The organism is Flavobacterium sp. Root935 (assembly GCF_001429295.1).
Lineage (GTDB): Bacteria > Bacteroidota > Bacteroidia > Flavobacteriales > Flavobacteriaceae > Flavobacterium.
Genome location: NZ_LMJL01000012.1, coordinates 1,424,658 through 1,482,328 on the forward strand (window position 1 = coordinate 1,424,658; position 57,671 = coordinate 1,482,328).

Here is a 57,671-nt window from a genome sequence, read left to right on the forward strand (position 1 = left end):
AAAAAGTATATGGAGATCTTTAAAGAATCAAAGGAAGCCCATCAAAAAGAAATTCAGTTTATTAATGAAATTTCGTCAAAACACAGTACTCTTGAACTCTTAATGGGCTATTTTCCTATTATTTACTTTAAAGATTTTATAGAAAAAAACTATTTCACGGATTTCCTTTTATACAAAGAACAGAAGGCTCTAAAATTCTCAATCAGTAATTCATCGGCTGGCGTTCTGGAATTAAAAAACATTCTTTTTGAGCAATACAAATTGGAGTTATTAAATTCCGATCTTTCTGGAGTGAAACTTATAAATTCAAACATCCCTGATATCGGCGTTTCAGATAATTATCTTAATTATTACAATGTTTATAATGATCTCTATTCCTCTGCAGTCAAACAAAACAATACCAAAGATAAAATCGAGTATTACCGGATTTCGCAGTACTATTTATACAGACATTTGAAATATGAGTCAGCATCGAAAAAGAATCATATCGGGTCCCTCATATCAATAAGTATTTCAAGACTTTACAGCAATCATGGAACAGACTGGCTTAGGGCATGCTTTGCTACAATTCTAATTACATTATTATTTTTTATTTTATTCATTGCAAGCCTAAAGGAAATTACCGCTGATTTATCCCTTAGTGGTTGTGGGTATTACCTTAAAATTTTCATTTCTTACTTTCCACAATTCATCAATCCCTTGCACAGGATAGATTTCATGTCGGAACTAAGTGCACCTGGCTACTGGAGTGCATTTTTCGATTTTCTTGGAAGAATTTTTATCAGTATTGGCATCTTTGAAATTGTTCGCTCTTTTAGAAAACACGTCAGGAATTAGAGCATTTTCAAATTGCTTATTATTTTTATGGTTAATAATAATGATGGTACGTACGCCTCTAAGTTACACTATTACACAGTACTTCCGTTTTAATGATCTTGCCACAATTGCCAAGAAAATTCAACAAACAACTGTAACTTAGATCAAGCCATAAGCTACAAATCTATTTCTACAATACGATCAAAGTCGAACCAAGTCATTTTGTTTTCAGCAATATATTCGTTGCTGGATCTTTCTAGTTTGATATGATAACAAAGCTTCATGTTATTAGTATTAAGATAATCAACCAAAACATCCTTCTTTATTTTTAAATTAAAACCATTTGATTCCGGCTTATACCTTCTTCTGTCAGTGCCGGATGTACTTGCACTATTCCATCTACATGCCTGCAAAGGAAAATGGTCCTCTTTACTAATTATCTTCAAAAAACTCCTTTCTTCTATTCCAAATTTTACAAATACATCTGAAAGTAAATTAGCATTTACCAAATCCGGTTCACCTCTAAAATTGTTATGCGATAAGTGAATTAAAGCAGAAATATCTTTTTCATTGTAAAAAGAGCTGTTATAATTATGTGATGGGATTTCATGTGCATATTGGTTTTCTAACTCCAAATAAGGATTTTTTGATAATTTCTTTAATTTCCCTTCTTTATTTTTTAGAAATGCAGTTACTTCAAAGTAGCAGGTGCCATGCAGTATTTTATATCTGTTAACTCTCTGGCTCCCGAATTCAGCTAAAGTAATGTAATCTTCCTCACGTGCAACCAGCTGGCTTACCAACGTTTCAAAATCAGTATATCTTGTAAAATCTCCTTTAGAAATATTCTCTGGAATCCAGTTTATATAATCCGGTTTTGAAATTTCCCTATATAAAAGTTTTGAAGGATCATATACTCTGAAAAGAGTTTTTATTCTATCTGTAAAAATGGAATCAAAACTTCCTGCATTTATCCCGGCCCAAAAAGCTCTATTAATACTGCTTTTTAGCTCATTGTAATAAGCCGAATGAATTTCAATTGCATCAAAATTGGTATTTATATTATACTTTCTGTGAACATTACTTTCCTGTTCTCTGTCATAATCCAGAAGTTTTTTTGCCGAAATATCCTTTCGAAGAAGATCTTGAATTGAAAATCCCTGTTTCTGATTTAAACTTATTTCCCTAATTAAGCGATTTTGAAGTGGGGTGTAAATAAATACATTTCCTTTGAGCTCAACATCTGGTTCGGTATTCTTTTCAAAAAATCCACATAACCATAAAAAACTTTTAGATAACCAGCCAGGCAATTTAGAATTCAGCTTTTGCATTTTCGAAATTTCATTAACCGATTTAAGCCTTGATAATTCACGTGGAGTTAAGAACACCTTTTCAGAATCATTTACCAATGTCAGCAGCAATCTGCATTCTTCCAAAATATTGAAATGCTCCTTTTTCAGCAGGGTTAACAGCTGTAACTTGAAAGGAGCTAGTATTGCTGGCTTTTTCAAAGCAAGTGCCTGCAATACCACTAAACTATATTCAATTTCATTATCATTACCCATTTCAATTCCAAATTTTACAAATAAGCTCAGATAGGTGCTGTCTTGCATAACTAGATCCAGCATCGATTGCAAAGCAAGTTCTCTAACTTTAATAACTGGATAATTAAACAGCCATACTATGTGTTTTATAACGATTTCCGAAAAACTTAAGTCTTCTTTATATGCTGCCATAAATCCATACTTTGAAAGTTTTTCCGGAAGACCGGCTGCTAATTCCTTGTTATATAAAAGATTGGATTCATAGTATGTTTGCACAGCCTGATCGTCAAAATATGAATGATATTTTATAAGCTTGCCAACCGAGTTTGTCAAATCCGGTGAATAGCGGCCATTCTGCGAAATATAACTTTCCAGCAGAAACTTTTTCCCGAATGCCCAATCCATTTTTAAAACAGATTCAAAAATATCAAAATCAAGCTTTTCGGGATCATCGTCATTTTGAAACAAAATACTGTCATATTCAAAATTAGATACAGACAAAACAATTTCCTTTGCCCTAGATGAATTAATGACCGTTAATCTATTGGCTATTTTTAGTAACGCTATTGATCTTTTTCTGCCCTTACACCACTTATCAATAAAATCCGAAAGATCATTTAGATCGGCTGTAGAACATTGGTCAACTAGGTTCATTACCTCTTTATCATCCAGAATCTGATCGAATAAAACCACATACTTTGAATTTAGTTCCTCCCCAATTCTTTCAAGCCAGGGATTTATTTCCAGCTTTTCTTCTATGTAAATTGAAAGCAATTTCTCTGTAAACAAATTATCAATCGTGTCAACTAGATCATAAAACAGTCGTTTTATTTCATGCAGACTGATGTGAGTCGTAGAATCCAAATTATTTAACGTGCTTTTGAGCAGGACCAGTCTTTTTGCAATTTTTTCCTTTTCATCATCGAAAATTAATTTGTCAGCATCATTCAGTTCTTGAGAAAAACCATTAAATAAATCTCCCAATGATTTGAGTTCCTTCCGCAAAATCTGATTTCTCTTGTTATACGTAAGTATGTCATGTGCAGAAACAATATATTGATTAAAACCTTTATTATCAGAATTATACAACGCAACAACCTGCTCAATTGGTAACTTTTCAAAGTGTCTGACAAACTTGTATTTTTCATCTTTGCTTTGCTCTTTTAAAAGTTCCTCTTTTGGTATCACAGCAGGAATCGTAATTGTAGGGAATGAATATAGGTCGGGATCAAGGCCGTTATCCGCTAAAAACTTCGAAAATTTAATCAACTCCTTTTCGTCTTTAAGCTCAACTTCAAGATTATATTTAATAAGATCTAAGACGTTTTCAATAACGTCGTTATTATTAAAATGTATAGCTCTAAGCAGTATTTTTTTTGCCAGATGGACAAAATATACATTCGAACTTCCAGTATCTTTTATTCGTATTATTGTCTTTACTACTGCAAGATAGAGAGCCAGATCATTTTCAGAACTCTCATTAATCAGTGGTTCAAATATTCTGCTCATGGCTTCTCCTCGGGCAATATTTGGCTCCTCCATTTGCAAAAGTGTAAAGCTGAGAGCTGGATATCTTTTGGATGTAAATGCAATCAACTCGCTAAGGCAGATGTGAAGCATTCTTCCATTACCGGTTTCTCCCAATTTATCTTGAATATAAAAAACCTCAGCAAGTCTTTTTAATGTACCGTCCGGATCTTGCAAGTGCATAAATTTCAGAGGCTTTACAATGTTTGAAGCCTGATAATCCTTACGATATCCAAGACCAAATGAAATTTCAATAATTTGATCGTATACCCTTTTAAAATCTTCTTTAAAACCACAGTAACCATACGCCTGCGAAACTTCAGCAAGATTTTTCGTTAATGTTCCTGTGTCCTGCTCTTCTCTGGCAATCTTCTCCGAATGTAAAATAATCTTTTTCACTAATTGAGAAATATCTTCCTGCTTGCTGTCAAATATTTCACAGGCAATAGTCAGACCGGTCGAGTAATGGCTGAAGTTTCCGCTTTGATCAATTGACATCCAATATTTTGTTAATTCTTCCAGTTCATTTCTGGAAAGCAGTTTCACCGCTAATCGAAAAAGATTTTTAAATAAATACTTAATATCACGGGATATATAGGAACTGTCAGTATCCATATCAAATAATCCAGAGGATCTTTCCTGCACGTACTCAGCTTTCTTTGCACATAAAGCATCCACACATTCCTGAAAGTCTTCCAGAATGTTTTCCTCCACTACAGTGCCTGACCTATCATGATACCATATAGTGGAAAGTGCAAAAATGGAATCATAAATATCTCCTGATGGACCGTACAATAGATAAGATTTTTCAAGAAGCGCTTCAATTAATTCGGGTTTAAAAATCCAAATTGCCTTCAAATCATCATAAAGGCTTACTACATCTTTTCGTAAGATAAAATCCATCCTCTCCTGCACCACAATTTTGCTGTGGAGTTCAGGTTCCTCTACCTGCATTGGAAAAACGCTTTTAATTTCATCATCGGTTAAGTAATCACTGCTGAAAGAAATAAGCTTAAAATAAATTTTCGTGGAAAGAACTGCGAAATCAATCTTACGAACAGCGTCTATGGCCGCTTTTCTTTCAGAGCTAACAGGCAGTAATAATTTAAATATGCCAGCGTAAATTCTATTGGATACATGGTCAGTTTTAGCAAGAGTTTTGGAAAGCTGGAATAACTTATCCAGCTTTTTGAATTCTACCAGATAATCAATTACCTTGATTTTTATTCTCTCATTAATTCTTGTATTTTCCTCCTCGGAAGTATTCTTCTTTCTGAAACTTCTATTATTTTCATCTGAATCCAGCCATTTAATCTCTTCAATTTCCTTAAAAAGCGCATCAATATCGGCGTATAATAGTGCCTCTGCTTTAAATTCACTGGTGTAAGTATCAACATTATGCTCTACAAATGATTTGTTCAGCCCCTGTTTTAATATATTTCTTGGCAACAGGTCACCAGTTTTTTTATAGTACTTTCCCAAGTAAAAATAGAAAAATTCTTTACTGCATGAGAGAAAATCACCATCCCAGATTGTTCGTAAACTGTTCCCAGTCTGTCCGGCCTCCAAAAGGAAAATTGGAAAACTGACATCCGAATTATCTAAATTCCATTTGGCACGGTCAAACTGTGTTTTTAAAAATATAATTCTAATAAATTCAGAGATAGAACCTTTCTCAATAGCTGCTTTTATCGAAATATCGAAATTAGCTTCAATCTCATCCAACGACCTAGAATTCGCCCACGCAGACTTGTACCATTCCAAGTTAGTGCTTTCCAATATTTTATCAAAGTCTCCTATTTCATATAAATGTGAAAAATAATTCCTGTAGGCATCATCAGTATAAGGATTGGATTGATAATATACCGCTAAAACTTTATTAAAGTTGTCTTTAAGATCCTGAGTCTTTGAAATAATGAATTCACGAAAACTGTTATGAAAAATTGTATAGGATCGTCCCTCAATCTGCCTTAGAAGATGCTTAAAATCCTTAACTACCGCTTCAATTTCAGTAATATTCCTTTCCTCTCCCGCAAGCTTGAGGATCTCTTTGATTGTTTCAAGCGAGGTATTTTCCTTCCTATAAGCCAATACCGCCAAAATCCATCTGCCAACACTATTATTTTCAATCCGCTGATAAAGGTACTCATGATAAGTATTAATCTCACCATCCGAAAGCGCAGGCACATCCTTCAAAGTCTGCTCGTACTGGTTTCGGGGAGTATTGAGAAGTAATTCGGACAGATAATGGAGATAAATTGGAATTCCACCCGAAACCTTTTCTAAAAGATTTATATGTTCATCAATAGAAATACTTTTATTTTTCATGTAAATCTTAATCTCTCGTTGGGTGAAAGGATTCACTTTTATATGTCTTCTCGAATCTGCTGATATTTGAACTTTAACAGAAGGTGCTAAAACAGAATCATACTGCGAGCTTAAAATGATAAATATATTTTCAGGTAAATCTCCTGTAATCGTACTTAGAAGTGATTTATCTCCTGCAACCGTACCTCTATGCACATGATCAAGACCGTCTACTATAATTATTGCTTTCTTTTTAAGCCCGCTTATTTTCTCCAGATACAGATTAAATTTCTCTTCATATTTATCTGAATATCTGCTTGGTAAATCAACTTCAGGAAAGTTCTTTTCTAATGAGATACAAAGCGATTTTAAAAAATAATGTGACTGATGCCTCAACTCTCCAAAATTATTCTTTGAATCTGGAATAAAGCAGTAATATGCAAGCGATACATCCGCATTTGATTCTTTAAATTTTGTTAATGCAGTTGATTTCCCAACACCAGGTAATCCCTCTATATAAATATATCCTCCTTCTAATTCTGTTAAAGCTTTCTCTAGCTGGTCAAATAAACTTTGGTTAGCAACATAATACTCATCCTCAACAATCTTAAAATAATGTGACAACTTATCTTCAAAACGATTCAGTATCCCAAGCTCTCTCAATAATAGGTCTTTCGTAATAGCTTCTCCTGAAATACTCCACTTTACTGCTGCATTTAAAAGCTTCTCCAGCAATGCAGGTTCAATTCCTAATGTCTCAAGTTTGATCCTTATTACATTTTGAATCTGGTCTGTTGGTTCCTGTTTAAACTTAAACTCCAGATTTTTAATAAACTCATCAAAAGAATCCTCATCTAATCCGCACTCCTCTCTTATGATATCAATCGTTTTTTGATATGTAAGATATGCGGGCAGGTTATCATATCGAAGACTAGATGCCTTTACCACATCAAAAAAATTTGTTCTTATTTCTGTTAATCCAAAGTCCAGTCCCGCACTTGGACGTTTGGTAGAACTCTCTTTTTTTATTGTATGAAGAGTAATTAAAAAACTGTCGCTATTTTTTTTTGCAGAAACATAACCCTCCGCCAACTGCTTAAATAATGATTTTTTCGTTGTTTTTCCATCACCATCTTCAGATGAACTTAAAAGGTTGTGCAAAGTATACACCTTGTCCTCATTCTCTGACCACTTGATCTGATAATATTCTATTTTATTTTTTCTATATATTATAATATCATCTATATGATTTCCTTTATCATAATTCTCAAGTCTTATCTGGCTTATATCTGACTCTAAAAATAGACATTCAATAATTTTAAGTGCTGCAATGTTATTTTGATAATAAAAACCAGCTTGAGAATAAGAACCTTCCATCTTTTATTTTTAATGTGTTTTAGTAGTTACTTTTTTTTAGCAAATCGGCAGGCACAAAAAAATGCAGGGAATTTAGTACAGCTGATTTTAGCACAAAAATAAAGAAATGTACGAATAACATTTCAAGTAAATGTACCTAATTTATATATATTTCTCTTCATCCATTCCCTCTGACAATTTATACTGCAATCTATTGACAGTAATAAAAATTATATCAAAATGCACACTTGTCACTACTTCACTAAAGAGATAGAAAAGCTTCTTCTCCAATTCTGTTATATATTCAGAATATTGAAACAAAACTAATCTGCAGCAAAAGAAAAAGCTTTATAAACTCGACAGCAATCAACTGCTCATCTTTTATTAAAACAGAAGAAAACAGTTGGCAACTTAATTATTTCCTTCATACGCTTTTGCAATCATATAAGGCGAAATCATTAAATTTTAGAATTTTTATTCATCCGAAACGGAATAAAGGCACAACCAAAAAAAGTATCCTCCAATGTCTGCTTGCGCATAACGGCATTATCTGTCCTTCGGGACTTATAGCACTATGTCTTCCTAAATTGGATATTGGATTTGTACTTTCTTTTTTCCATTTTTCTTTGGATAAACTTAGCTTTAGATACGACAGAACCATATCTTTGCATTTTGCGCTTAAACATATAAATTTAAACCAAATACTTAAAAATGGCAGACGATTACAAAGATGAATTTTTGCCTCGTTTAGAAAAAAGCTTGCTTTACGCTACATTAAAAAACAAAGCAAAAGAAAAAGATAGCGAAGTTATAACTCTTGTAAATTCAGCGGTTTCAGCTTCTTTCCAACGTACCAAGACAATCTTACGTCACATGGGAGAGTATACCCTGCATGATGGCGACCATCTGTTTAGGGTTCTTAACATCATGGAACGTCTTTTAGGCATTAAGAATATTGAGAATCTTTCGACACCTGAGTTAATGCTTTTAATTTTGAGCGCATTCTTTCATGACATTGGTATGGCCCCAGACGAGAAAGATGTGCTTGCCTGGAAAAAGATTTGGGATATCCGACCAGAATTTACTGATAAAGAAGAAGAAGTGGCTTACAATCAATTTAAAAGATTTTATGAAGCTCGACCTGACCAGCAAGAAATTATTCATCGTTTTTTGGTCCAGGGAAAGAACAGCCAAGCAGATAACATTAAGGTATTTTTGATAAGTGAATTTATTCGTCAAACCCATGCAGAGCGAGCACGTGATATTATCGATCGAGATTGGAATGGAAAAATCCGATTTCGTGAAAGTGATTTAACGGTTGAACTAGCACAGATATGCTACAGTCATAATGAAGATGCTCTTAAATTGCTAGAACTTGAAAAAAACCATCTTTGTGCAATTGATATTTCAGCATGCCTGCCGCTTATTGGCGTTGTGTTAAGGCTCGCAGATATTCTTGATTTTGATTCCAAGAGAACCCCAGCAATACTTTTCTCGCATCTTTATGTTCGAAATCCTGTGTCTTTGCAAGAATGGAACAAACATCGAGCAATTGAGGCATGGGAAATTAGACCTGAGCTAATACAGTTTAGTGCAAAATGTACTCATCCTGCTATTGAGGCGTCCATACATCAATTTTGCAACTTTATCGACCATGAATTGTCAATTTGCAACAATATAGTTTCATCTTTAAATGAATACAATACCAACAAAGGTCGGAACGTATACTTAAAGTTTCCCTTTAAAGTTGATCGTGAAAAAATTGCTACCCAAAAGAACGTGCGTGGTGAGCCACTATATATTTATAGAGACACTCAATTTAATCTTAGCAAGCGACAAGTAATAGACCTGCTGATGGGAACAAAACTATACGGCAGCGCAGAAGTGGCCTTAAGAGAACTGTTGCAAAATTCCATTGACGCATGTTTACTCAGGCAAGCACAGGAAAAAAATTGGGGAAATCCCTATGAACCATCCATAAATGTAAAATACTACAAAGAGAACGATGAAACAATTCTTGAAGTAACAGACAATGGAACGGGTATGGATCAATACATTATTGATACATATTACTCTCGTGTTGGCTCATCATTTTATAAATCTGCAGATTTTTATAATTTGAAGTCTGAGTCGAATGCAGATTTCACACCAACTTCACGATTTGGGATAGGCATTCTATCAAGCTTTATGGTTGCAGATACATTAGTTGTGGACACGAAGCGTTTATATAAGCCCCATAAATCCAGTGACCCTCTGCGCATCACAGTTGAAGGCCAAGAAAGTATATTCCTGATTCAAAGTGGTTCGCGAGAAATTCCAGGGACAACAACAAAACTTATACTTAGAAAGAATAGAAATCCTTGGGAAGAATTATCTGAAGAAGCATTTATTAAGTCTGTTGAAAGAGTTATTCCGAACCCTCCTTTCAAAATTAATATAGAAACAACAACAACGTCAAAGGTACGTGACGAAAATAGCTTCATCGAAACAAAAGCTATATCGATGCAAGACTATACTTGGCGTGAACATGACAACATTAGAAGGTTTGATATCGAACTGGACGATAAATCAACTGGCATAATTGGTTCGGTGGCAGCTGCAATTTTAGAAAGTCATGGTGAACCTGTTCTGGAAATCGACCTTAAACTCAGAGAAGTAGACATAGAGGGCACACCTTACAAACTTCAAAAAAGTATAAAGATTGAAGAGAATCTTATTAAGGAAACGGGAACATCAATAACAATTAATGATGATGGAGAAATTAAAGAGAATAAGTCGTCAAATCAATACACTCGCTCCGCGTCTAGACTATCATTACATGGTATAGAAGTTCCGACAAGTTTATTTATCGAATGGTATTCAATAAAGAATAATCAAGTCCGGTTAGCATGGCCGTTTCCACTTGCGTTTGTAGTAGACGTTTGTGGAAATCGTGACCTTGACCTAAATTCGCCACGAACTGAAATAATAATGAGCGATAAGTGGTTATCATTTGAAGAAGAATTGGCATACCAAATCTGCAAACATATTGCAGACAACGTAGACGATGTTTACTGGGACAAGCTGAAGGTGATTTTTAGCGCTCAGTCTACTAACAAAATGTTTTTAATGGGTATGAATAGAGTAACTAAAGAGTACGATTTTTAAAATGGCGAGGTCTAAAGTTGAATAATATAAGTTATGAAGTTCTAGCTATCTGGGAAATGAAAAAAAAGTAAAGAAGAATTAATTTAATTTTTTTATCTATACTCTAGAAGTATCACGGTTTACGATGATGTTATGAATATCATCTGCTTCCAAAGGTACAACACCGTCCTTACCTGCAAGATATATAGCTATTTCAGCAGCGGATAATGCATGTTGATTTTCCAGACCACGCGCAATAGTTCGGATATATTCATCGCTAGGTCTTGTTATATTTTGCCTGTCTGTTCCACTTGTTAAAGTAAATACCGGAACATCGTCATCCAGGCCCAGAAACAGCAATTTGCCATACCAAGCCTGTCTAAAGATGGTAAAGCCTTCTTCAATCGTCCGCTCGAAATCAAGCACGATTGTTCTCCTTGTACTTGCTTTGCCAAATCTTCAAGTTGCTCACGTGTGATAAGGTATTTGATAACATACGTTTTAGAGGTATTCGATGATTCATTCCTGATAAAAGAAACCCCCATTCCTTGCCAGCCCTTTGAGTTCTCGGCAAAATACAATTCTCTGTCCAAGATTTCGGGTTTTACATCTCGTGGCAAAGTAGTATCTCTACAGCCTTCAAACGCTTTGTCGCTACCTTCAGGTGTACCGCCTCTAATATAACATAGAAATCTTTCATTTGATAGATTAGAGCCGTACGCAACATACCAAACTAAATCTGTGTTCATAGTTTAAATAATAATAAGGAGATTATTTAGGAAATACATCACGAATCGCTTTAAATTCGTCGAAATCTGCTTTCAAACCTGCAATAGTTGGATCGTGATAAATTTCTTCCGGGTTGCTATGCCCCTTAATAAATCCGCAGCATCGCTCGAAAATCTCGTTTAATTTTTCCTTGTGCGAATTTAGCAACGCACCATCAACTTTAACGAATTGCGTCAGGGCAATATTTTTCTGATACCTTTTTACAGTACCACAGAAAATTTCGTGCTCGACAAACAACTCAATTGCTGAGCGAAGATAGCCGTACCCATCTTCAGCAACTTCCGCTTCCGGTCTTTCCTTCGGGGTGTTGTTAATAATAACATTAATTTTTGAAAGATAATCTTTCACACTGTTTTTTTCTTCGTCTGCTTCGGTGATGAAACCAGTTTCGTTGTATTCATTTTTAGAATTATAGAGTTTACAATGAATCGCCTTATATAATGGCTGTTTACTGAAATAAATAAGGCTGTTAAAAAGAAGCACACTGTGGGTAAATATGATAACTTGCCTTTCTGCTGACAATTTAAGCAAACGACGCGCTACATCATCAATAATATGATGGTCAAGACTGTTTACGGGATCGTCAAATATAACAGGGGCTTTGACGTTATCAAGCTGAAGCTCCGCTAAAAATTCGGCCAAAGCAATTGCCTTTTGTTCCCCTTCACTCAAAATATCTGTCAGAGTATGAGCACCAATACGGTGCAATAGTTTGGAGTTTCCCCTATCCGTACTTAAATTCAAATCGATATTAATATGACTTTTGCGCAAAGTTGACAATTCGGCTTTGAAAATTGCACTGAAGTTTGATGCCACAAGTTCTTCTCTTGCCTGTGTAGTCTTGCGGCTTAATGAAGAAGAATTGAATGTGTTGATGTTCGCATTAAGCACCGACACGATTTTGTGATTTGCAACAGCATCTTTAATTTCCTGGACTTTGGTCGATAAGAGCTTTCGATCCTTTAGCTCTGAAATTTTGTTTTTCAACTCTGTTTCTTTTGTATTGATGTTTGCAAGTGAATCGCTTTTTACCTTTAAAACTGCATTTATCTCCGTTTCCTTGTCTTCTATAAATTTGATGTATTTTACATAGTCGAAAGCAAATGTGGAATTTATTGCAACTTCTCCCTCTACAAAGCACTCCTTTAGCTCGCCGAGAACCTTATTGTATTCAGTAATCTCTGAGGGCTGTTTCGCTGTCTGGTCATCATTCGCACCGAAAGTATGCTGGTGCAAAATGAGCTTGGTATCGATTGTTGCAACCAAATCGACAAGTCCCTTTTTACGATTTTTTAATGTCTGTAAGTTTTCCTGCGTCTTGTCGTTTAGTAAGGTGCGATAGCTTTTCAACAATTCTTTGGCTGTGATTTCAAGAGGCTGTTTGCAATATACACAAGTGTCATCTTCAGCCGGATATTCCGGTTTGTCGATAACCTTGATATAATCTTCCGCCGCCTTGATAAAAGACTGGAATTGCGGAGTTTCATAAAAAGTAATACCGTTTGTTTCCGCGACTTCCTTAATTCCTTTCTTCTCTTGAGTTTCCAGCGTTGCAATTTCTTTGTTTAATTCAATAAGCGCCAGCCACTTTGCTGCATTAAATTCAGTCTGCGCACCGCGCATTTGATTTGCCAAAAGCTTTAATTCGGTAATCGAATTTCCGTAGTTTTTGATTTGTGTCTCAAGCAAAGCTTTATTAAGAGCCATCAGTTCCGCTTCTTTATCTTTCAAGTCTTGCTCATGTACATCCGTAAAGGATGACAATTCTTCTATTTTTTGCTGTGAGGAAGTAGCGGAGAGGTTGGCAACGAAAGTTTGCTGTGGCGTTCCGACAGTCAAAAACGGCAAGCAGGCCAATGCGATAGGATGCTGGGCGATTTTCTGTGTAAGAAGTCCGTTCAATTCTGCAAGTTCAGTAGTTACGAGGTTGAATAGATGAAACCCAATAGGCGAAACGATAAGCTGTCGGTCTGACAATGATATTTGTACACAATTGTTATTAAATACCGAAATATTTGCCAAGTCCCCATTATTGTTTGTGCCATCCCAAGTAAAAGAATTGGCAGTACCATTTATAAAGTAATCAATTTTCGCAGATTTGTTTTCTACCGTTCCGTAAATATTATGCAGAATTTTGTTGTTCGGGTCGTAGCTAAAACCTAAAGATTTTAAAATTCTGCCGTAACCGGTTTTACCTGTCCCGTTTTCTCCAAAGACTGCTGTAAGATTTTTACCAAACATAATTGTCTGGTTTTTCGCCAAACGGTTTACACCCGTAACTTCCGACAATTTAGAGATTTCGATGACCTTATCCGTTGGACTGTATTTTGGCTTACCGTTTGTTACAGCAGTTAAACCCGTATGTTGACCAATGGATTGTAAAAAATAATTGAAGATTTCCTGCCTGTCTATCGAAGACAAGGAACATTCAGTAGTAACAATTTTATGAATAAGTAATTTTCCCCAGTCATTATGGTTTTCTGCCCATTCCCAAAGAAAATCTACCAACTCCTTTTTTGTTGCAGTTGTAGACATTAGAATTTCAGTTAAAATTATTGTTCCGTGTAGGTACTAAAAAATATTAAATAGCTGGGCCCACTATAATGCAAATATAGGTAATTTTAACATACAGACTTTAAAGCATATCTGCTGTCAATGTCACGAATGCTTTAAGATCGATTAAATATTATAAAACCTTAAAGCTCGGTCAATTAAAAATATGTCTGCAAAGTTTTTTGCAGAATTTGTCTTGGCTTTCAATTGAACTTGTTAGTCTTTCAAGCTTAAATTACCAATTCGATTTGTAAAGTAAAATCGATACACAAACACAAAAAACTCCAACTAAACAATAAATCAATTGAATGCAAACCTAATTTTCGTACGTATAAGTTGTATATTTACGATATATTTTACTTACAAAAGAAGATAAAAAGAATTTGATGGAAAATAAAAACTCAAAAAGCGGAAATGCAAAAAATACGGAGATTTGCAAAGACTGCGAAGCCCTGGTAGGAAAAAAAAGATATACTCCTCCTCACAGAAATTTAAAAAAAAAAGAAATAAGAGAAGTGAATTCGATTTTTGGCAATGTGGATGAGCACTATTATGAATGTAATTCTTGCTCCACTACATGGTTGCACGAAACAGGCAGTTATGGTGAGGGGTGGATATTGAACTAAAAAAGAGAAAAATGAATCTGGGGTTCATACTTTATTTCACACAATTAGTTAAGGTCAAATTAACTTCTTTTCCTCAATTTTTAATTATCGTGGCAAAATCGTGGCACATTGTATTTTTGAAAACCACAAATACAACAAAATAAAGTCGTGAGAAGTTCATTCAAAACTTTTAGAGCAACATCATTTTTTATTGTAAATTTATGAGCTAACAAATACAATCATAATGAAGATTGGAAGAAATGATTTATGTCCATGTGGAAGTGGTCAAAAATATAAAAAGTGTTGTATAAATTCAAATTCGACATCTTCGACAGATACTTTTCAAAACTACCTCAAAACACACGATGCTTCTGAATTATTGAAAATGATTTCTTTAATTCAGTTAATACCAATAAACCAATCCAAGCTAATCCGTCTGGAAAGCATTCAAGATTTAATTTGCTCAAACTTTGAAAAAGGTGGTCAAGAAATAGATTACAATTCTGTTAAGCGGTTAATTGGCAAAGACTATGCCCATGATTATAGAGAAGACCCTGCCGAATCATGTGGGACGGAAAATTTTATGTTTTTCAATGGCAACAATATCGTATTTCCTGGAATAGCTAAAGATAGTACACAAATTAACCAGTTGCTCTTTAATTCGATTTTTGTCTGGGAAACTGATTTATCTGAAGAATTGAAAATAACAATTCGTGAGGGAGTATATTTTATGCTGTATATTCACAATATGATTGCTGAGCGAATGGGTCTTAAAAGATATCTATTTGAAGATGATTGGAGAGGTGAAATTTATTTTCCAGAAAGTAGCTTCATTAATAGTCATAAAGGCTTGTTTGAGTTTACAAGAGGAGACATTGAGGAAATTTATAAAAGACTGCATATTGAGGAAGATGTCATACAGCATTTTGTAACCACCCAACAGGAACTGATTAAAAACAAAGGGGAAGATATAGTATTAGTAAAAAAGCCCTTTTTAAGGTATGAAGATAAATTTTATTTAGCATTGCCTTCTGCACAAATGTACAGTCTAAACCTTTTTATTAGAAAGCAGATAGAATTGAAAGACCAGATTGAAGTTTTAAATTCATGCTATGAAAAAATGGTTTTAAACGAGTCCCATAAATATCTCAATATTATGTGGGAAAGTGTTGATTTGGGTTTACAATTGAAAAACTATGAATCATTATGGCAGATGGATTCCAACAAATATGCCTACGTAAGATTTATTTCGGAACATCAAGATAATGACATAAAAGAAAGGGCAGATTCAACTATTGCTTTAGCTAAAAAGAACATCAATTACGAAGAAACCGAATTTCTTTCTGTAACTATATTCGCCGGTTACGAACTAGATGAATTCCATTCTTATCCTATAGAATATTTAAAAGAAACCAAATATCAAATTGCACTTAGCTTTTTTGATCTTGAGCGTATTTTCAATCATTGGAAACCAGATGAATTAACTTTATGGAAATATGCCAAAGCAGAAGAAAGAGCGGACAAAGCTAAATTAAAAATGATGCCTATGTTCTCTATATTAACATATTTTCAATGGTATAAAAGAAATCATGACTCTTTTTTTCCGACAGATGATGCACCTCCAAGTATGGTGTGTTTTGATTTTAGTACTCAAGCGGAAATAATTGCCGAATCTGCACAAAAAAACGATAAGCATTTTGTAATGCAAGTTGAAAATAAAATCGGAGATAATTCAGAAGCTAAAGTTAGGCATCTGCCAGTCATCAAAACGAAAGATTACGCGCCAATTTATGTGTCTGAAGAAATATTCAGCAGAAAATTACGCAAAGTTTTAGAAGCTTACAGTTTTCCGATTTGGTTTAGCCATGATGAGAGTGTTGGTACAGTAGGCAGCAATTTTATAGAATCTATGATTTATTGGCTGAATGAATTTGCACATACTTTAAGTTCATATCTGACAAATCTAGGCAATCTTCCAATTGAATTTATATTGTCATTTGATGAACGTTTAAAATCTTTTCTAACATCAGGTATTGAGATTGAAAAGGGCGTAAAAATTAATATAAAATTTGAAGTTGATACGTACTTGAGAAAAATAAAACTAAAAATTCCTATTGAAATATTTTCCGCTTTACATCGAAAGGATAACCATGGAGAACGAATTTTAATGGATACTATCTTAAAATCATTCACTGTTTTACAGCGCCGTTATGGACTAATAGAATTTAGTCAAGAAGAAAGAGAGACATTCTTAGCTTCTCAAATGCCTCTCAGCAGTAAAAAAATGCTGCTGACTTCTCATAAAGCAAATGATTACAAAAGATTTGATAGATTTATTCCTAAACCAAGATATATACAAGATGCTGACGTCTCGGTGGTGCTTGAGAGTCAAATTAAATGGATGAATCTTTCATATCAGGTTCCTGAAAAAATTAACGATATCAATAAGGTTCCCTTCTTAAGTGAATTGATAAATACATTAACTTCTAAGTTAAAAGAATGTCTAAATAATTATAATGCAAAAGAACTTCTTATCGATTTAATGTTAAGACATGAAGCCATTATCCAAAGCTCTAGCAACTGGGATTTAGATTTGCCGGCGAGAATCAAATGCTTTGAAAAGTATCAAGATGTTATTAAGGAATATAGTGAAGATTACAGCAATGTTGTAAAAGCTTCACATTCTTTAAGAAGTTTAATAGAATATGTCGTAGCGGAATGTCCTGCAGGAACCAAAAAAGTAAATATTGATGATGTTGATTTTTTATTAGCTTTAATTAATGAGATCATCTTTTACGGAACTACAAAAGATAGTATAGTCTTGGGAATAGATAATCCCGACATGGGATTGTTATCATCAGGGCGGTTAGGGATGAATCACGATTTTCACGACACAATTTTGGCAGGTTATAAAGAATCAATAATTTTAGATGAGATTCAAGGTGTTAATGAAGATTTCGATAGTCATTTTCAAACCGATGAACAAAATTCCGAAATTGATATAGAAAAAGAAGCTTATTACGACAAAATTACAAATGCGTTTGAAAAAGATTTAGGAATAGATTTTTATCAAATTGGCATGATTGCCGAGTTCTTGGCAAATTATTGCTATTCGAATGAAAATTCTTGGTGGTATTGCACCGAAAATAAATTCATAGATTTAATATCGTCGAACTCAAACCTATCAAAAGCAGAAATAATAGCATTTCTATCTTTCATCCAATTAGAATCTAGAGGTAAAATAGAAAATGTGCCGGAAGGATTTCATGCTAAAGAAACATGGATTTGGCGATTTAATAGAAAACTCTCATACATCCGGAGACCCATAATACGATTAAAACAAGGAGATTCGGAGGTCCTTATGTGGAGCGCAAGACACTTGATAATGGCTTCAGATAACTTAAAGGCAATTTTTTATAATGGAACGTTAAAGGTTGATGAAATTAAAAACCCAAATATAACCGCACTTATAAATGAGCGATTAAATATAAAATCAAATGAATTTAGAAATAAAGTTTTAAATTGGTTTAAAAATACCTCACTGCAAGTTATCGAAAACGAAATTAGAATAAGAAAAAGTGTTTTCCCTAATGCTGATAGAGACTATGGAGACATTGATATTTTAGTTGTAGATAGCTCAAAAAAAATAGTTTATTTAATTGAATGTAAAAATACCAAGCAGGCCAAAGTTATGTATGATTTTCATTTTGATTCAAAGAACTATTTTGAAAAGCAATTACCAAAACATATTAAAAGAGGGGAATTTATATCTAATAATTTAGAACAACTTTCTGGGAAAATAAATATCGATTTAAAAGACTTTACTGTTTCTCCAATTGTAATTTCATCATATCAATTGCCGGTAAAATATTTCCATGATTTAGAAATTCCCATTTATTCATTTCAAGAAATTAAACGTGAAGGCCTTTTTGTTTAGCAAAAGGACATGAGGATAGAAATGTGACATTTTTTTTTGATTTTCATGACAGAATCGAGACAGATTGTGTTTTTAAAAAATAGAAAACCTAATAAATCAAGGTCTAACAAGTCTATGTTCGAAACTCTATGAAAACATATTTTGGAATATATAATTTTGGATTAATAAATAATCTGAACTTGGGTGCAGACTCGGTGCATTCATTTTCAACTGACAGATAAAACACTGTAATAAAACTATTTAGAAACTTAAGTTCGAAACATTACTATACCAAATAAGCTCATCGGATTTGCTGCGCATTTTGGTGTCTACCCGGGGCAAAAAGCACAACGTAAACGATTTACCTTACTTCTAAAAAGTGTTTTGCACAATTAAGAATGTTATGTATTATAAAGTCAAAAAAACAATCTGAGTGAGAACCTAAGAATTTCACAACAAAACATTAATTATCAAATAGTTAAAACACAAAAAACACGTACTAATACTTGGTCAATTTTCATTACTTATTTTTAATTTCACCCTGTAAATTTCCCGATAGCTTTTATTTTAAACTTGATTAACTAAATACAAATCATATGCAAAATGCAATAGCTTTCTCTAACAATGATGTAATTACTATCGCGTGGAGCCTGGGTGAAAAACCAACTGGCTGTATTGGGTACAAACAGTGAATAAACCTTCAATAACAGTACAAAGTCCATCAAAACATCTGTGATTTTTAAGAGTATACCTAGCGTCCTTTTCTGTATTTGTAAGGTCTTCTATTTTTTCACAAAACAGCAAAAGAAAAGACGCTAAAAAAAATTCTGACTAAATTTCACTATTACTGCTGTTTATTTTTATGTTCTCAGAGAGTTCAAAGAGTTTGATTCTAAAATCGGCCATCTTTGTCTCAAGCTGCTCAAGGTCTGGACTGCTTAATGCATCCACTTCAAGACACTGCGTTGAAAAAATAAACCATTTATCCAAGAGCATGATAAAGTCTGCTGTAAGTCGCAGTGACTGAGCAGCATCAACTTCCCGTAGTGTATCATAATATTTTTTAAAATCCTTGTCAATGTGGGCTGTGCAGTTCCTGATTGCATTGGTATTGGCAGTTTCAGCTTTTTTTCTGAATGCTTTCAGTTCAATCTGCAAATCAGCAAATTCCGTGGAAAGCATAGATGATCTAAGGGATATTTCACGAAGTTTCTTATTATGTGCGGTGTAGGTTTTCAATACTTCATGTATTGTAAGATGTGCTTGTTTTATAAAATATAGTTTTTCCCATTCAAATCCGGCATTCAATAGATTTTTTAAAATGATGGCCAGCTCCTGTTTTGCAATGGTTATAAGTGAATTGAATTGCAGTACCTGAGCTGTTTCTTGCATTATCGGACCATCATTTAACCGAGAAGATACTCCGTCAACCTCTTCACATATATCGGTCATTCCCCGCAGGTATACCAAGTGGATCTGCGTCTGGGTAATTGTTATTTTGGTGTAATTCAAAAGGTCGTTATTTTCCATATTATAGTTTTTTAAACCTGCAAAATTAAGAAATTGCTCTTATAGGAATATTGCTGGGTTCACTGCTTTTTTTATTGGTCTGTTTTATTGGAAAATTGCAAGATTTAAAAGGCAGAAAATTTTTAACTTATTTTTTAAAACTTTTCTATTAGTTTAGCGTATCATATACTGTAAACTCAATAAAAAATATATGCACATACCCCAAAGAAAACTCTCAGGAGAAGAACTGAAAGAATTTTTAACCGATGCGTCAGATTATTCAATGAATGCCATTAAGGATTATTTCAGCAGATATGAACCTGAATCGCTTTATTATCACTGGAGACTTTTAATCCGTTCTATGGATGAGTTTATAAATCTTGTCTGGGAGATAGAAGACCAACAGACAGTGCAGGATTTTTTGAGTCTTTCATTTAACTTTTTAGATCAAGATGAAACGGATAGATTTATTAAAGTATACTCAGAAGTTCTCAAACAGTTTGGATTGGAAACTGCTGAGCGATTTTTAAATTTTGCCCGAATGAATTTTACTATAACGGTTAAATATGAGCAAAAAGGAATTAATGATCAAATGGATTATAATGTAGCTGGCGTAAGTTCCGCTCTAATGTATTACCAGTCCAGAAGAAAATTTTATGTCACTCTTTTGGACCTTATCCCTTTGTGGGCGAAAGGCACCGTCAAAATTGAGTATAAAGCTGTCTTCAGCCATTTCCATTACTGGATCGAAAATTGTCTTCAGACTTGGACAACCCTTTATTACGATACTGTTTTAAGTGCTATTTACAATAACTTTTCAATTGATTTCAGTGTCCAGCCCCCATTAAAAAGCCATAATTATAAAAATCTGGAAGGATTTTTCCTTGAACCTCAGATAATGAACATGGTCGATGTTCTCACATACAGACCCCACCAGGTGCACAGCGTAGCACCGCCACAGATGAGCGGATCTAAAGTTTTTTCATTTTCAGAGGTCGAAAGCTATATACAGTCAATTCCAGTAACGTATCAGAGGTATGCGGCAAGCGATATGACGGAGTATATTGAACTGAAATTCCTTGTCCGAGAATTAAGAGAATTCTGTGCCGATGACTTTAATATCTGTGTTCCTAAAGACCGTTTTGACCATGAAATAGAAATTTATATAAAAAAAATCAAAATGTCTGCTGAGTCAGATGATTACATCTTTGTATCAAATTTTGCACCGCTTTTCCAATTGGTTGGGAATGTATATTATACAACTGTCGTCCTGCTGAACAGGTTTATCACCGACCGCATCCAGCAGGCGCTGAATAGGAACAAGTCTTTCCAGATTCATTCGGGGTTTGTTTTCGAAGCTAAGATCAGGGAGATTTTAAATAAAAAAGGGTTTAAAGTCACGGACATCACCAGAATTAAGCGCAAGGAATTTGACGTTATAACCGTTAAATGCGGTAAAATTTACAACTTTCAGTGCAAAAACAACCTGATAGACATCAGCAGGGTGCAACACGATGCAAAGATGACGGTACGGTGGAATAATAAACTTATAAATTATTACAAGAAAGCATACAAAAAAGAACTTGGCAGGGAAGATCTGATTACCGAAAAATTAGAACTGGATCAGATTCAGCATTTTGTTGTTTCAAGATATCCCGTTATTACGGATATTGATTACATCATAAATTTTAATGAGCTAGCAGAAGTAATTGACAGCTGGGATTTAGCAGAATAGTTTTTCCTTTTAAATACATTGGGATGCATATGCTCAAAAATAAAAAGACCTGTGTGCTGGCACAGGTCTTTTCTATAACATCTCTCGATCAAAAAACCAATAAAATATTTCCCTCTCGAACTTACTTCTGTAAATTTATAAAATCAGAAATACTCTTTTAAGAATCTGAAATCTACCCCTTAAAATTGCACTGACGCCATTTACTATGTTGTTTACTTTCGGAGGCAGGAGCAAGTGCATATGAATTTCCTTGGAGTTCGAGAACATTACTACATCAAAAAGCTATAAATATCATTAATCTGAGATTTGTGGCAGAATCGTGGCATTTGAAATTTTATGAAATAAGAAATGTAACAAAATCACGTGCTGACAAGTTTAGGTTCGAAACTGTATACGAATAAAAAAAACTAACATCTATCTAAATTACGAGGTACACTATTTTTCTATGACAGGTCTTAAATAATATATAAAACCTAGTACTTACTGGGGTCAAAGCGGAACCTCTTCCTCCACAACGGATAAAATCTAAATTCATCTTAACGTTACTTAAAAATTGTTGTGTAGAGTTTCGTGCGACATTCGTGGCACAATACTTTTTATCAAAGTAAAAGTCAGCAAAGTTGGGGTCTGACGATTTTGGGTTCGAATGGTTATGTGAAAATTTCACAATTCTGACCCCCAGGTTGGTTTATTCCTATTTTATTTTGAAACATTTTAAAGAGAAGAAGAAAAGAAGGCTTTATAAAGGGATTTTTAAATTATTAAGGGTGTAAAATTACACCCTTAATTTGGCCAATAATTTTCATTAGCATCAATATATTTCCTGTTTTATTATTTTGTTTCCGCTTAAATATTGATACCTTTAATTAAGACTTAATGAACTGTTATCTTTGCAGTAACAAACCAAATCATTTTAATGAGGAAAATTATTCTTTTAGTTGTATTATCGTCTTTGACATGTTCTGTTTTTGGGCAAAATGCTGTGCCAAAGGATTCTATAATAAATGATACCGTAAAAAATATTTGTTTCAATTACAAACAGCTTATCATTCCCGGAATTTTAATTGGATATGGTTTTTGGGGAAATGAAAGCGGACAGATAAAAAGTTTCAACAATCAGATACGTGATGAATTTACAGAGGATATTGATCGTAAGGTTTCAATAGATGATTTTTCGAGATATGTTCCTGCAGTTTCAGTTTATGCGCTCAATGCGTTTGGAGTTGAAGGAAAAAATAATATGCGCGATCGTTCTGTAATTTTAATCACTTCAACCATTATAAATGTAGGAACTGTTTTTGCTTTAAAATCACTTAGTAATGTGGAGCGTCCAGATGGAACTTCAAACAATTCATTTCCTTCAGGTCATACCGCCATTGCTTTTGCAGGAGCAGAATTTTTATATCAGGAATATAAAGACAAATCAATATGGTATGGCGTTGCGGGTTATGCTATTGCCACAGGAACCGGAATATTTCGTATGTACAATAACAGACACTGGCTTACAGATGTTGCCGCTGGTGCCGGAATTGGGATTTTGAGTACCAAAATTGCGTATTGGATTAATCCATATATTACAAGAAAATTATGGCATGGTGAACAAAAAAAATCGATGTCTTTCATAACTCCATCTTATGATGGCAGAAATTTGACAATCTGCTATTTCAAAACATTTTAAGCTTACAGGAAACTAATATTCAGATTTTCTTCAAAATTCATTTGTAAATTGCGGCATGAAAATTCTTATTATTGAAGATGAGCAAGAAATTGCACAAAGTATCAAAGAGTACTTTAAAACGAATGGCGTTCAATGCGAAACAGCCGAAAATTACGATTTGGCACTCAGCAAAATCGACAGCTATGATTACGATTGTATTCTGCTGGATTTAATGCTGCCTGATGGTGACGGATTTGATATATTAAAAGAACTAAAAGCGAAGAATAAAACAGAAGGTGTTATTATCATTTCGGCAAAAGAAAATCTGGAAACACGTTTAGAAGGATTTAATCTTGGTGCAGATGATTATCTTACCAAACCTTTTCATCTTGCTGAACTTTTGGTGAGAATGCAGGCACTTATTCGCCGCAAGAATTTTAAGGGAAGTAACAGTATCACATTCAATGAAATTGTCATCGAAATTTTCTCAAAGACAGTTTTTGTAAATGATATAAAACTGGATATTACCAAAAAAGAACTGGATTTACTGCTCTTTTTAATTGGTAACGAAAATAAGGTATTATCTAAATCGTCAATTGCAGAACATCTTTCTGGCGATATGGCAGACATGCTTGACAATCATGATTTTATATATGCTCATATTAAAAATCTAAAAAAGAAACTCACACAGGCCGGAAGTGGCGATTATATCAAAACAGTGTACGGTTTAGGTTATAAATGGGAAAATGAATAACAAAAAACTACTTCGTAAAACAACAAACAGCTTTCTTTTATATGCCGTTATCATATTATTGATAGCTGCTCCTGTATTTTATTATATCTGTCAATGGCTGTATGTTTATGAAACCGATGAAGTACTGCTTTTTCATAAAGGCGCTTTTGTAAACGAAAGCCACAACAATTACACTGCTAATGATATCGCCGCCTGGAACAAATACAATCCTAATATATCTATTGTTAAAGATATGGGTGTAACAAAAGATTCTATTGTGGGTAAAATGATATTTGAAGCTTTAGCCAATGAAAAAGAACCGTTTAGAATATTGTATGCTCCGGTTGATATCAACGGAAAAAGATACACCTATATAGAAAAGCGAAATCTGGTTGAAATGGAAGGAATGGTTTTTAGTGTGGCCGTTATGTTTCTGTTTATCATCATCATTTTACTTACCGGAATAATCTGGATTTCAAAAAGATCAGCAAAAATAATCTGGAAACCTTTTTATAATACATTAAGTCAGATAGAAGATTTTGAAATTGATAAAAATAATCCGCCTCATTTTATTCCAACAGATATTGACGAATTTGCGCGATTAAATAAAAGTCTCGAAAGTTTAATCGAAAAAAATACGGCCATTTATAAAAGCCAGCGCGAATTTGTAGAAAATGCAGCGCATGAACTTCAAACGCCTTTAGCATTATTTCAAACTAAAATAGATATTCTCCAGCAATTAGAATTAAACGAAGAACAATCCACTTTAGTTGGTTCTTTAAATAAAGATGTATCCAGACTTAACAGACTGAATAAAAACCTTTTATTACTTTCTAAAATTGATAATGAAAGTTATCTAGAAAAAAATACCATTGTTTTAAATGAGTATTTTGAGAAACATCTTGACTTTTTTACAGAACAGGCCAAAGCTAAAAACCTGACCATTCAAACTGAATTTAAAGATACTTTAAGCGTTCAGGGAAATGCAGCATTAGCAGAAGTTTTATTAAATAATTTATTTCTAAACGCTATTCGTCATAATAAAAAGGATGGCAGAATAGAAATTCAAATAGAAAACAATACACTTCGATTCACCAACACAGGTCAGGAAACAGCCTTAGCAGCAGAAAATATTTTCAATCGTTTTTCTAAAGTAAATCCTTCTTCGCAGGGAAACGGACTCGGATTGGCGATCATTAAAAAGATATGCGAAATCAATCACTGGGAAATTCATTATTATTTTAATGATAATCTGCATATTTTCGAAGTGAAATTTTAAAAATTCAAACTTCCTACAGAATCGGTTATGAGCTTTGTACTATTCTTTTTTTAAATAGTACAAATGAAATCAAAAACAATACTACTATTATCTTTTCTATTGATAATAGTACTGCAGTTATCCGCCCAAAAAAAATCGGTAACCATATCCGGAATTGTAAAAGACAGTAATTCTAAAACGGCAATACCTTATGCTAATGTGGTTTTAAAATCTTCTAAAGATTCTAAAATTTTCTTTGGCACTGTAAGCGATGAAGACGGACGTTTTACCATTGCAGCTGTAAATTCAGGAAACTACATTTTAGAAGTCAGCGTTGTTGGTTTTAAAACCAAATCACAAACTTTATTTGTGGGCAGTCTTTCTGATTATTTAGATCTTGGCAACATTGAAATTCAGGAAGATATCAATACGTTATCAGAAGTTGTTGTCAGTTCAAAAACACAGCAAAATCCAGTAACATTAGATAAAAAAGTTTTTGCTGTTGCTGATAATATTACGCAAAGCGGAGGCTCTGTTTTGCAATCCATGCAAAATTTACCCGGAGTTACCGTTCAAAACGGGAAAGTACAATTAAGAGGAAATGATAAAGTCACCATTTTAATTGAGGGCAAACAAACCGCTTTGACAGGATTTGGAAATCAGTCCGGACTCGATAATATTCCGGCTTCTGCCATCGAAAAAATTGAAATTATCAACAATCCATCGTCTAAATATGATGCCAACGGAAATGCCGGAATCATTAATATTATCTACAAGAAAAACAAACAAGACGGATTAAACGGAAAAATAGGAATTAGTTCGGGATACGGAGCATTATGGGAACGTCAGGCGAATTTGCCAACGATAAGACCTCAATATAAAGTAACGCCTAAAATTAATCCGAGCCTTTCACTAAACTACAGAAAAGATAAAATAAATGCTTATTTACAAGCCGATTATCTCTATACAGAAACACTTAACAAAAATGAATTTGTTACGAGAACTTATGATGACGGCAACGTAATTAATCAGCAGACAAAGCGAAATCGGGATACGCATTTTACTACGCTTAAAACCGGAATTGACTGGAATTATAACGACCGAAATACTTTTTCTTTTTCTGGTCTTTATGGCCGTGAAAAAATTATCGATCACGGAGACGAACCCTTTTTTAATCAGGATAATACGGAGCGTTTGCGTTTGTGGCAGTTTTTAGAAGACGAGCTTAAAACAACCGTAATGGTAAGCGGTTCTTATCAGCATAAATTCAAACAGGCTGGACGTAAATTAAATGCCGGAATTAATTATACGTATCATCAGGAAGATGAAAAATATTTCTTTGATAATATTCTGCCAACTTCTACAGGTCGCGATGCTTTTAAACTGCTTTCGGATGAAAAAGTAATCGACCTTAATTTAGATTATGTTCAGCCATTAAAATACGGACGTTTTGAAACAGGAATTAAATTTAGAAACAGAGAAATTCCTACCAATATGCAGTTTTTTCCGGGAGAAAACTCTCCAATTGATGCAAATGCCGGAGGCTGGGCGACTTACAAAGAAATCATTCCGGCTGTTTACGGAAGTTACATTTATGAAAGCGAAAGAATTGAAGCTGAACTTGGACTTCGTTATGAATATGTTGATCTTAAGTACGATGTCAATCCAAATCATCCTACTTATAAAAGCAACGGATACAATTATACAGAACCTTTTCCGAGTGTTAAACTGGCTTATAAAATCGATGATAAAAACAAATTCACCGCTTTTTATAACCGTCGTGTCGACAGACCAAATGAAGTCGATATTCGTATTTTTCCAAAATACGATGATGCCGAAATTATTAAAGTAGGAAACCCAGCCCTGCGCCCTCAATATACAAGCGCGTTTGAAGCAGGTTATAAAACCGATTTCAATAAAGGTTATTTTTTAACCTCTTTGTATTACCGCGTTATAAACGGAACTATTACCCGAATCGCGACTACAGTTCCCGGCAGTTCTTTGATTTATAACGTATTTCAAAATGCATTAGAAAGTTCCTCTTTTGGTGCCGAGATTGTTTATGCAAAAGAAATCAATTCGTGGTATTCTTTTAATATCAATGGAAATCTATATAAAAATACAATCGATGCCTTTACGGTCACCAATTTATATCCAGTTCCGTCAACTTATACGGGTAGTCTTCAGGAAATAACTTCGGGAAATGTAAAATGGAACAATACTTTTTTATTCAATAAAACACTTTCCGGTCAGGTTTCTATGGTATATCTCGCACCAGACATAATTCCGCAGGGAAAAATGGATTCCCGCTTTTCTACAGATTTGGGTGTAAAAAAGATTGTTCAAAAAGGAAAAGGCGAAATATTTTTAAATGCCACAGATATTTTCAATACGCTGGTAATCAAAAAAGAAATTCAAGGCGAAGGATTCCGCTATACGAGCAAGGATTATTATGAAACACAAGTCGTTCGTTTTGGATACAGTTACAAGTTTTAACGGTATCCAAAATGAAATTCAAAATTAATTCAGAATTGCAATATAAAATTTGCACACGAATGTTAAACAATAATTATGAATAAATTATCTTCAAAGTACGGCAGATATTCACTGTTGATGCATTTTATTATTTGGTTTTTAATACTATCTCAAATTTTAAGAATTTCCTTTTTTATATGGCAGTATAATGAAGTTTCGTGGAATATTATCGATCTTTTAAGAACCCTGATAACAGGTCTTTTCTTTGATTTTGGTACTGTTGCTTTCATCTCCATTTGCAGTGTATCATATTATACTGTAATGCCTAATAAGTGGATTGGTTCTTTTGTAGATAAAATCTTAATTTACTTTTTTACATCCTTAACCGTATTTATTCTTGTTTTTACCTTTTTTGCCGAATTGACATTTTGGGATGAATTTAAAACAAGATTTAATTTCATAGCCGTTGATTATCTTATTTATACGCATGAAGTTGTAGCTAACATTCAACAGTCGTATCCCCTGCCCGTTTTAATTGGCGGTGTATTACTGCTTACTTTTGTATTTCTGTTTATTTTTTATAAAAGAGGTGCTTTTACTGCTGCTTTTACATCTAAAGCGAGTTTAAAAACGAGACTCTCGGTTCTATTATCTACTAGTGGGATTGCTTTAATTTTTGGTTTCTTTATTACCAATAATCAGGCAGAATGGTCTTCTAATCGATACAATTCAGAAATATCAAAATCAGGTATTTATTCTTTTTTTGCTGCTTTTAGAAACAACCAAATGAAATATGTTGATTTCTATACTTCCATTCCTAATGATAAAGCTTTTGGCATTATTAAAAAGAAATTAGCTGATCCTTATTCTAGTGATTTCAGAAACGATTATTCTATTCATAGAAAAGTTACAGACCGTATTCCATCTCTTGAAAACAAAAATGTTGTCTTTATTTTGGTTGAAAGTCTGAGCGGAAGCTTTTTGAAGGAATTTGGAAATAAAGAAAACATCACGCCTTTTTTAGACAGTCTTGCTCAAAAGAGCATCTTTTTTGAAAATTTATATGCTACAGGAACCAGAACCGTGAGAGGAATGGAAGCTGTTACTTTGTGCATTCCTCCTACTCCGGGTCAAAGTATTGTAAAAAGACCTGATAATCAAAACTTGTATACCGTTTGCAGCATTTTCAAATCCAGAAAATACGATTGTAATTTTTTCTACGGCGGCTACGGTTACTTTGATAATATGAATGCTTATTTTGGAGGAAACGGATTTAATATTTACGATCGCGGACGCGGCAGTGTATTGAGCGATGAGATCAAAACGGTTCGCAATAATATAAACGATAATGAAGTAACTTTTGAAAATGCGTGGGGAATTTGCGATGAAGACATTTTTAATAAAATGCTAAAAGTGGCTGATTCACAATATAAAACCGGAAAGTCGTTTTTCAATTTTGTAATGACAACATCTAATCACAGGCCCTTTACTTATCCTTCGGGAAAAATTGATATTCCTTCTGGAACAAGTCGTGAAGGTGCTGTAAAATATACTGATTTTGCCCTAAAAGAATTATTCAGAAAAGCCCAGACAAAACCTTGGTTTAAAAATACCGTTTTTGTAATAATTGCAGATCATTGTGCGAGCAGTGCCGGAAAAGATGAAATTGATGTGGCAAACTATCATATTCCTGCTTTCATTGTTAATTTACACGAAAATCAAAATCAGAAAATAGCGCAGCAATGCTCTCAAATTGATTTATGGCCTACGCTTTTTTCATTGTTTCATTGGGATTACGAATCTGATTTTTTTGGAAAAAATGTTTTGGATTCTCAATTTGAACAGCGCGCTTTAATGGGAACTTATCGAAAATTAGTTCTGATGAAAAAAGATAAAGTAATGATCTTATCGGATCAGAAAAAGCAGGCGTTTTATTCCTGGAATAAAGAAGATAATAGTCTGAAATCACTTCCAATAGATCACTCTTTTTTAGAAGAAACCATTTCGTGGTACCAAACCGCTGATTTCCTTTTTACAAATAAACTTTTACAATAATGATTTACATTCATTTTATAATCAACCCCATTTCCGGAAGCGGTAAACACAATTTGTCCGCGTCTTATATCTTAAGCCAGTTTCCTAAAGATAAATATAAAATTGAGGTTGATTATACAAACCAAAAAAAGCATGCAATAGAACTCACAAAAGCGGCTATTGCACAAAATCCAGATTACATAATTGCATGCGGAGGTGACGGAACGATAAATGAAGTAGCCTCCTCACTTATAGGGACTTCAATAAAATTAGGAATTGTTCCTGTAGGTTCAGGAAACGGACTGGCCTCTAATTTGAATATTCCAAGAGATATTGACAAAGCGATTGCTATCATTAAAAAAGGGCATGCGACAGCAATGGATGCTGGCCAATTAAATGATAAATACTTTTTTAGCAACATGGGTATTGGCATCGATGCGCTTATTATTAAAAAATACGAACGAGCTGGAAAAAGAACACTTCCGGCTTATATTAAAGCAGCAATGTCTTCGAGTTTAGAATTTAAACCTCAAAAAACAATTGTGCAATTTGACAATCAAATTCTTGAAATAAATCCGCTGATGTTGTTTATATCCAATTCTAATGAAATGGGTTACAATATGAGCCTTACTCCAAAAGCAAGTCTTCAGGACGGATTATTGGATCTGATTATAATTCCGAAATTGTCTTTTTTTGAAAAAATAATGCTGGGGTTTAATGTCCTTCAAAATTCAATCGAAAAATTCAAAAAAGCACAGCACTTTTTAGTAAAAGAAATTCAAATTGAAATGCCGTCAAAGATTTTTATCGATTCTCAAATTGACGGAGAACAGCATAATTTGAAAACAAATAAATTAAACATAAAAATAATGCCCGGAGCACTAACCGTTTTAGTAGATTTATAAAATAGCAATTCCATAGAAAGAACTTTTTTTTATTCTCTCTATGGAATATTTTTTTGTTTTTAATCTGATTTAAAATTGTCTCACAAAGCTGCAGCCTAATTCTTTCCCGTTATAAAAAGGCATAATCATCGATGTGGTTTTGTTTTCTTTTGAAGATTTAAAAACTTTATTTTGCAAATACGGATATATCCAGTATGCCGCTTTTGTACTTAAAATTCCAATTCCTGCGCCTGCAACAACATCTGTAAGCCAATGTCTGTCATTATACATTCTAAAAAGTCCCGTTCCTGTCGCTACAGCATATCCTGCAATTCCATACCAAATCGATTGGTCTTTGTATTCCTGATACATAAATTCTGCTCCTGCAAAAGCAGTGGCAGTATGTCCAGATGGAAAAGAATTATTAGAAGATCCGTCCGGTCTTTCTACTTTAGTAATATTTTTTAAAGCAAATACCGAAGCGCTCATCATTAAATAAGAACTCGCTAAAATAATAGAACGGTCTTTCATATTATTTTTTCCTTTTATACCCAAAGCATTTAATCCGTATACAGAAACCGCAGGAGCCCATTGCGAGAAATCATCAATCGAGATTTTATGATCGATATCTTCATTTACTTCTTCCTTAATTTCTGTATTATAACTTTTGAGCTGATCACTTTCTAAACCAATAAAACCATAACCAATAAGGATGCTGGGAATAATCAATTGTTTGTAGTTAAACTTTAAATTGTGTACAGTATCTTGTACTTCAATTGTATCACTTACTGTGTTTTGGGCACAAATAGAAGTCATACCAAAAATAAATAAGAGGAACGATTTTCGCATTTTAAATGAAAATTAGAAATTAATAATTACGCTTGGTAAATAATATTAAACGTAGTTTTTCCTTATATAAAACTTATTAGATTAAGACCATACGTTTTTTATCTTTGAGATAAATTATAAGGCAAAGTTGAAGATGAAATCTGAAGAAATTCTGCATTAATTATACTAGACTTTTTTTAACAAAGATTTAATAAGGTAATATTCAGGCTTGGGATACCGCTCGAAGACCAAAAGTCAACCAACATTTCCATTTCCCGCAAAAAAGCCACTCAATTGGTGGATTTTTAATTATAATTCACAATCAGGCGTTTTGTGGCAGAAACATGGCGCACTGTCTTTTTGAAAACTATAAACTCAGCAAAATCAACATCTAGCAAGTTTAGGTTCGGAACTATTAAACATCAAAAACTGTGATAACATTTAGCAATCAAAAATATGGGGCAAAATCAAGGTCTGGCGACTTTAGGTTCGAAACTTTTTAGAGTGCGTGTTAGGAATCTTTATTCAAAAATAGCGAACAATAAAAAAGAGCCAATGACTAATAAAAGTACAGTTAGCTCTTTCATGAAACAGATTTATAAATATTAATAAAATAGAAAATTGGGCAATTTAAAATCCATTATTCCAAATTTTCCCTTAAACTCCGAAGCTGGTATTGGAAGATTCTGTGAGAGTCCAGAAACTCATGCTAACATTATTATTATCAAATTTAATGTATTTATTAAATAATCAACTTTAAGAATCATTTTCGAGAATCTGATGAAAGCAAGAATTTTATTTCTTCTTCTTATCCGTGTTTCCTTTCGATGCTGACACAGCTTTATTTTCTTCCAAGTTTATCACCACTTTTTCTATTTTTCCTGTAAAGGCATAAGGAACATCATAATTTAAATTTACAGGCGTTCCTGTATCTTCGCCTATATCAAAAGTTTCATCAAGTGTAAAACGGTTAAAAATGGTTTTTTCGATTCGTTTTTCTGCAGCTTTTTTACCATCGACAGTTAGAGTTCCGAGTCCGCCTTTTCCGAGTCCGCCTCCATCATATTTAAAATCAAAAGTGATGGTGTGTGCTCCGCTTTTTAATACTTCTGTTGAAGCTATGTTGGTATGAATAACGTTTCCGTAGTTATAATGAAAAACAGGTTTTCCTTTTTCCAGATACAATGCCCAGCCGTCAAACAAACCGCCCATTGTTGCCAGGATGCCTTCTGTTTCATTTTTAGAAATATTGATTTTTGCCGTTATCGTCCATGATTTATTTTTTATATCGGGAGCAACACCTTCCGGAAGTCTTTTCATTCCCTGATAATACGTAAAAGAAGTACGGCCTAAAGTTAAACTTGGTCTAATCGCTGGGTTTAAACGTGATGTACGGCTGTCATCAAGAGGTAAAACATTGTATTTTGCCGCTTCACTATAGAATAACAATTGAAGCTCCTTAAGTTTATCGGGGTTTTTATCGGCTAAGTTATTTGCTTGCGTAAAGTCTTCGTCTACATGATATAATTCCCATTTGTAACCGTTAATTACATCTACTGTTGGCGCTTCAGAAACCCACGGAAGTCCAACTGGCGTAGTACTGGCGATCCATCCATCATCATAAATAGCACGATTTCCAAACAATTCAAAATATTGAGTTCGATGTCTGGACGGTTCTTTCGGTTTATCAAAAGTATATTCCATACTTACGCCTTCCATAGGTTTTTGTGTAGTTCCGTTTACGGATGAAGGTGCTTGTATTTGTGTGGCTTCTAAAATAGTTGGAAACACATCTATTACATGATGCCATTGACTGCGGATGCCTCCAGCATCTTTTATACCTTTTGGCCACGAAATAACCAGACCGTTTCTGGTGCCACCATAATGAGAAGCAATTTGTTTACACCACTGCATTGGTGTGTTCATGGCGTGAGCCCAGCCAACGGGATAATGATTGTAACTTTTCCACGTTCCAATATCCTCTTTTTGTTTGAGCATTTCTTTATAATCGGTGTAAATTCCGTTCATTTCGGCTTCCAAATTGGTTGCTCCTTCAGGACTTCCCTCACCGCTCGCTCCGTTATCTCCAACTATATAAATAATTAACGTATTGTCGAGCTGTCCTAAATCTTCAATCGATTTTATAACACGTCCCACATTATAATCTGCCTGTTCCAGATATCCCGCATAAATTTCCATCATGTATGCATACAATTCTTTTTGTTCTCCGTTTAAAGAATCCCAAGCCTGAATTTCTTTAGGTCTTTCCGTCAGTTTTGCATCGGCAGGAATAATTCCTAGTTTTTTCTGACGGTAAAAGGTTTCTTCTCGTATTTTATCCCAACCCTGATCAAATTTTCCTTTATATTTTGCAATCCATTCTTTGCGCGGATGATGTGGCGCGTGCGTTGCGCCCGGAACATAATACATAAAGAAAGGTTTGTCTGGTGCGATTGTTTTCTGAGTCTGAATATAGTTGATGGCTTTATCTGCCAGATCATAATCAAAATTATAATCGGGGTTACCGACATAAGGTTCAACAGGTGTTGTTCCTTCAAAAACTGCTGGTCTCCATTGATTCATATCGCCGCCAATAAATCCGTAAAAATATTCAAAGCCAAGACCTGTTGGCCATCGGTCAAAGGGTCCAACCGGACTTCCTTCAAAATCCGGAACATTATGATCTTTGCCCAGCCATGCGGTGTTGTATCCGTTTCCTTTCAGGACTGCGCCAATAGTTGCTGTTTCTGCTCCAATCATCGAATTATAACCTGGATATCCAGTTGCCAATTCCATAATTTGTCCTGTATGTGCGCTGTGGTGATTTCGTCCTGTAAGCAATGCGGCACGTGTTGGAGAACACATTGCCGTGGTATTGAATTGATTGTATCGAAGTCCGTTTTTTGCTAATCTTTCTAATGTAGGCGTATTTGCAGGACCTCCAAAAGTACTTGAAGCTCCAAAACCAACATCATCAAGCATCACTAATAAAACATTTGGCGCTCCCTTTGGCGCAGTAACTGCTTTTGGAAAATCCATTTCAGATTTTTTTGCATCTAAACTGATATGTCCGTTAAATGGCGCTTGCGGTTTTGGCAGAACTTCCTGTCCAAACGAACAGATCGAAATAAATAAAGCGGCTGATAAAATGGCTGTTTTTTTTCTCATTTCAGTATATTTAAATTTTATATCTCAGTATTTTAACACTGCTGCTTTCTCTTTTAAATAAAGTTAAAAGCAAAACATAAAATTACAAATACACTGTAGGGCAATCAATTAAAAATGGTTGCAAATTATAATATGAAACAAGAAAAAAGTAAGTTTAATAAAAATCACGACAGCTGCTTTTATGCAGAATGAATGGAAGTTAATTTTTTATTGAAATTTACTTATTAAGTTCTCTGTGGACTTTATCAAAAATCTAATGAAGGTAGCCTGTTTAAGTCATGCTAACTCCTCCTTATTAAAATTTCTTCTTCCAGTTCCTTCGATAAATCACTGTAAGCAAGTTTATCTGCCATGTTTTTTCGGAGTTTTTGTACTGCTATTTCGGCCTTATTTTTATTGTGGCAGTATTGATCACAAATCGTTTTAAAATGTTCATCATGGGGATATAAAACCCTTAAATCATCTATATATTCAGCAAATTTAAGATTAAATAAATCGTAAGGAAGAGCCATTTTTTTCATGGATTGTTTGAATAACAAATTTACTAATTAATTACGCTTTAGATTTTCTCAATACGTTTCATGTTATAATTTGCAACATACTTTATGTTGTGCCTGCATTACCAACAGAATAGGAAAATCAAATTGATTTTTATAATTGATTCCTTACATTATTTAATTTATAACGTAAAGTTATTTAATCGAGCCAATAAGGTAATTTGAACTTTTTATATAATTTGCAGCAAAAAAAAGAAACATCAGACTAACCGCGGTTTTGCAACGAAATCTAAGGCTATTTAAGCTTCTTTAAGCGCTCTAAGTTTTGTGGCAAAATCATGGCACTAGGTATTCTGAACAATTAATAACTTAGCAAAATCAAAGTCTAAGCAGTTTAGGTTCGAAACTTTTAGAAACTTAGTAAAAACATTTTTATGAATAAAATATTGAAATAGACATAATTGAATTTAGGTGCAGAATCGGTGCACCTAGTTTTAAGACAAAATTTAAAACACTATAAAACAGTTATTTAAAATCTTAAGTTCGAAACATTACTAAACATCAACTCTGTAAAATTTTGAAGTTCAACTCTATCTAGAAGACAGATTTCCATACAAATCTAAAGATCCTGCTTTGATTACTATTTAGTATTGTTATAACAAAGCACATTCCCTGCTGTTCAACAGAAGCTATAAATTGATTTATTTCTCTCCATAGGAATCAAGATAAATTTCCTTTAGTAAAACAAAGAATATATCACGTAATCATTAAAGTTTTTAATTAAAAGATAGCTTAGTGCTATCTTTTTTTGTTACGTTCAAAAGGGTATCTGCATTTTTAAATCGCTGTAAATAATCATTTCTCACCAACTTACTCGACTAATGAAACTAGATTTAAAATGATCCTTAACTTTTGGAACATTACAATTAATTCAATCCTACTTTTTTTTGGGACAAAATTGAACTAAAATATTCGTTTTTAAATGAGTGTCAAATTATAAATATCAAACTATGCCCAAAGCAATAGAGTCGTTTATAGCTTTCTTTAAATAATAATTAAAGGGTGAGTATTGTAAAGGAAACTGAGCTCCCTTCTATCACCTTCAAACCATTTACCAGCTATAACTACCTATGAAAGATTAATTTTATACTTTTCTTCAACGTCTGAAGAAGTGATTTTAGAAGCCAGTGGTCCAATTTGAAATACTTTTTCAATAAATTCAATACTTTCATCCAGGCTAGTGCTTTCATTTTTTAAGTGACTCGCAAAATGATTTGTGATTTTTTGAATAATTCTGGCACTAATCAAATCAACCTGAGTTTCATTAAAATTATTTATCTTCTTTTTCTGAAAAGCTAATTCACCAGACACAATATCATTTAATTTAGCCTTTAATGCATGGATAGTTGGTGCATATTTTCGACTATTTATCCAAGTATTAAATTCTAATTTAATATCCTCAATAATAGCTTCCGCAGCCGGAATATGTTGTTTTCTTCTTTCCAGGGTGTCATCTGTAATTTGAGATAAATAATCCAAATGTATTAAAGTTACGCCCGGTATTTTTTCTACATCGGGATTTACATTCCTTGGAATAGATAAATCCAAAATTAGCAAAGGTTTCGCTAAATCCCGCAATATTTCTTTGTCGATAGTTGGACTTTGGGCACCTGTGGCCACAACCAGTACATCTGCCACTTGTACTTCTTTTTTTAATTCCAGGAAATCCTTAACAATAACATTTAGTTTTCCAGCCAACATTTCAGCCTTACTTTTTGTTCTGTTTATAAGTGTAACATGGCTATTTTTAGTATGTTTAACCAAATTCTCACAGGTGTTCCTGCCTATTTTTCCTGTTCCGAATAATAAAATATTTTTGTTTGAAATATCTTCTACATTTCGGATAATATATTGAACCGATGCAAAGGAAACGGATGTTGCACCAGATGAAATTTTAGTATCTGTTTTGATTTTTTTGCTTGTCTGAATAACTGAGCTTACTAAACGATCCAGGAATGTATTGACTAAACCCTCTAGTTTACTATGATTAAAAGCGATTTTAATTTGGCTGATAATTTCAAAATCACCCAGAATCTGACTGTCTAAAGCTGTACCTACGCGAAACATGTGGTTAACAGCTTCCTGATTCTTGTATATATATGCAACCTCTCTAAATTCTTCTAAGGAACCATTACTGTTTTCGCAAAGCAATTTGATGAGCTCATAAGGATGATTGGCAAAACCATATATCTCAGTTCTATTACAAGTAGAAATTACAATTAAGGATTCTATACCTTCAGCCTTGGCTTGTGCCAACAGATCAGATTGGGCTTTAGCCGTTAAACTAAATTTTCCTCTAATTGTAGCATCTGCCTTTTTATAACTTAAGCCTAAAGCGTAAAAAGTGGTGGTTTTGGACATGTTATATTTTTCCATACTAAGCTTTCCTTAAAAGTTTAAAAAAATTATTATTAACTAATTTACAAGAAACAAGACTAGGGGCACTTTTATCCCATCCATAAATCGATTTAAATCAATGGTTATAAATAACATTTATGGCCATTTGCAATGTATCAGGTAAATAAAAAACGCTACCTTTTTTCAGGTAGCGTTTGAAAAGAAAATTATTTTTGAACTATTGGAGTTCTAAGAGATTCTAAAACAGCAACAATATCGGTATAAAGCTCTGTATTTGAAGCAACACCATTTGCATTTGCAGCCGCACCTACATAACCTACGAATTTTGTATAATCCGCGCTACTTGATTTTGTTCCCATACGAGGATTTTTCGCAGGATCATGTGCATCTACCATATTCAACCCAGAATAGGTATTTACAGCGCTTGTACCTCCCGTGTTAAACGAAAAGAAATCAGTCAGATTATCTGATAGTTTAGCAATATTTGTAGACTGGGTAGTTCCCGTTTCTGCTAAAACCGGGGCAAAATGCGCTTGTAGATTCCCCGAAGCATTCGACTGAACATCGGCAACAATTAATCCTATAGTTGAATTTACCACCTTGCGGAAATTCAAACGTCCTTGTTCGATCATTTGACCAGAATTATCAGGATCAGAAACCATTTTAGTGCCGCCTAATCGTTCGTAAATAGATGCCTTTACAGGAGGAGTTACAGGGGCGTCATCATCATTACTACTACAGGAAGCCAGGGTTGCAGAAGCTGCGAGTAATACACTAAGTGTAATTTTGGAATAAATTTTCATAATAAAAGTATTAAGGGTTAATTAAAAAAACGGTTTATTTTTTGAGACAATTTGTAGCTCAAACTATTTTGATTTACGGGACAAACTTCTTTGCCAGCCAAATTTTCTGGCAAAATATAACGCTTAGCGTCATAATGTCCTATGGCTATCAACTGGTCAAATACCTTCTGAGAATTCGTGATTTTATTGTTATGGAAGTAAACAACCACATTTCTTTTGACGATTATAGAATCTGAGGTTAATCCCTTAATAGATCTCAAATCTGAACATATTTGTTTGGCTTGCAGAGAATCGATGTTTGTTTTAAAATCGATTCGGCTAACTTGCAGGTTGGGACTTTCATAAACAGCAGGCTTAGCGGTAATAATGTGGAATAGAAAAATGGCAAAAAATAGTACCGTAATGATCAGTCCCGTCCACAGGCCTTTTTTAATAAATTTGTTAATTTTCATACAGCTGATTTTAAAATGATTTTAGGTTTTCAAGATCATATACGAACACTTTTTCGGGTTGGTTTTTATTTAAACAGACAAAATATTAGTTTAGATTTATTTTAAATAACAACACACTGAACAACAGTAAATTATCAAAAAACTCTTGCCAAATTAAAACCAAAAAAAACATCTCCTTTGGTCCAGTCTCCTGTAGTCCTTCCAAGATATCCGGCCTCGTCAATGGCTTGAGAACTCGTAAAATGCATTTGAAAAACATGTCCGCCGGTTTCTAAATCAAAACCTATAGATAATGGATTTTTATAAATAGAATTTGAGGCCCTGTTTAAGTGCGCTGCATAATCCATATTCAATGACCAGCGTTTAGCAAATTTATATCTGCCGCCAAAGCCAATGGCATATTGCGAGTTGTTTTGCTGGGGATCCAGCACGAAATTTTCATGGAAAAATGATGGAACTATTTCTAAAGAGAGTCTTTCAGAAAATTTTCTGGAAATTAAAAGTTGGGCTACATAGGTCAGCCTGTTTTTAAATTCAAGTTTCGGATACAGGCTTTCCTTTAGCGTGTTGTTAATAGACAAACTATTAAACCCTGCAATAGTAACAGGAAAACCGTCTTTTATTTGCGGCAATAACATATATTTTGTTGCAAAGTCATAAGCAAATTCACTTCTGGCTGCACTGATATTAATCCCTTGGGTCAATCCGTATATAAATTTTATTTGGGTATTGGCATTGTCCAATCCATAGAAGCCCTCGAAACCATCTTTTATAGAACCAAACCGGTGTGCAACAACAAAATACAAATCTCCTTTTGCCGCCAGTTTTGTAGATTCGAGATTAACAATCTTCAGGGCTTTAAATGCAGATGTCACCTTTTCTTTTGTTACAGGCGCTTCAACTCCCGATAATAAGTCATCTTGAGAATAGGTTAATAATGGAAATAAAAACAATAATAGGAGGAGCTTTTTCATGTGGTTCGTTTTAAATTGTTATTTGTTTGAATGTGAAACTGAAGACTGATCTATTTTAAATTCTTGTAAGAGCTCATCATATCCTAAAAACCGTCCTTTGATTTTTAGCTCTTTGCCAATTGCAATGCCTTTGGGTAAACTGTCTTTGAAGCTTGCAAATATCTTTTCGCCAATAACAATACTCTTAGTTTCGAGATCAATAGTCGTTACTCGTGCGGTTAATTCAACTGTTTTGTCCTGGTATTTGCGAGTAGCAATGCTGTCATTCGAAGTAAATTCTTTTTCGAGCCCGTAAACCGTTACAACATAATCTGCAGTCTCTGATTCGATATCCCGGTGGTTTTTATAACTGTAGCGGTAAATTGCGATCCCCGTTATAAGGAAAAGGGAAATTGTGATAAGTATTTTTTTTCTCATAGCTGGTTTTAGTATTTGGAATTATTTACGTTAAAAAATACCTATTGGATTTAAACTATCAAATATGCTTTTTCTTAAATCTGTTTCATCTGTTTCATCGTATATGATTTCAAAATGCTTTTTAACTTTTAAAATCATTATAAACTAAATAACCAATCCTATGAACTTAAAAACTCTTTTACTCCTTCCATCATGTATCCTATTATTAGTGAGTTGCACAGATGATAATCCTAGTACTTTAATTGATACTCCACCAATTACGGATGTGGCAACATATAATCAGAATGTGAAATCCATTATTGATAATAACTGTGTTGTTTGCCACGCCGCAGTTCCTAAAAACGGAGCCCCTATGTCATTAGTCACTTATGATCAGGTAAAAAATGCGGTTTTAAATCGTGGATTGCTTACCCGAATTTCATTAGAAAATGGCAATAGTTTACTAATGCCGCAAGGCGGACCAAGATTACCTCAGACTACTATAGATGTTATTAAAAAATGGGAACAAGATGGATTATTAGAACAATGATCCCTAATAAAAACATGAAAAAAATTATACTAATACCAGTACTATTATCTTCTTTCATTGTTTTTTCGCAAGAAAAAATCTTAACCAAATCATCGACAATCACTTTTGAAGCTTCAGTTCCGTCTTTTCAGCCGGTTATGGGAACCAATAGTAATGTAACATTTGTTTTAAATCCGGCAACAGGTGAAATTGCATCCTTAGCCTTGATCAAAGGATTCCAGTTTGAAATGCCTTTGATGGAAGAACACTTTAATGAAAATTACATGGAAACCGATAAATATCCTAAAGCTATTTTTAGGGGAAAAATAGAAAAATTTGACACGAAAAATTTGACTGAAGATTATAAAGATTACGTAATAAAAGGAAATTTAGAACTTCACGGCAAATCTAAAGATATAAATGCCAGTGCAAAAATTACTAAAACGGGCTCCCGAATTACTATCATTTCAGATTTCGCTGTAAATGCCAGTGATTTTAGCATTCCAATTCCATCACTTATTAAGTATAAACTTGATGATAAAGTGAAAATTCAAATTATTGCTGTTTTAAAATAAGAGTAAAACAAAAAGGATTTTGTTAACTAAAAATAATCTAAAGCCAAAAAACATGAAAAAAGCCATACTTATTACAATGCTCTATGTTTACGCTATTGGCCTTTCCCAAGAAAAAATGATCAGTAAAACAGGAAAAATTACTTTTGAAGCATCTGTCCCTTCTTTTGAAGAAGTAAAGGCTACAAATACAAATGTTACTTTTGTCCTGAATCCTGCAACAGGAGAAATTGCAAGTTTAGCTTTAATGAAAGGTTTTCGATTTAAAGTCGCTTTGATGGAAGAACATTTTAACGAAAATTATATTGAAAGTGACAAGTATCCAAAAGCAACTTTTAAAGGAAAAATAGAAAATTTCGATTCAAATAGCCTTACCAGTGGCCCTAAGGATTTTACTATAAAGGGTACATTACAACTTCACGGAAAATCCAGGGAAATATCAACCACAGCCAGACTAAGTATGTCTGGTTCGGGAATAAGCATTGTATCTAATTTTACAGTAAATGCGAGTGACTTTAATATTGAAATACCAAGTTTAGTTAAAAACAAACTATCTAATAAAATAAACATTCTTATTGTTGCGGTTGTAAAATAACAGATCAATAAAAATTTATAACATTAGAAGCAAGTACAATAAACCATCAAAAAAAATAAATTTTGAAAGACCAATTATTCGTTACATCAAAAGTGGAGGAAGAAATAAAAATTGAAGATGACTTTACAATTATCCGTTTTCAGAATGACAGTTCAGAACCTTTTTGTGCACACCATAAATTGGGCAGTGCTTTAATACAGTTTCATTTTGCACTGAAAGGCAGTGCCAGATTTTTGTTCAATGATGGTAATTATGATGTAGAATTGAAAGAAGAAAAATCTTTGCTGCTTTACAATCCGCAGAGGGAGTTACCTCTTCATTTAGAGATTTCTCCAAATTCGTGGATGATTTCCATTATTATTTCAATTAAGAAATTTCACTCGTTGTTTTCTGCACAAGCAGATTATAGTACTTTTTTAAGTCCTGATAACAGGGATAAAAATTATTATAATGAAGAAATTATAAGTCCGTCGATGGCAATTGTTTTGAGTCAGCTATTTCATTATAACCTTAACCTGTCTGTAAAAAACCTTTACTATAAAGCAAAAGGATACGAACTCCTGAGTCTGTATTTTAACAGGACTGAGGATCCAAATACGGGACATTGCCCGTTTTTAATTGATCAAGGCAATGTTTTGAAAATCAGAAAAGCTAAAGAAATCATTATTGCAAATATGGCTGAACCGCCGGGTTTACAAGAATTGGCCGATGAAATTGGCCTGAATCTAAAGAAACTCAAAATGGGTTTCAAACAAATTTATGGCGATACTGTGTATGGTTTTCTTTTTGATTATAAAATGGATTTCGCCAGAAAACTGCTTGACAGCGGTTCTTACAATGTAAATGAAGTTGGATTGAAAATCGGTTACAGCACTGCAAGCCACTTCATTGCGGGATTCAAGAAAAAATTTGCTACAACTCCAAAAAAATATCTGATGTCAATTCATACAAATTTTTAAAATGACATAGATTTTATAAATTAAGACATAAGTAAAAAATAACATTTATTCTATTGCTAAAAAGTGGCAAGTACTACTTTTGGCTAAAATTCAAACAACCAACGCTGAAAGCCTAAAGCTGAAAGCCTAAAATCTAAAGCAAAAAGTAAATGAAAGGCGTATTATTAGTAAACTTAGGATCTCCAGAAAGTGCAACTACAAAAGATGTAAAACCGTATTTAGACGAATTTTTAATGGATAAATATGTGATCGATGTTCCGTATTTGTTGAGAGCTTTTTTAGTTCGTGGTATTATTCTAAGAAAAAGACCCGAAGAATCAGCACATGCATATGCTAAAATCTGGTGGGAAGAAGGTTCACCGCTTGTGGTACTGTCTGAAAGAATGCAGAAAAAAGTACAGCCTTTGGTAAACGTTCCTGTTTCTTTGGCAATGCGATACGGAACTATGACAATCGAAAAAGGGCTACAGGAATTGCACGATAAAGGAGTTACTGAAGTAATGCTTTTTCCATTATACCCACAATATGCAATGGCTTCGACTTTAACCATTTTGGTTAAAGCGGAAGAAATCCGCAAGAAGAAATTTCCACACATGACTTTTACTGATGTTCCTGCGTTTTATAACAAACCAGATTACATCCAAAATTTAGCTGATTCGATTCAGAAACATTTAGTTGGTTTTGATTATGATCATTTATTATTCTCGTATCACGGAATTCCGGAGCGTCATATCCGCAAAACAGATGTAACTAAATCACATTGTAAAATTGATGGTTCTTGCTGTAACACGCCTTCGCCGGCGCACGATTTCTGTTACCGTCACCAATGTTATGAAACAACAAGACAAGTGATAAAATTATTAGGACTTCCTGCAGATAAATACAGTTTGACTTTTCAATCACGTTTAGCGGGAGACAAATGGCTGGAACCGTATACGGATGTTGAAATTGATAATATGCCAGCAAAAGGAATCAAGAAATTGGCGGTGGTCACGCCAGCTTTTGTGTCTGATTGTTTAGAAACGCTGGAAGAAATCGCCATGCGCGCCAAAGAAGATTTTGAAGCAAAAGGAGGCGAAGAATTTTTGGCAATTCCATGTTTGAATGATGATGATGAGTGGTGTCAGACCGTAAGCAACTGGATTAACGATTGGGCCAGGTAATATCAAATTAGTATCATGAAATAGTAGAACTGCTTCATTGCATTTGCGCTCTTTGGTTCTGTCGCATCTATCAGAATCAAATATAAGAATTTAAGTGATTTAAAATTTAGCACGCCAGTTTACAGAATGATTTAAACATAGATTTCCCGGGATTAACCATCTGATTCTTTCTTAGCATATGTACAACTTCAATTCCGCTCAATGTTCTTTTTGCCGATTCAAAACTTTTAAAACCTAATCCGTTTTGTATACGCCACTTTATAAAACGATGATCCTGTTCTAAAATATTGTTGAGATATTTACACTGCCGGATTTTAATCTTTGAGAACGAGCGCTTGTTATAGACTTTGATCGCAGCAGTATTAGAACCGCTTTTATCGATGTTTATTACTCTGGGACTACAGTTATTACTAATTGCTTTAATTAGAAATGACTGGGCACTCATTCTCTGTCTTCTTTTAGTTAATAAGAAATCAACTGTATTACCAGACCTATCCACTGCTCTATATAAATAACACCAAATGCCTTTTACTTTGATATAGGTCTCATCCAATCTCCAGCTTGTCCCTACTCTGCCTTTTCTCTTCCTCATCTCGGACTCAAGTGAAGGTGCAAACTTATATACCCAACGCTGAATCGTTGCATGATCCACAATCACCCCCCTAATCTTCATTATTTCCTCAACGTCACGATAGCTAAGTGTAAAACTTAATTTAAAATACACTGCCTGAAGGATTACATATTTTGGATAACAATGACCTTTAGTATTCATTTTTTATTAGTTTTGAAAAACCAAAGATAAAATTTAGTCTTAGATGCGACAGAACCGGATTTTGTGCGGTTAAATCTTCTATACAGAGTTGAACCAATTCCAAATGAATTCCTAAACTTGCTTGTAATGCATTCAAAATTTTCAACCTCATCTATTTTATCACCTAACAATTCTATTGTCTTACCAACATAACTGTCTGGATTTTGAAAAATAATTCTAGCAAATATTCCTATATCTTCTGTAGAGATATAGGGAACTTTTTTTCCTTGTGGCATAAAATTATATAGCTTGCCTTCTGTAATCCCAGAACTTGGCATCAAAAAATTCTCCATAAAGGTAGCTGGATGTAAAACGGTAGCTTTCAATCCGCTTTTCCATAAATGTTCTTCAATAGTATGCTTAAATCTGGGACGAAACGGCTTATGCTTATCAGCCATAAAAACAGAACTGTAGATGACAAACTTTATATTTCTCTTTTTCAATAAATTGATAAAGGCAATTCCTAAATCTGCCTCTTTATTGTCTTCTTCTTCATTCATATCCCATACGGGTGGCAGTACCATATAAACAGCATCTACTCCTTCCAATGCAGTTTCAAAAGAATCAAGATTCGACCAATCGCCTTCAATTAATTGAGCTCCTAATTCCGCTAACTCATTGGACTCTTTTGAATATCTATATCTAATAAGTGCCTTTACTTGAAATCCAAATTTTAATAATTCACGAGCTGTAGCACCACCTTGTTTTCCTGTGGCACCTGTCACCAAAATGCTTTTGATCATTTTTCTAAATTTTAAATCGTATGTTTTAATGTGTTTACTGATAGTGAGTGGGATGTCTCGTTCCCTCGCTAGGCGCTAGTTGCGGATTCTTGAACTAATATCTCTCGGTAAAACAAAACATTGTTTGGAAGAAAACTCACCAGCGATCAAAAGAGCCAAAATAGTAGATAGCGTGTTGGCGGTAGTTTTTGTTACACTATTTCTCTAACTTTAAATAACAAAAGCTTTAAGTTCTGCCATTTTTCCATCGCGAAATCGCCAAATATCGCAATATAAATAGCTTTTGTATTGGCCATTTTCTTTCAATGAAATTTTTCCAATTGCCGTTACAAAATCATCTTCGGCTATAAGATTTTCAACTTCGAATTTTGGTGGCTCTAAGTACGTATCTTCAATATATTTTCGTACTGATTCTTTTCCGTGCAGTGTTTTATCGCCAATAAAATTCCAGATTGTATCATCAGTGCAATGTGACAGAAAAACTTCATAATCACCATTGGTTATCGCGATATTTGCAGTTTTCAAAATACTTTTATTATCCATGTTTGGGGATTTTTTCGGTTAGTTCGATCGTTCTAAAATTACCGCCAACAAAAACGGATTCACGTATTCAATTTAGTTTGCGATCCCTCATTTCATTGGGCTTACTTAACCACTGTCGCTTCAAGTTCAACGGTCAAAGTTTCAAAAAGGCTTACTACTTCAAGTAATGTCAGGGCCTGTTTTATATCCTTCTTTTCAACCCACTTCTGCAGTATATTGAAATGTGGCCAAAGTGCTTCTGTTGAAGTTGTATAAATGTTAAGTCTTACAATATTTTTACAATCATAACCAGCTGCATCAATTACTTTTTCCAGATTTTTTATTGCCAACTCCAATTGGGTTTTCATATCCGCAGTACTCGATATGCCTTCATCGTTAATGGCAGTTTGACCAGAAACATATAGTGTTCCTGTAACATTCGTTACTTCTACTGCTTGATTGTAACTGCGTTCGTTTTGCCAAGTCCAAGGGTTAATTACTCTTTTTTCCATCTTTTCTTGTTTTTTATTTTGCGAATAAATCGCGGTTAATGAATTCATTAAAAGAACCGTTAAAAAAAAAATTCTCATATTATTTGTAGTTTTATTATGAGATGCAAATATATTTACCGCACAAAGCTTCTACCTGTGACCCAAATCACTTTTTTTTGAGAAAAATGCGCCTTTATTTTCCTTTATAAAGCCGGCTTAAGGTTTCCCTAGAGAGTCCTAGATATGAGGCAAGCTGGCTTTTGGAAACCCTCTTTATAAGGGAGGGATAACGATGAAGAACCTTTAAATACTTTTCTTGAGCAGTGGAACTTAATAATGATACTATCCGTTGCTGAGAAGCTATGTGTCCTGATGTCGCCTTCTTTAGAAAAAAATGCTCTATTTTTGAAACAGTAGCACAGAGTTGAAGATAATCTTCTAAACTGATACAGAGCACTGTTGTATCCTCCATACATTTTAATGACATTGTGGCTAAAGTATTAGTATGGAATGCCAAATAATCCGTTTCCCACCAATCTTCCATGGCAAATGATAAAATATGCTCTCTGCCTGAATCATCATTAAAAATCAATTTCATTAAACCTTTCACTACAAAAAAGGTGTGTTGCACTTTTTCCCCCTGTCGCACCACATACTCGCCTCTTGTGAATTTACGTTCTGAAAAATAGGATGCAATCAATTCAAATTCATTGTCTGTTAAAGGAATGATTTCTTCAATATGTCTTCTTAATGCTTTAATGATTTCCATTTTTTTGTTAGTAACACTCTACCTCTTTTAAATTGATTTTGTAGATAATCGATTGTGTTAAGTTTCTAAACGTTTATAAAAACTAATATTTTATTTATAACTGATTCCTTAGGCCTTTTCTATGTCAAAATTTAGTTAAGTCAAGAAAAATTCGGAACGACCTTCTCTCCGATTTCTTCTATCATTTCCTCAGCGGATCTTGAGCCATACTTTAAATTCAACATAACGTGATTTACACCATAAGACTCCAATAGTTTTAAATGGGAATTTAGATAGTCTGTACCCGATTTGAATCCTAAATGTATTGTTGTAGGTCTCGCATTGGAGTCCTTTGTTATGTCAACATACAGGGATTGCATAAAGGGTTTCCAGTCTTGTTCATTTTTAGATAAAGCTTGTCTCCATTGTTGCATTACTAATTGCAAAGTATTGAAATCTCTAGGATAATACAACCATCCATCAGACTGTTCCGCAATCCAGTCTAAGGATTGTCCTGAATGACCCGTTACAAGCATCGGTGTCTTTTGGTAATATTTTGGTAGCAAGTCTATTTCGCCATTTGTAGTACCATAAAATTTTGAAGTGTAATGTGGAAAACTTCCTTGCAGTGCTTTGATATAATGAAAACTATCTCTAAATAGTTCTGATTTATTCTCTAAGTGCTGATTAAATGCAGGATATTCTATTGGTCTATCTCCAGATGCAACACCTAAAACTAATCTTTCGTTTGAAAGAATTTGAAGACTATTAATTGATTTTGCAGTATGTACTGGATGACGCAAAGGAAGAATGATACTTCCTGTCGCTAAAGCAATTTCCTTGGTATGATTCATTATATGGGTCATGTAAATCCAAGGGTCATAAAGCTGTCCTGCATCTCCAAAATTAGGGTCATTAAAAGGAACATCTCGAAACCAAAGTGCTCTGAAACCAAGTTTTTCTACTCTTTTAGCAAGCTGTTCTTGATTTTCCATTTTTGCAATAGAACCGGTGTATGCTTCTAATGGAAAAACCAAACCTAATGTTAACTTTCCTTTGGTTGCTATTTTATGAAATATAGTCATTTATTTAGTTTTTTTAGTTTTAAAAATCAACTTAGTAGTTTTTCTTAATTAGAAGCAGCAATAAGTTCTACAATAATTCACCATCAATCGAATTTTTGTGAAAGCAAAATAACTTGAGTTTTCGTTGTCCTACAGTAATTTATAAAAAAAAATCAAAGCGAACTACTTAAAAAGTAAATTTTTGAGGTACTTAGGAATTGATTTTAGCTCAAGTGTAAAAGGATTTCCCCTAATTATTGCAAAGACAATTTATACGCTTAAGGGGACTCATTTCACCAGCCCCATCTAACGGCTTACCAGTGAGTTTTCCATAAGTAGCGGCCATAAAACCCGCACCCTGCTCATGCCTTGTAAGAATCAATTCGATTTTTTCTGAATTTCTTACGGATTCTCAAAAATCTAAATTTTCCTCACCTGGAAGTCCGAAAATATATTCAACCCCTTCGTTTTCTAGGCCTTTACTAAATAAGTCTGATGCTTTCATCGTATTTCAATTCTTAATTTCAGTACATCGATGTGCAAAGAATTGCTACTATACTTCCTTTCGTTTAATGCAACTGTTTTATTTTATTTTACAAAATAATTACAACTGGTATCTTGTTTTTAACTACTATTTTTTAATTGAAATTATTCGTATTCTTAAATGAAATGACCAGCTGTAATCTTCACTTTATTTAAACTAATTTAGATGCGACCAAAACATTCCCAGTAATCACTTTTTCTATTGGACACTTTGATCCCATTTCCAGCAATCTTTGCCTCTGGTCATCATCAAGTTTTCCATACAACTGGATTTCTTTAGTAAAAGTGATTTGATTAGTGGCTAAGTTTCTTTTAAAACCCACTTTGATTTCAACCTTATCCAAATCCCATCCTTTTTTATCAGCATACATTCTTATAGTCATAGCAGAGCAAGCGGCTAAAGAAGACTCAAGTAATTCAGTGGGCGTAAAACCTAAATCCTGCCCTCCTACCTCAATGGGCTCGTCTGCCATAATGATATGGTTTCCTGTTTGTATCTCCGTTTTGTATTTTTGTTTTCCAATGGTAGCAATGGTTGTTTTCATTTTTTCTCTACTCTTTTACTGTTATTTAATTATGGATCAATTCGTTAGACACAAACATCTTTAACTACCGTAATTATTATGATTATTTTTTTACAGGAACCTTCGTCATAAAGGCTCTTATTTTTTCTATGATTTCATCGCCATCTTCTTCCAAAGCAAAATGCCCCGTATCATATAGATTATAGTCAATATTGTCGACATCTTTCTTAAAAGCTGCTGCACCGCTTTCAGGAAAGTATTCATCATTTTTACCCCATACAATTAACATTGGAGGTTGGTACTTTCTCAAATACTGTTGCCAAAGAGGGTATAATTTTAGATTATTCTGGTAGTCAAACCACAAATCTATATTTACCTTATGTGCATTAGGTCTGCTCATTCTTAGATAATCCAAATGCCAGGTATCAGGATTTACATTTTCAGGATTTCTGGTTCCGTGCGTGTATTGCCATTTTAGACCCTCTAATGTAAAAGCGGGTAATAACGCTTTTTCAGTAACTTCATTTCTATTGGCCCATAATGCTCGTATAGGCTCCCATCCTTTTCCCAGACCTTCCTCATAAGCATTTCCATTTTGGTTAATTATTGCAGTTACTCTTTCCGGATGTTTCGTTGCGATTCTGAATCCAATAGGGGCCCCGTAATCCTGCATCATTATTGCATAAGAGGTAACCCCTTTTAGTTCTAAAAATTCGTCAATAGTTTCCGCAATATTATCAAATGTGTATTCGTATTGGTTAGGAGATGGAAAGTCACTGTTTCCAAATCCAGGGTAATCGGGTGCTAATAAATAAAATTCATCTGAAAGTTGATCCAACACCTTTCTATATTGATGAGAAGAAGAAGGATAACCATGTAGTAACACGATTAAAGGCTTTTCGGGATTACCTACTTCGCGATAGGCAATGTTTACCGTTTTGACAGTTAATGTTTTGTATTTGATTTGCTGCATTTTATTTTCGCTTTTAATCATTGTTTGTTTCTCTATATTCGAATCTTTTTTACATCCAAAAAAGAATAGCAACAACAAAAGGTAAACAGGATTTAAATTTTTCATAATTTCTTATTTTTTGTTATTTTTATTTTCAATTGTAAGAATTGTTCTTTTTTATTTGACTTTATTTTTTTGTTAGCCTAGGAGCTGGCAAAGGGACTTTCGCTGTTTCGTTTGGTACCATTGGAAACTTACCCTGAGTCCAGTTTTCTTTTGCTTTTTCAATTAAAGCTTTATCTGTGGCTACAAAGTTCCACTCAATAAAACGTTCTTCAGGAAATGCTTCACCTCCAAAGATGTATAATATTGTATTTGCTTCAATTTGAAATTCACAAAGGGAACTATCTTTAGCTACTAGAATCTGTTTAGGACCATAGGTGTGACCCTCTGACCTTATGGCACCTTCTAGTATATATAAACCACTTTCACCATAAAGATGCGATCCAATAGTTATCATTTTTGTCTTACTGGACTTGATTTCCACAAAATATAGAGGGCTGTATACAGGCACTGGCGATTTTTCCCCAAAAGCCTCTCCTGCAATAAGTTTAAAACTGACTTCATCATCGATCCAAGAAGGTAATTGTTCTGCATCAATGTGGACAAAAGAGGGCTCGCATTCTTCATCTTCTTTTGGTAAGGCAACCCATATTTGAAAACCGTGGAGCGTTTTTGATTTGTTCCGAAGGTAATCAGGAGTTCGTTCCGTATGCACGACACCTTTTCCAGCAGTCATCCAATTCACTTCCCCTGACTTTATCTCTCTCGCAGTCCCCAAACTGTCCCGATGAAATACATTTCCTTCAAATAAAAAAGTTAAAGTAGACAAACCAATATGCGGATGCATATCTACATCCATATTTTCATCTGGCTTTAAATGTACTGGCCCCATATGATCAATAAAGATGAATGGACCAACCATTCGTTTTTGACGAAAAGGCAACAAGCGACCTACCATAAAGTTGCCTATATCTGCCGCTCTTTCTTCAATAATTATTTTCGTATTTGACATTAGTTTGTGAATTTTAGTTGGTTTAACATTTCCTTTATAATCTTGGCCTTTGTTTTTACAAGGCTTTTAGAGGCAAGACTTCTTTTATTATTTCATTTGGATTTCTACCCTTTTCTTCAAACTCTTGTTCATGAGTTCAAAATTCTTCTTGATATTATTTTCGAGTTGTTTTTTAAATAAACGAACTAGAATTCCATTAAAGGTTTCACTATGGTTAAAGATAGTGATACCGTTTCCATTATCTATTAGCTCAAACTTATGCTCCCCGTAAAACACACCTTTAAAAAACAACTTTCCAAACCATCGCAATTCTTTATTCTGTTCAAATGCTACTACAGTTGGTTTGAAAGTCGTAAGATTGCCTTCTTGCAAGGCAATACTTACTGTGATTCGACTACCCACCTTTGGTTCCCCAATAATGTTTTTAATAAAAGGATTCCAATTGCTGTAATTTTCAAAGTCTGTCAATACTGACCATACTTTATCAGGTGTGGCATTGATTATTATTTGTGTGTTGATTAGCTTTGTATTTGACATTATTTAGTGAATTTAAGTTTGATTAACATTTCGTCTGTAATATCGTTGGAATAGATGCTAAATGAATTTATCAATGTTCCTTTTAATCCATATTTTTCCGAAGTTATTGTGTATAAAATAGACGAACCATCGGGACTGGAATCTTCATCATCAAACCTAAAATAATTGTCAATTTCAAATTCATTATGGAATATTTTATACGCTCCATCTCTGCATTCTAAACAATTTTGTTTTAGGTTGAAATCTTCCCCATACCCTTCATTATTTAGGTCATTTAAGGCTTCGATTAAATTATCATATGATTTCATATGGTTTTCTTTAGTGAATTACAATTCATCATAACCTTTAAATTTTTTGCTAACGATACGTTTCCACTCCGGATGTGCTTTTATATAAGCAAATACTAATGGACAAAATGGAAGCAGTTGTATAGCATTGTTTTCTAAATAAATCAGTGTCTTTTCAATAACAGCAGTAGCAGTACCTTTACCTGCTAATTCAGGTTCAGTTTCGGTATGAACTAACGCTATTTGGTTCCCAAATTCGCCATAATTAATAAAGGCATAATGACCGTCCACTTCTATCTCAAAACGTTTTTTTTCCTCATTTTTCACTAAGGAAATAGCATTATAAATTGGTTTCATAGGTATATTATTTATAATTCTTGAATTTGTCTAATCATTTGACTGGTAAATCCCCACTCATTATCATACCAAGCCATTACTTTCACAAGGTCTCCATCTACAACACAGGTCATTTCAAGATCCACAGTAGCAGCATATGTATTTTTTATCATATCTGAAGAAATCAAGAGCTCACTGCTAACATCAAGTACTTTTTTGTATCGTGTTGTTGCTGCCTCGCTTATTAATATCATGTTTATTTCCTCCGTAGAAGTAGGGCGCTCTGTAACAAATGTAATATCAGATAAGGAACCTATGGGTACTGGAACGCGTACAGCGATCCCGTCAAATTTACCCTCATACTGCGGTAGTGCCTTTGTTACCGCGATGGCATCTCCTGTTAAGGCTGGTGCAGAATTAAGAGTAGCTCCACGCCTCATTCGTGGCTCTTTTTTTGAGAGAGCGTCTACTAATGTCTGCGAGGCTGTGTAGGCATGTGTAGTGTTTAGAATGGCCTTTTTAATGCCTATTCTACGACCGATAATTTCAATAATGGGTGCTATATTATTCGTTGTACAGCTTGCGCACGAAAAAACGGATACTTTTCCGTCTTCAGTGTTCACACCATGAATAACAGTAGGTGTATCTTTAGTAGATCCTGAAATAACGACAAATTTGGCTCCAGCTGAAATGTGTTTTTCAGCATCATGTTTGTTAGTAAAAAAACCGGTACTCTCTATAACAATATCCACAGTTATCGCATCCCATTTCAATGCAGCTGGATCTTTTATCATTGTATATCTTATAAATTTACCATTCATAACTATATGATCATTTTCAATAGTTATATCCTTGTCAAATCTGCCATAAATACTATCGTATTTTAAAAGTTCAACTGCATTTTCAATAGTCATGAGATCATTTATCCCTATCACTTCCAACTCTGGAGTATACGATATAATTTTAAAGGCTGCCCTCCCAATTCGTCCAAAGCCATTAATTCCAATTTTTTTCATTTCAATAATTTATGGATTCCTGTTTAAATAAGTGTTTTTCTTTTTTAGCAATCTTATAAACGATTCATAATTTCCCTCCAATTAATCCGCCAGTTGAATATTATTTGCATTATAAGATAAATTCAATTCCTTTTGGGTCACTATGGAATGTACCGGCAGGAGTAATTCTAAAACTACCAGCGGTTGCAAAAGTGTCTTCCATAAACATAAAATGATAAATCTTTTCACTTTTAACTTTGGCAAGTATTGAAAATGGAGAAGTAACCTGTTTGTTAAGTGTTCTTGAAGTGTAAGTAAAACTGCCAAATACAGCTACCTTTTCATCCTCTGAAAAGATATCCTGTACGTCAAAAGCTTGAATGGTCCAAAATTCATTAACACCAGTAAAAGTATCAATGAAACCTTTTGCCCCTTCATGATGGGTCCCTGCCCATGGCATAATTTTCTGTAAATCAGGATTATTGAAATTTAATGAGATATAGGTAGCGTTCGTGTCTACAACTGATTTAATGACATCGGGATTAGTGGTGTTTGCTAAAAAAAGTTCGATCGTTTCTTTTGGTGTTTTCATTTTTTTTATTTTTTGTGTATTCTAATAATCCGTTTTTGATTGGGTTTCCGTATTTACCAGTGGCGCTAAAGCACCATGTCATGCCTAATTGATAGCCGCATAATTGCCATCTATCGCTATTTTAAATTACCTTTTTCTTTAATTTTTTTTATTCAAATTTTATCAGTCAATTTACTTATCAAGTAATACGTACTATAGTTACTTCAGATAGGCAGAATACATCCATACCCTCTTTTCTTATTCACTGGTGTAACCATTAATTAAATCATTAGTACCCGCATCATTTATTTCCACTAATCTGTGTAATAGAACTCTGTGCTTGGATAAAAATATTTGAAGAGACCTTGGGATTTCTTTAATAGAATTATATCCATAAGTCACATCATTACTTTCTGGAATTAGTGCCGTTTGTAAATAAGTTGAAAACTTATAATTGGGACTAAACCCAAGCGTTAAAATACGTTCGGCTACAGCATAAAGATCATTGTATAACTCCTCAAACGTGGAATGCAATTCAAAAAATTTATCTCCTTGAATTTTCCAATGATAGCCTTTAACATTTTGGTGAAAAATGGGATAATTCGCCAACAAATCTTTTAATAAAATTGCTAACTCCTTACTTTTTTCTATATTTAAACCGATGCTATTTGATTCCTTTATTTTATTGTTTATTTTCTATTTAGCATTATGATTACTTTAAATATTGCACAGCTCTTATTACGTAATAGTAGCTATTTGATGAAGTCTTAAATTAAAACCTGCAGTAACGAGTAATAACAATGCCGACTTTAATTAAATTTCTTTTGATACTAACGAACGGTTTTCACATAATTTGAAAACCGTTCGTTAGAAATAAGGATTTAGTGCTCAACTTCTATTGCAATTTTGCCATAGAAATTTTCATCACCTTCTCTTGTTTCCAAAAGCTTATGAGCTTTACCAATCTCCGACAATGGAAAGAACTTATTAACAACCGGCTTTAACTTATTATTTTCAACCAATTTGGTTAACTCATCCATTTTATTTCTATTCTGTCTGGTAAATACAAAATGGTAGGTAGCATTTTTTCCCCAAGCCTCAATAAGATTTTGAGGTTTTTCTATGTCAACCAATGTGACTACCTGCCCCAGCTGATTGAGTATTTTTCCACTATCAGAGAGCGTGTTGCCACCGATAGTATCAATGATTACATCTACTCCTTTGTTATTGGTTAATTGATTAATCGCCTGAATATAGTCTTCATTTTCATAATCAATCACATAATCTACCCCCAGCTCAAGAAGAAAAGGGTGGTGCACTTTTCTCGCTGTTGTAAAGATCGTGGCTCCCATAGCTTTAGCAATTTGAATAGTAGGTATTCCTACTCCGCCTGCACCTCCGTGAATTAATATCGTCTGGTTAATTTTAAGTTGTGCTCTTGTAACAAGCATTTCCCAAGCTGTACCGGCAGCTAATGGAAGCGTTGCAGCTTCTAAGTGGCTTATGTTTTTAGGTTTTAGACCGATGATAGATTCGTGAGCACAGTGATATTGTGCATAGCTTCCTTGTCCCTTAAAAATTTCAGGGGTATAATAAACTTCATCACCGACTTTAAAGTTTTCAACCCCAGGGCCAATCTCCACAATTACACCTGAAATATCGTGTCCTGTAATAACAGGTAAGGTTAATTCATTTTTATAATCGCCACGACGAACTTGAAAATCCAAAGGATTGACAGAAGTAGCAAGAACCTTTACTAAAACTTCTTTAGATTTTGGTTTCGGTGTTGGTATTTCTGTAATTTGAAAACTGTCAAAAGACCCGAATTCGTTTAATACTGCTGCTTTCATTGTACTATATTTAAGTTAAATTTTTAATTGAAATGTTGAAAAATTGTGTTTTAAGAAACTTTTGATTTCTATATATTCTCTTTTTTATTTGGTAAATAAAGCATCACGTAACACCGCTGAAGCTTGTGTCAATGCCTCTTTCACACCAGGAATATGTGACAGTGGATTCAACATTCCATAATCGTGTATCATTCCGTTGTATACTGTAACAGTTGTGGGTACACCTGCTTCATCGAGTTTACGGCCGTAAGCAACGCCTTCATCAAAAAGGATGTCATTTTCAGCAACCTGAATTAAGGCCGGCGGCAATCCTTTTAATTCTTCCAAAGTAGCATTAATTGGAGAAACATATTTCTGTTTTCTATCTTCGGGGTTAGGTATATACATATCCCACATCCATTTCATTGTTGGCGTGGTTAAAAACCTACCTTGTGCAAATTTTTTGTAAGATGGACGGCTCATATCAGCGTCAACAAGCGGCCATAATAACAGTTGAAAAGCTATCTTAGGGCCCTTTTTGTCTTTGGCCATTAAACTTACAACCGTGGACATATTTCCTCCTACGCTGTTTCCGGCAACTGCCAATCTCGAACTATCCACCCCAATAGCCTTTCCATTGTTAGCTACCCATACAGTTGCAGCGTATGCTTGATTAATAGCCACAGGAAATTTTGCATCTGGAGTTGGGGTATAATCTGGAAATACCGCAACAGCACCACTTTTTACTACTAAATCTCGCACCAAACGTCTGTGTGTTGGATAATCTCCAAGTACCCATCCGCCACCATGGAAAAACATAAACACAGGCAGATTGTCTTTTGCTCCTTTGGGTTTAACGATATGAATAGTGATTGTTTGACCATCTTGAGTTATCTTTCTTTCTGATTCCTCAATGTCACTATAGTCATAAGACACTGAATTTTGAGCTCCTACAAGAACTTGTCTAGCCTCCTTAGGAGATAACGCTTCCAAAGGAGGCCCATCACCACTGTTTAGTGCTTTTAAAAACACTCGGGTGTCTTTTGAAATATTCGGATCTTTTTCTCCTGAAATTGTTTGTGCCATACTAGTAGCATTTAAATGGATTAAAATGAATAAAAATGTAAATTTTGCTAGTGATAATTTGATGTGTTTCATAATGTTGCTTTTTTTGTTTTAATTATTTTTTTAGTTGAATTGTTAAAATCCTTTGACTTCATGTCAATAACACCAAGCAACTTTTGACCAAGGCTTAGGCAAGATTGAAGTAACAATAGATCGACCAGTTGCTTCCAAATGGTTTTCTTTTTAGTAGTTAGAATAAATTATTGTTTTTCTAAGTTTCTATTCGGAATAAACCATACCACAGCGACTAAAAGATAAATACCAACCGCGATCAATGGATTTACAAAGCTTAATCCAGTTCCTAAGGCGTAGAGTATTATAGAAGAAAAGATCTTTAATT

At 34.0% G+C, this 57,671-nt stretch carries 46 protein-coding genes and 1 pseudogene (2 of these 47 cut by a window edge); 16 read left to right on the plus strand and 31 right to left on the minus strand.

The genetic code is table 11. The annotated features are described in order from the left end of the window. Positions 1–837 carry the 3' portion of a hypothetical protein gene (locus ASE40_RS20885; protein ID WP_057119465.1) on the plus strand. The gene continues 681 nt to the left of window position 1, outside the view, so 837 of the gene's 1,518 nt are visible here — the last part of the coding sequence; its start codon lies off the left edge, out of view; its stop codon occupies positions 835–837. Positions 838–992: 155 nt separating this feature from the next. Here ASE40_RS20885 and ASE40_RS20890 read toward each other — a convergent pair whose 3' ends face one another. Beyond that, positions 993–7,571, minus strand: coding sequence for a hypothetical protein (locus tag ASE40_RS20890; RefSeq protein WP_057119467.1), 6,579 nt, complete (start codon positions 7,569–7,571; stop codon positions 993–995). A 690-nt stretch (positions 7,572–8,261) separates the two neighbouring features. Here ASE40_RS20890 and ASE40_RS20895 point away from each other — a divergent pair. Further along, positions 8,262–10,697 (plus strand): ATP-binding protein, encoded by a 2,436-nt coding sequence (locus ASE40_RS20895; protein WP_057119470.1) that lies wholly within the window; start codon positions 8,262–8,264, stop codon positions 10,695–10,697. A 96-nt stretch (positions 10,698–10,793) separates the two neighbouring features. On the opposite strand, the gene ASE40_RS20900 is transcribed toward ASE40_RS20895, so the two are convergent. Beyond that, positions 10,794–11,102 (minus strand): hypothetical protein, encoded by a 309-nt coding sequence (locus tag ASE40_RS20900; protein ID WP_057119473.1) that lies wholly within the window; start codon positions 11,100–11,102, stop codon positions 10,794–10,796. Positions 11,103–11,447: 345 nt separating this feature from the next. Then, a complete protein-coding gene (locus tag ASE40_RS20905; protein ID WP_057119476.1) occupies positions 11,448–14,000 on the minus strand; it encodes an AAA family ATPase in 2,553 nt (850 codons plus the stop codon). Between the two features lie 404 nt (positions 14,001–14,404). Here ASE40_RS20905 and ASE40_RS20910 point away from each other — a divergent pair, with 404 nt between their 5' ends. Continuing rightward, positions 14,405–14,644: a hypothetical protein gene (locus ASE40_RS20910; RefSeq protein ID WP_057119478.1), complete on the plus strand. Its 240-nt coding sequence runs from the start codon at positions 14,405–14,407 to the stop codon at positions 14,642–14,644. A 223-nt stretch (positions 14,645–14,867) separates the two neighbouring features. Then, the gene (locus ASE40_RS22155) at positions 14,868–18,560 is read left to right on the plus strand and encodes a YecA family protein (RefSeq protein ID WP_057119480.1); all 3,693 of its coding nucleotides are present in this window, start codon (positions 14,868–14,870) and stop codon (positions 18,558–18,560) included. A gap of 810 nt (positions 18,561–19,370) precedes the next feature. Here the strand turns inward: ASE40_RS22155 and ASE40_RS20920 are convergent. Next, positions 19,371–20,069 (minus strand): hypothetical protein, encoded by a 699-nt coding sequence (locus ASE40_RS20920; protein WP_057119482.1) that lies wholly within the window; start codon positions 20,067–20,069, stop codon positions 19,371–19,373. A gap of 190 nt (positions 20,070–20,259) precedes the next feature. Here ASE40_RS20920 and ASE40_RS20925 point away from each other — a divergent pair, with 190 nt between their 5' ends. From ASE40_RS20925 to ASE40_RS20955, 7 genes are all read left to right on the plus strand, one after another. Then, positions 20,260–21,783, plus strand: coding sequence for a hypothetical protein (locus tag ASE40_RS20925; RefSeq protein WP_057119484.1), 1,524 nt, complete (start codon positions 20,260–20,262; stop codon positions 21,781–21,783). Positions 21,784–22,699: 916 nt separating this feature from the next. Beyond that, on the plus strand, positions 22,700–23,461 hold the full coding sequence (locus ASE40_RS20930) for a phosphatase PAP2 family protein (protein WP_057119487.1): 762 nt from the start codon (positions 22,700–22,702) through the stop codon (positions 23,459–23,461). 55 nt (positions 23,462–23,516) lie between these two features. Next, on the plus strand, positions 23,517–24,194 hold the full coding sequence (locus ASE40_RS20935) for a response regulator transcription factor (protein ID WP_057119489.1): 678 nt from the start codon (positions 23,517–23,519) through the stop codon (positions 24,192–24,194). Beyond that, complete coding sequence (locus ASE40_RS20940; protein ID WP_057119491.1) at positions 24,187–25,452, plus strand: sensor histidine kinase; 1,266 nt, start codon at positions 24,187–24,189, stop codon at positions 25,450–25,452. Before ASE40_RS20935 ends, ASE40_RS20940 begins: the two co-directional genes overlap by 8 nt. Before the next feature lie 63 nt (positions 25,453–25,515). Then, entirely contained in the window at positions 25,516–27,927 is a 2,412-nt protein-coding gene (locus ASE40_RS20945; protein ID WP_057119493.1) for a TonB-dependent receptor domain-containing protein, read from the plus strand. Between the two features lie 75 nt (positions 27,928–28,002). Then, positions 28,003–29,961, plus strand: coding sequence for an LTA synthase family protein (locus ASE40_RS20950; RefSeq protein ID WP_057119495.1), 1,959 nt, complete (start codon positions 28,003–28,005; stop codon positions 29,959–29,961). Beyond that, positions 29,961–30,845 carry a diacylglycerol/lipid kinase family protein gene (locus ASE40_RS20955; protein ID WP_057119497.1) on the plus strand — a complete coding sequence of 295 codons (885 nt, stop codon included), beginning with the start codon at positions 29,961–29,963 and terminating at the stop codon, positions 30,843–30,845. Before ASE40_RS20950 ends, ASE40_RS20955 begins: the two co-directional genes overlap by 1 nt. 69 nt (positions 30,846–30,914) lie before the next feature. On the opposite strand, the gene ASE40_RS20960 is transcribed toward ASE40_RS20955, so the two are convergent. The 8 genes from ASE40_RS20960 to ASE40_RS20995 form a co-directional block, all read right to left on the minus strand. Beyond that, entirely contained in the window at positions 30,915–31,640 is a 726-nt protein-coding gene (locus ASE40_RS20960) for a phosphatase PAP2 family protein (protein ID WP_241774398.1), read from the minus strand. Positions 31,641–32,447: 807 nt separating this feature from the next. Then, positions 32,448–34,820 (minus strand): arylsulfatase, encoded by a 2,373-nt coding sequence (locus ASE40_RS20965; protein WP_057119502.1) that lies wholly within the window; start codon positions 34,818–34,820, stop codon positions 32,448–32,450. A 281-nt stretch (positions 34,821–35,101) separates the two neighbouring features. Further along, positions 35,102–35,341 (minus strand): hypothetical protein, encoded by a 240-nt coding sequence (locus ASE40_RS20970; protein ID WP_057119504.1) that lies wholly within the window; start codon positions 35,339–35,341, stop codon positions 35,102–35,104. Between the two features lie 1,104 nt (positions 35,342–36,445). Continuing rightward, on the minus strand, positions 36,446–37,753 hold the full coding sequence (gene hemA, locus ASE40_RS20975) for a glutamyl-tRNA reductase (RefSeq protein ID WP_057119506.1): 1,308 nt from the start codon (positions 37,751–37,753) through the stop codon (positions 36,446–36,448). 188 nt (positions 37,754–37,941) lie between these two features. Continuing rightward, a complete protein-coding gene (locus ASE40_RS20980) occupies positions 37,942–38,538 on the minus strand; it encodes a hypothetical protein (protein ID WP_057119508.1) in 597 nt (198 codons plus the stop codon). Positions 38,539–38,555: 17 nt separating this feature from the next. Beyond that, positions 38,556–38,990, minus strand: coding sequence for a hypothetical protein (locus tag ASE40_RS20985; protein WP_057119510.1), 435 nt, complete (start codon positions 38,988–38,990; stop codon positions 38,556–38,558). Positions 38,991–39,124: 134 nt separating this feature from the next. Beyond that, positions 39,125–39,964, minus strand: a complete 840-nt coding sequence (locus tag ASE40_RS20990) for a DUF5777 family beta-barrel protein (protein WP_057119512.1) — start codon at positions 39,962–39,964, stop codon at positions 39,125–39,127. 18 nt (positions 39,965–39,982) lie between these two features. Then, entirely contained in the window at positions 39,983–40,381 is a 399-nt protein-coding gene (locus ASE40_RS20995) for an OB-fold protein (protein WP_057119514.1), read from the minus strand. A gap of 160 nt (positions 40,382–40,541) precedes the next feature. Between ASE40_RS20995 and ASE40_RS21000 the strand changes: the two genes are divergently transcribed. The 5 genes from ASE40_RS21000 to hemH all read left to right on the plus strand — a co-directional run bounded on the left by ASE40_RS21000 (position 40,542) and on the right by hemH (position 44,178). Continuing rightward, positions 40,542–40,910, plus strand: coding sequence for a hypothetical protein (locus tag ASE40_RS21000; RefSeq protein ID WP_057119516.1), 369 nt, complete (start codon positions 40,542–40,544; stop codon positions 40,908–40,910). A gap of 14 nt (positions 40,911–40,924) precedes the next feature. Then, positions 40,925–41,464 (plus strand): YceI family protein, encoded by a 540-nt coding sequence (locus ASE40_RS21005; protein ID WP_057119886.1) that lies wholly within the window; start codon positions 40,925–40,927, stop codon positions 41,462–41,464. Positions 41,465–41,516: 52 nt separating this feature from the next. Beyond that, positions 41,517–42,056: a YceI family protein gene (locus tag ASE40_RS21010; RefSeq protein WP_057119518.1), complete on the plus strand. Its 540-nt coding sequence runs from the start codon at positions 41,517–41,519 to the stop codon at positions 42,054–42,056. Positions 42,057–42,148: 92 nt separating this feature from the next. Then, a complete protein-coding gene (locus ASE40_RS21015; RefSeq protein WP_057119522.1) occupies positions 42,149–43,015 on the plus strand; it encodes an AraC family transcriptional regulator in 867 nt (288 codons plus the stop codon). Between the two features lie 149 nt (positions 43,016–43,164). Further along, entirely contained in the window at positions 43,165–44,178 is a 1,014-nt protein-coding gene (gene hemH, locus ASE40_RS21020) for a ferrochelatase (RefSeq protein WP_057119524.1), read from the plus strand. 106 nt (positions 44,179–44,284) lie between these two features. Here the strand turns inward: hemH and ASE40_RS21025 are convergent, their stop codons facing one another. From ASE40_RS21025 to ASE40_RS21110, 19 genes and pseudogenes are all read right to left on the minus strand, one after another. Beyond that, the gene (locus tag ASE40_RS21025; RefSeq protein ID WP_057119527.1) at positions 44,285–44,950 is read right to left on the minus strand and encodes an IS6 family transposase; all 666 of its coding nucleotides are present in this window, start codon (positions 44,948–44,950) and stop codon (positions 44,285–44,287) included. Further along, complete coding sequence (locus tag ASE40_RS21030) at positions 44,947–45,732, minus strand: NmrA/HSCARG family protein (RefSeq protein WP_057119529.1); 786 nt, start codon at positions 45,730–45,732, stop codon at positions 44,947–44,949. Before ASE40_RS21030 ends, ASE40_RS21025 begins: the two co-directional genes overlap by 4 nt. 210 nt (positions 45,733–45,942) lie before the next feature. Then, positions 45,943–46,275 (minus strand): nuclear transport factor 2 family protein, encoded by a 333-nt coding sequence (locus ASE40_RS21035; protein WP_057119531.1) that lies wholly within the window; start codon positions 46,273–46,275, stop codon positions 45,943–45,945. A gap of 101 nt (positions 46,276–46,376) precedes the next feature. Then, positions 46,377–46,766 (minus strand): RidA family protein, encoded by a 390-nt coding sequence (locus tag ASE40_RS21040; RefSeq protein WP_057119888.1) that lies wholly within the window; start codon positions 46,764–46,766, stop codon positions 46,377–46,379. Between the two features lie 172 nt (positions 46,767–46,938). After that, positions 46,939–47,514 carry a Crp/Fnr family transcriptional regulator gene (locus ASE40_RS21045; protein ID WP_317039122.1) on the minus strand — a complete coding sequence of 192 codons (576 nt, stop codon included), beginning with the start codon at positions 47,512–47,514 and terminating at the stop codon, positions 46,939–46,941. A gap of 140 nt (positions 47,515–47,654) precedes the next feature. Further along, positions 47,655–48,578, minus strand: coding sequence for an LLM class oxidoreductase (locus ASE40_RS21050; protein ID WP_057119533.1), 924 nt, complete (start codon positions 48,576–48,578; stop codon positions 47,655–47,657). 229 nt (positions 48,579–48,807) lie between these two features. After that, positions 48,808–48,954: pseudogene (locus ASE40_RS22520) on the minus strand (thiamine pyrophosphate-binding protein); the annotation flags it as partial. A gap of 298 nt (positions 48,955–49,252) precedes the next feature. Further along, entirely contained in the window at positions 49,253–49,645 is a 393-nt protein-coding gene (locus tag ASE40_RS21055; protein WP_057119535.1) for an OsmC family protein, read from the minus strand. A gap of 82 nt (positions 49,646–49,727) precedes the next feature. Beyond that, positions 49,728–50,597, minus strand: coding sequence for an alpha/beta fold hydrolase (locus tag ASE40_RS21060; RefSeq protein WP_057119893.1), 870 nt, complete (start codon positions 50,595–50,597; stop codon positions 49,728–49,730). A 166-nt stretch (positions 50,598–50,763) separates the two neighbouring features. After that, positions 50,764–51,651 (minus strand): pirin family protein, encoded by an 888-nt coding sequence (locus ASE40_RS21065; RefSeq protein WP_057119537.1) that lies wholly within the window; start codon positions 51,649–51,651, stop codon positions 50,764–50,766. 87 nt (positions 51,652–51,738) lie between these two features. After that, a complete protein-coding gene (locus ASE40_RS21070) occupies positions 51,739–52,188 on the minus strand; it encodes an SRPBCC domain-containing protein (RefSeq protein ID WP_057119541.1) in 450 nt (149 codons plus the stop codon). Then, positions 52,188–52,496 (minus strand): hypothetical protein, encoded by a 309-nt coding sequence (locus ASE40_RS21075; RefSeq protein WP_057119543.1) that lies wholly within the window; start codon positions 52,494–52,496, stop codon positions 52,188–52,190. Before ASE40_RS21075 ends, ASE40_RS21070 begins: the two co-directional genes overlap by 1 nt. An 18-nt stretch (positions 52,497–52,514) precedes the next feature. Then, positions 52,515–52,832 carry a GNAT family N-acetyltransferase gene (locus tag ASE40_RS21080; RefSeq protein ID WP_057119545.1) on the minus strand — a complete coding sequence of 106 codons (318 nt, stop codon included), beginning with the start codon at positions 52,830–52,832 and terminating at the stop codon, positions 52,515–52,517. A gap of 11 nt (positions 52,833–52,843) precedes the next feature. After that, positions 52,844–53,827: a type I glyceraldehyde-3-phosphate dehydrogenase gene (locus ASE40_RS21085; RefSeq protein WP_057119547.1), complete on the minus strand. Its 984-nt coding sequence runs from the start codon at positions 53,825–53,827 to the stop codon at positions 52,844–52,846. 109 nt (positions 53,828–53,936) lie between these two features. Beyond that, entirely contained in the window at positions 53,937–54,398 is a 462-nt protein-coding gene (locus ASE40_RS21090; RefSeq protein WP_057119549.1) for a nuclear transport factor 2 family protein, read from the minus strand. A 237-nt stretch (positions 54,399–54,635) separates the two neighbouring features. Next, entirely contained in the window at positions 54,636–54,986 is a 351-nt protein-coding gene (locus ASE40_RS21095; RefSeq protein ID WP_241774399.1) for a Dps family protein, read from the minus strand. A 272-nt stretch (positions 54,987–55,258) separates the two neighbouring features. Continuing rightward, positions 55,259–56,227 carry a zinc-dependent alcohol dehydrogenase family protein gene (locus tag ASE40_RS21100; RefSeq protein ID WP_057119554.1) on the minus strand — a complete coding sequence of 323 codons (969 nt, stop codon included), beginning with the start codon at positions 56,225–56,227 and terminating at the stop codon, positions 55,259–55,261. 84 nt (positions 56,228–56,311) lie between these two features. Beyond that, positions 56,312–57,364, minus strand: a complete 1,053-nt coding sequence (locus ASE40_RS21105; protein ID WP_410503490.1) for an alpha/beta hydrolase — start codon at positions 57,362–57,364, stop codon at positions 56,312–56,314. 167 nt (positions 57,365–57,531) lie between these two features. Continuing rightward, positions 57,532–57,671 carry the 3' end of a TMEM175 family protein gene (locus ASE40_RS21110; RefSeq protein ID WP_057119559.1) on the minus strand. The gene runs 427 nt beyond the window's last position, so 140 of the gene's 567 nt are visible here — the last part of the coding sequence; its start codon lies beyond the right edge, outside the window; it ends in the stop codon at positions 57,532–57,534.

Coding starts and splice junctions, on each gene's coding strand:
- ASE40_RS20890 (WP_057119467.1), bottom strand. CDS start 7,571: ATGGAAGGTTCTTATTCTCAAGCTGGTTTTTATTATCAAAATAACATT.
- ASE40_RS20895 (WP_057119470.1), top strand. CDS start 8,262: ATGGCAGACGATTACAAAGATGAATTTTTGCCTCGTTTAGAAAAAAGC.
- ASE40_RS20905 (WP_057119476.1), bottom strand. CDS start 14,000: ATGTCTACAACTGCAACAAAAAAGGAGTTGGTAGATTTTCTTTGGGAA.
- ASE40_RS20910 (WP_057119478.1), top strand. CDS start 14,405: ATGGAAAATAAAAACTCAAAAAGCGGAAATGCAAAAAATACGGAGATT.
- ASE40_RS22155 (WP_057119480.1), top strand. CDS start 14,868: ATGAAGATTGGAAGAAATGATTTATGTCCATGTGGAAGTGGTCAAAAA.
- ASE40_RS20920 (WP_057119482.1), bottom strand. CDS start 20,069: ATGGAAAATAACGACCTTTTGAATTACACCAAAATAACAATTACCCAG.
- ASE40_RS20925 (WP_057119484.1), top strand. CDS start 20,260: ATGCACATACCCCAAAGAAAACTCTCAGGAGAAGAACTGAAAGAATTT.
- ASE40_RS20930 (WP_057119487.1), top strand. CDS start 22,700: ATGAGGAAAATTATTCTTTTAGTTGTATTATCGTCTTTGACATGTTCT.
- ASE40_RS20935 (WP_057119489.1), top strand. CDS start 23,517: ATGAAAATTCTTATTATTGAAGATGAGCAAGAAATTGCACAAAGTATC.
- ASE40_RS20940 (WP_057119491.1), top strand. CDS start 24,187: ATGAATAACAAAAAACTACTTCGTAAAACAACAAACAGCTTTCTTTTA.
- ASE40_RS20945 (WP_057119493.1), top strand. CDS start 25,516: ATGAAATCAAAAACAATACTACTATTATCTTTTCTATTGATAATAGTA.
- ASE40_RS20950 (WP_057119495.1), top strand. CDS start 28,003: ATGAATAAATTATCTTCAAAGTACGGCAGATATTCACTGTTGATGCAT.
- ASE40_RS20955 (WP_057119497.1), top strand. CDS start 29,961: ATGATTTACATTCATTTTATAATCAACCCCATTTCCGGAAGCGGTAAA.
- ASE40_RS20960 (WP_241774398.1), bottom strand. CDS start 31,640: ATGACTTCTATTTGTGCCCAAAACACAGTAAGTGATACAATTGAAGTA.
- ASE40_RS20965 (WP_057119502.1), bottom strand. CDS start 34,820: ATGAGAAAAAAAACAGCCATTTTATCAGCCGCTTTATTTATTTCGATC.
- ASE40_RS20970 (WP_057119504.1), bottom strand. CDS start 35,341: ATGAAAAAAATGGCTCTTCCTTACGATTTATTTAATCTTAAATTTGCT.
- hemA (WP_057119506.1), bottom strand. CDS start 37,753: ATGGAAAAATATAACATGTCCAAAACCACCACTTTTTACGCTTTAGGC.
- ASE40_RS20980 (WP_057119508.1), bottom strand. CDS start 38,538: ATGAAAATTTATTCCAAAATTACACTTAGTGTATTACTCGCAGCTTCT.
- ASE40_RS20985 (WP_057119510.1), bottom strand. CDS start 38,990: ATGAAAATTAACAAATTTATTAAAAAAGGCCTGTGGACGGGACTGATC.
- ASE40_RS20990 (WP_057119512.1), bottom strand. CDS start 39,964: ATGAAAAAGCTCCTCCTATTATTGTTTTTATTTCCATTATTAACCTAT.
- ASE40_RS20995 (WP_057119514.1), bottom strand. CDS start 40,381: ATGAGAAAAAAAATACTTATCACAATTTCCCTTTTCCTTATAACGGGG.
- ASE40_RS21000 (WP_057119516.1), top strand. CDS start 40,542: ATGAACTTAAAAACTCTTTTACTCCTTCCATCATGTATCCTATTATTA.
- ASE40_RS21005 (WP_057119886.1), top strand. CDS start 40,925: ATGAAAAAAATTATACTAATACCAGTACTATTATCTTCTTTCATTGTT.
- ASE40_RS21010 (WP_057119518.1), top strand. CDS start 41,517: ATGAAAAAAGCCATACTTATTACAATGCTCTATGTTTACGCTATTGGC.
- hemH (WP_057119524.1), top strand. CDS start 43,165: ATGAAAGGCGTATTATTAGTAAACTTAGGATCTCCAGAAAGTGCAACT.
- ASE40_RS21025 (WP_057119527.1), bottom strand. CDS start 44,950: ATGAATACTAAAGGTCATTGTTATCCAAAATATGTAATCCTTCAGGCA.
- ASE40_RS21030 (WP_057119529.1), bottom strand. CDS start 45,732: ATGATCAAAAGCATTTTGGTGACAGGTGCCACAGGAAAACAAGGTGGT.
- ASE40_RS21035 (WP_057119531.1), bottom strand. CDS start 46,275: ATGGATAATAAAAGTATTTTGAAAACTGCAAATATCGCGATAACCAAT.
- ASE40_RS21040 (WP_057119888.1), bottom strand. CDS start 46,766: ATGGAAAAAAGAGTAATTAACCCTTGGACTTGGCAAAACGAACGCAGT.
- ASE40_RS21045 (WP_317039122.1), bottom strand. CDS start 47,514: ATGGAAATCATTAAAGCATTAAGAAGACATATTGAAGAAATCATTCCT.
- ASE40_RS21050 (WP_057119533.1), bottom strand. CDS start 48,578: ATGACTATATTTCATAAAATAGCAACCAAAGGAAAGTTAACATTAGGT.
- ASE40_RS21055 (WP_057119535.1), bottom strand. CDS start 49,645: ATGAAAACAACCATTGCTACCATTGGAAAACAAAAATACAAAACGGAG.
- ASE40_RS21060 (WP_057119893.1), bottom strand. CDS start 50,597: ATGCAGCAAATCAAATACAAAACATTAACTGTCAAAACGGTAAACATT.
- ASE40_RS21065 (WP_057119537.1), bottom strand. CDS start 51,651: ATGTCAAATACGAAAATAATTATTGAAGAAAGAGCGGCAGATATAGGC.
- ASE40_RS21070 (WP_057119541.1), bottom strand. CDS start 52,188: ATGTCAAATACAAAGCTAATCAACACACAAATAATAATCAATGCCACA.
- ASE40_RS21075 (WP_057119543.1), bottom strand. CDS start 52,496: ATGAAATCATATGATAATTTAATCGAAGCCTTAAATGACCTAAATAAT.
- ASE40_RS21080 (WP_057119545.1), bottom strand. CDS start 52,832: ATGAAACCAATTTATAATGCTATTTCCTTAGTGAAAAATGAGGAAAAA.
- ASE40_RS21085 (WP_057119547.1), bottom strand. CDS start 53,827: ATGAAAAAAATTGGAATTAATGGCTTTGGACGAATTGGGAGGGCAGCC.
- ASE40_RS21090 (WP_057119549.1), bottom strand. CDS start 54,398: ATGAAAACACCAAAAGAAACGATCGAACTTTTTTTAGCAAACACCACT.
- ASE40_RS21100 (WP_057119554.1), bottom strand. CDS start 56,227: ATGAAAGCAGCAGTATTAAACGAATTCGGGTCTTTTGACAGTTTTCAA.
- ASE40_RS21105 (WP_410503490.1), bottom strand. CDS start 57,364: ATGAAACACATCAAATTATCACTAGCAAAATTTACATTTTTATTCATT.